At 69.7% G+C, this 57,671-nt stretch carries 49 protein-coding genes, 1 tRNA gene and 2 pseudogenes (2 of these 52 cut by a window edge); 30 read left to right on the top strand and 22 right to left on the bottom strand.

The window, feature by feature from the left end:
* Positions 1–564, top strand: the end of a protein-coding gene (locus NV348_RS09880) for an ABC-F family ATP-binding cassette domain-containing protein (protein WP_447146779.1). The gene continues 1,227 nt to the left of window position 1, outside the view; 564 of the gene's 1,791 nt are visible here — the last part of the coding sequence; its start codon lies beyond the left edge, outside the window; the stop codon is at positions 562–564.
* Here NV348_RS09880 and NV348_RS09875 read toward each other — a convergent pair.
* Positions 561–1,403, bottom strand: a complete 843-nt coding sequence (locus tag NV348_RS09875) for an Abi-alpha family protein (RefSeq protein WP_447146778.1) — start codon at positions 1,401–1,403, stop codon at positions 561–563. The genes NV348_RS09880 and NV348_RS09875 overlap by 4 nt on opposite strands.
* Positions 1,394–2,716, bottom strand: a complete 1,323-nt coding sequence (locus tag NV348_RS09870; protein ID WP_447146777.1) for a hypothetical protein — start codon at positions 2,714–2,716, stop codon at positions 1,394–1,396. Before NV348_RS09870 ends, NV348_RS09875 begins: the two co-directional genes overlap by 10 nt.
* A gap of 326 nt (positions 2,717–3,042) precedes the next feature.
* Here NV348_RS09870 and NV348_RS09865 point away from each other — a divergent pair, with 326 nt between their 5' ends.
* Both NV348_RS09865 and NV348_RS09860 read left to right on the top strand, forming a co-directional pair.
* Entirely contained in the window at positions 3,043–3,915 is an 873-nt protein-coding gene (locus NV348_RS09865; RefSeq protein ID WP_447146776.1) for an Abi-alpha family protein, read from the top strand.
* Positions 3,916–4,182: 267 nt separating this feature from the next.
* On the top strand, positions 4,183–4,731 hold the full coding sequence (locus tag NV348_RS09860; RefSeq protein WP_447150991.1) for a nuclear transport factor 2 family protein: 549 nt from the start codon (positions 4,183–4,185) through the stop codon (positions 4,729–4,731).
* A 23-nt stretch (positions 4,732–4,754) separates the two neighbouring features.
* Here the strand turns inward: NV348_RS09860 and NV348_RS09855 are convergent, their stop codons facing one another.
* Complete coding sequence (locus NV348_RS09855) at positions 4,755–6,395, bottom strand: peptide chain release factor 3 (protein ID WP_447146775.1); 1,641 nt, start codon at positions 6,393–6,395, stop codon at positions 4,755–4,757.
* Between the two features lie 434 nt (positions 6,396–6,829).
* Here NV348_RS09855 and NV348_RS09850 point away from each other — a divergent pair, with 434 nt between their 5' ends.
* Both NV348_RS09850 and pth read left to right on the top strand, forming a co-directional pair.
* Complete coding sequence (locus NV348_RS09850; protein ID WP_447146774.1) at positions 6,830–7,447, top strand: 50S ribosomal protein L25/general stress protein Ctc; 618 nt, start codon at positions 6,830–6,832, stop codon at positions 7,445–7,447.
* 24 nt (positions 7,448–7,471) lie between these two features.
* Complete coding sequence (gene pth, locus NV348_RS09845; protein WP_447146773.1) at positions 7,472–8,050, top strand: aminoacyl-tRNA hydrolase; 579 nt, start codon at positions 7,472–7,474, stop codon at positions 8,048–8,050.
* Positions 8,051–8,382: 332 nt separating this feature from the next.
* Here pth and NV348_RS09840 read toward each other — a convergent pair whose 3' ends face one another.
* Together NV348_RS09840 and NV348_RS09835 are read right to left on the bottom strand one after the other, a co-directional pair.
* The gene (locus NV348_RS09840) at positions 8,383–10,026 is read right to left on the bottom strand and encodes a fatty acyl-AMP ligase (protein WP_447146772.1); all 1,644 of its coding nucleotides are present in this window, start codon (positions 10,024–10,026) and stop codon (positions 8,383–8,385) included.
* Positions 10,027–10,135: 109 nt separating this feature from the next.
* On the bottom strand, positions 10,136–10,642 hold the full coding sequence (locus tag NV348_RS09835; RefSeq protein ID WP_447146771.1) for a lysophospholipid acyltransferase family protein: 507 nt from the start codon (positions 10,640–10,642) through the stop codon (positions 10,136–10,138).
* A 25-nt stretch (positions 10,643–10,667) separates the two neighbouring features.
* Here NV348_RS09835 and NV348_RS09830 point away from each other — a divergent pair, with 25 nt between their 5' ends.
* Positions 10,668–11,222 carry a TetR/AcrR family transcriptional regulator gene (locus NV348_RS09830; RefSeq protein ID WP_447146770.1) on the top strand — a complete coding sequence of 185 codons (555 nt, stop codon included), beginning with the start codon at positions 10,668–10,670 and terminating at the stop codon, positions 11,220–11,222.
* Here the strand turns inward: NV348_RS09830 and NV348_RS09825 are convergent.
* Positions 11,219–12,397, bottom strand: coding sequence for an aminotransferase class V-fold PLP-dependent enzyme (locus NV348_RS09825; RefSeq protein WP_447146769.1), 1,179 nt, complete (start codon positions 12,395–12,397; stop codon positions 11,219–11,221). The genes NV348_RS09830 and NV348_RS09825 overlap by 4 nt on opposite strands.
* Positions 12,398–12,530: 133 nt before the next feature.
* Between NV348_RS09825 and egtA the strand changes: the two genes are divergently transcribed.
* The 4 genes from egtA to egtD all read left to right on the top strand — a co-directional run bounded on the left by egtA (position 12,531) and on the right by egtD (position 17,269).
* On the top strand, positions 12,531–13,814 hold the full coding sequence (gene egtA / locus NV348_RS09820) for an ergothioneine biosynthesis glutamate--cysteine ligase EgtA (protein WP_447146768.1): 1,284 nt from the start codon (positions 12,531–12,533) through the stop codon (positions 13,812–13,814).
* Positions 13,815–13,915: 101 nt separating this feature from the next.
* Positions 13,916–15,208 (top strand): ergothioneine biosynthesis protein EgtB, encoded by a 1,293-nt coding sequence (egtB, locus tag NV348_RS09815; RefSeq protein WP_447150990.1) that lies wholly within the window; start codon positions 13,916–13,918, stop codon positions 15,206–15,208.
* 148 nt (positions 15,209–15,356) lie between these two features.
* The gene (locus NV348_RS09810) at positions 15,357–16,301 is read left to right on the top strand and encodes a class II glutamine amidotransferase (RefSeq protein ID WP_447146767.1); all 945 of its coding nucleotides are present in this window, start codon (positions 15,357–15,359) and stop codon (positions 16,299–16,301) included.
* Positions 16,298–17,269: an L-histidine N(alpha)-methyltransferase gene (gene egtD, locus NV348_RS09805; protein ID WP_447146766.1), complete on the top strand. Its 972-nt coding sequence runs from the start codon at positions 16,298–16,300 to the stop codon at positions 17,267–17,269. Before NV348_RS09810 ends, egtD begins: the two co-directional genes overlap by 4 nt.
* Positions 17,270–17,300: 31 nt before the next feature.
* Here the strand turns inward: egtD and NV348_RS09800 are convergent, their stop codons facing one another.
* The 6 genes from NV348_RS09800 to NV348_RS09775 all read right to left on the bottom strand — a co-directional run bounded on the left by NV348_RS09800 (position 17,301) and on the right by NV348_RS09775 (position 21,846).
* Complete coding sequence (locus tag NV348_RS09800; protein ID WP_447146765.1) at positions 17,301–17,645, bottom strand: hypothetical protein; 345 nt, start codon at positions 17,643–17,645, stop codon at positions 17,301–17,303.
* 53 nt (positions 17,646–17,698) lie between these two features.
* Complete coding sequence (locus NV348_RS09795) at positions 17,699–18,343, bottom strand: DUF2461 domain-containing protein (RefSeq protein ID WP_447146764.1); 645 nt, start codon at positions 18,341–18,343, stop codon at positions 17,699–17,701.
* A gap of 65 nt (positions 18,344–18,408) precedes the next feature.
* On the bottom strand, positions 18,409–19,011 hold the full coding sequence (locus NV348_RS09790; RefSeq protein WP_447146763.1) for a hypothetical protein: 603 nt from the start codon (positions 19,009–19,011) through the stop codon (positions 18,409–18,411).
* A gap of 206 nt (positions 19,012–19,217) precedes the next feature.
* Entirely contained in the window at positions 19,218–20,198 is a 981-nt protein-coding gene (locus NV348_RS09785; protein ID WP_218716034.1) for a ribose-phosphate diphosphokinase, read from the bottom strand.
* Complete coding sequence (gene glmU / locus NV348_RS09780; RefSeq protein ID WP_447146762.1) at positions 20,195–21,685, bottom strand: bifunctional UDP-N-acetylglucosamine diphosphorylase/glucosamine-1-phosphate N-acetyltransferase GlmU; 1,491 nt, start codon at positions 21,683–21,685, stop codon at positions 20,195–20,197. Before glmU ends, NV348_RS09785 begins: the two co-directional genes overlap by 4 nt.
* Before the next feature lie 90 nt (positions 21,686–21,775).
* A tRNA-Gln gene (locus tag NV348_RS09775) sits at positions 21,776–21,846 on the bottom strand.
* 310 nt (positions 21,847–22,156) lie between these two features.
* Between NV348_RS09775 and NV348_RS09770 the strand changes: the two genes are divergently transcribed.
* Positions 22,157–22,783, top strand: a complete 627-nt coding sequence (locus NV348_RS09770; RefSeq protein WP_447146761.1) for a TetR/AcrR family transcriptional regulator — start codon at positions 22,157–22,159, stop codon at positions 22,781–22,783.
* Between the two features lie 170 nt (positions 22,784–22,953).
* Positions 22,954–23,602 (top strand): annotated as a pseudogene (locus NV348_RS09765) (TetR family transcriptional regulator).
* Positions 23,603–23,611: 9 nt separating this feature from the next.
* On the opposite strand, the gene NV348_RS09760 reads toward NV348_RS09765, so the two are convergent.
* Positions 23,612–24,235 carry a TIGR03085 family metal-binding protein gene (locus tag NV348_RS09760; protein ID WP_447146760.1) on the bottom strand — a complete coding sequence of 208 codons (624 nt, stop codon included), beginning with the start codon at positions 24,233–24,235 and terminating at the stop codon, positions 23,612–23,614.
* Positions 24,236–24,386: 151 nt separating this feature from the next.
* Between NV348_RS09760 and mfd the strand changes: the two genes are divergently transcribed.
* The 5 genes from mfd to NV348_RS09735 all read left to right on the top strand — a co-directional run bounded on the left by mfd (position 24,387) and on the right by NV348_RS09735 (position 31,765).
* Positions 24,387–27,998 carry a transcription-repair coupling factor gene (gene mfd / locus NV348_RS09755; protein WP_447146759.1) on the top strand — a complete coding sequence of 1,204 codons (3,612 nt, stop codon included), beginning with the start codon at positions 24,387–24,389 and terminating at the stop codon, positions 27,996–27,998.
* The gene (locus NV348_RS09750) at positions 27,998–28,726 is read left to right on the top strand and encodes a nucleoside triphosphate pyrophosphohydrolase (RefSeq protein WP_447146758.1); all 729 of its coding nucleotides are present in this window, start codon (positions 27,998–28,000) and stop codon (positions 28,724–28,726) included. The genes mfd and NV348_RS09750 overlap by 1 nt, the downstream gene beginning before the upstream one ends.
* Positions 28,727–28,882: 156 nt before the next feature.
* Positions 28,883–29,356, top strand: a complete 474-nt coding sequence (locus NV348_RS09745; RefSeq protein ID WP_447146757.1) for a hypothetical protein — start codon at positions 28,883–28,885, stop codon at positions 29,354–29,356.
* Between the two features lie 27 nt (positions 29,357–29,383).
* Positions 29,384–29,959: a TerD family protein gene (locus tag NV348_RS09740; protein WP_447146756.1), complete on the top strand. Its 576-nt coding sequence runs from the start codon at positions 29,384–29,386 to the stop codon at positions 29,957–29,959.
* 69 nt (positions 29,960–30,028) lie between these two features.
* A complete protein-coding gene (locus tag NV348_RS09735; RefSeq protein ID WP_447146755.1) occupies positions 30,029–31,765 on the top strand; it encodes a serine/threonine-protein kinase in 1,737 nt (578 codons plus the stop codon).
* On the opposite strand, the pseudogene NV348_RS09730 reads toward NV348_RS09735, so the two are convergent.
* From NV348_RS09730 to NV348_RS09710, 5 genes and pseudogenes are all read right to left on the bottom strand, one after another.
* Positions 31,683–33,072, bottom strand: a pseudogene (locus NV348_RS09730) (MATE family efflux transporter). The gene NV348_RS09735 and the pseudogene NV348_RS09730 overlap by 83 nt on opposite strands.
* Positions 33,073–33,109: 37 nt before the next feature.
* Positions 33,110–34,144 (bottom strand): PLP-dependent cysteine synthase family protein, encoded by a 1,035-nt coding sequence (locus NV348_RS09725; protein WP_447146754.1) that lies wholly within the window; start codon positions 34,142–34,144, stop codon positions 33,110–33,112.
* Between the two features lie 36 nt (positions 34,145–34,180).
* Positions 34,181–35,602 (bottom strand): type III PLP-dependent enzyme domain-containing protein, encoded by a 1,422-nt coding sequence (locus NV348_RS09720; protein WP_447146753.1) that lies wholly within the window; start codon positions 35,600–35,602, stop codon positions 34,181–34,183.
* Positions 35,593–36,603, bottom strand: a complete 1,011-nt coding sequence (locus tag NV348_RS09715; protein ID WP_447146752.1) for an ornithine cyclodeaminase family protein — start codon at positions 36,601–36,603, stop codon at positions 35,593–35,595. Before NV348_RS09715 ends, NV348_RS09720 begins: the two co-directional genes overlap by 10 nt.
* A complete protein-coding gene (locus tag NV348_RS09710; protein ID WP_447146751.1) occupies positions 36,575–37,666 on the bottom strand; it encodes a TauD/TfdA family dioxygenase in 1,092 nt (363 codons plus the stop codon). Before NV348_RS09710 ends, NV348_RS09715 begins: the two co-directional genes overlap by 29 nt.
* A gap of 326 nt (positions 37,667–37,992) precedes the next feature.
* On the opposite strand from NV348_RS09710, the gene NV348_RS09705 reads away from it, so the two are divergent.
* The 8 genes from NV348_RS09705 (at position 37,993) to NV348_RS09670 (ending at position 48,023) form a co-directional block, all read left to right on the top strand.
* Complete coding sequence (locus NV348_RS09705) at positions 37,993–39,504, top strand: ABC transporter substrate-binding protein (protein WP_447146750.1); 1,512 nt, start codon at positions 37,993–37,995, stop codon at positions 39,502–39,504.
* Positions 39,501–40,439, top strand: coding sequence for an ABC transporter permease (locus tag NV348_RS09700; protein WP_447146749.1), 939 nt, complete (start codon positions 39,501–39,503; stop codon positions 40,437–40,439). The genes NV348_RS09705 and NV348_RS09700 overlap by 4 nt, the downstream gene beginning before the upstream one ends.
* Before the next feature lie 284 nt (positions 40,440–40,723).
* Complete coding sequence (locus NV348_RS09695) at positions 40,724–43,612, top strand: ABC transporter ATP-binding protein/permease (RefSeq protein WP_447146748.1); 2,889 nt, start codon at positions 40,724–40,726, stop codon at positions 43,610–43,612.
* A 105-nt stretch (positions 43,613–43,717) separates the two neighbouring features.
* Positions 43,718–44,443, top strand: coding sequence for a lytic transglycosylase domain-containing protein (locus NV348_RS09690; RefSeq protein WP_447146747.1), 726 nt, complete (start codon positions 43,718–43,720; stop codon positions 44,441–44,443).
* A 114-nt stretch (positions 44,444–44,557) separates the two neighbouring features.
* Positions 44,558–45,844, top strand: a complete 1,287-nt coding sequence (gene eno, locus NV348_RS09685) for a phosphopyruvate hydratase (protein WP_447146746.1) — start codon at positions 44,558–44,560, stop codon at positions 45,842–45,844.
* 49 nt (positions 45,845–45,893) lie between these two features.
* Complete coding sequence (locus NV348_RS09680; RefSeq protein WP_447146745.1) at positions 45,894–46,487, top strand: FtsB family cell division protein; 594 nt, start codon at positions 45,894–45,896, stop codon at positions 46,485–46,487.
* Complete coding sequence (locus tag NV348_RS09675) at positions 46,484–47,005, top strand: DUF501 domain-containing protein (protein WP_355273287.1); 522 nt, start codon at positions 46,484–46,486, stop codon at positions 47,003–47,005. Before NV348_RS09680 ends, NV348_RS09675 begins: the two co-directional genes overlap by 4 nt.
* 67 nt (positions 47,006–47,072) lie before the next feature.
* Positions 47,073–48,023: a Ppx/GppA phosphatase family protein gene (locus tag NV348_RS09670; RefSeq protein WP_447146744.1), complete on the top strand. Its 951-nt coding sequence runs from the start codon at positions 47,073–47,075 to the stop codon at positions 48,021–48,023.
* 124 nt (positions 48,024–48,147) lie between these two features.
* Here NV348_RS09670 and NV348_RS09665 read toward each other — a convergent pair whose 3' ends face one another.
* Complete coding sequence (locus tag NV348_RS09665) at positions 48,148–48,798, bottom strand: DUF8020 domain-containing protein (RefSeq protein ID WP_447146743.1); 651 nt, start codon at positions 48,796–48,798, stop codon at positions 48,148–48,150.
* Positions 48,799–48,956: 158 nt separating this feature from the next.
* The gene (locus NV348_RS09660; RefSeq protein ID WP_447146742.1) at positions 48,957–50,021 is read right to left on the bottom strand and encodes a TfoX/Sxy family DNA transformation protein; all 1,065 of its coding nucleotides are present in this window, start codon (positions 50,019–50,021) and stop codon (positions 48,957–48,959) included.
* A gap of 270 nt (positions 50,022–50,291) precedes the next feature.
* Between NV348_RS09660 and NV348_RS09655 the strand changes: the two genes are divergently transcribed.
* The 3 genes from NV348_RS09655 to NV348_RS09645 all read left to right on the top strand — a co-directional run bounded on the left by NV348_RS09655 (position 50,292) and on the right by NV348_RS09645 (position 53,948).
* On the top strand, positions 50,292–51,893 hold the full coding sequence (locus NV348_RS09655; protein ID WP_447146741.1) for an MFS transporter: 1,602 nt from the start codon (positions 50,292–50,294) through the stop codon (positions 51,891–51,893).
* Positions 51,894–52,131: 238 nt separating this feature from the next.
* Entirely contained in the window at positions 52,132–53,367 is a 1,236-nt protein-coding gene (locus NV348_RS09650; RefSeq protein WP_447146740.1) for a cytochrome P450, read from the top strand.
* Positions 53,364–53,948, top strand: coding sequence for a TetR/AcrR family transcriptional regulator (locus tag NV348_RS09645; RefSeq protein ID WP_447146739.1), 585 nt, complete (start codon positions 53,364–53,366; stop codon positions 53,946–53,948). Before NV348_RS09650 ends, NV348_RS09645 begins: the two co-directional genes overlap by 4 nt.
* A gap of 1 nt (position 53,949) precedes the next feature.
* On the opposite strand, the gene NV348_RS09640 is transcribed toward NV348_RS09645, so the two are convergent.
* Positions 53,950–54,534 carry a carboxymuconolactone decarboxylase family protein gene (locus NV348_RS09640; RefSeq protein ID WP_447146738.1) on the bottom strand — a complete coding sequence of 195 codons (585 nt, stop codon included), beginning with the start codon at positions 54,532–54,534 and terminating at the stop codon, positions 53,950–53,952.
* Positions 54,535–54,649: 115 nt separating this feature from the next.
* On the opposite strand from NV348_RS09640, the gene NV348_RS09635 reads away from it, so the two are divergent.
* Both NV348_RS09635 and NV348_RS09630 read left to right on the top strand, forming a co-directional pair.
* Positions 54,650–55,876 carry an acyl-CoA dehydrogenase family protein gene (locus NV348_RS09635; protein ID WP_447146737.1) on the top strand — a complete coding sequence of 409 codons (1,227 nt, stop codon included), beginning with the start codon at positions 54,650–54,652 and terminating at the stop codon, positions 55,874–55,876.
* Between the two features lie 43 nt (positions 55,877–55,919).
* The gene (locus NV348_RS09630) at positions 55,920–56,366 is read left to right on the top strand and encodes a cupin domain-containing protein (protein ID WP_447146736.1); all 447 of its coding nucleotides are present in this window, start codon (positions 55,920–55,922) and stop codon (positions 56,364–56,366) included.
* A 125-nt stretch (positions 56,367–56,491) separates the two neighbouring features.
* Here the strand turns inward: NV348_RS09630 and NV348_RS09625 are convergent, their stop codons facing one another.
* Positions 56,492–57,671: the 3' portion of a hypothetical protein gene (locus NV348_RS09625; protein ID WP_447146735.1), read on the bottom strand. It continues 59 nt past the right edge of the window; the window shows 1,180 of its 1,239 coding nt (coding positions 60–1,239); the start codon falls outside the window, past its right edge; its stop codon occupies positions 56,492–56,494.

Genomic DNA, 57,671 nt, shown 5'->3' with positions numbered 1-57,671 from the left:
ACGCCGGTCGGCGATCTTTCCGGTGGCGAGCGCCGCCGCCTGCAGCTGACCCGCATCCTGATGGCGGAGCCGAACGTCCTGCTCCTCGACGAGCCGACCAACGACCTCGACATCGACACCCTGCAGCAGCTGGAGGACCTGCTCGACAACTGGGCCGGCACGCTGGTCGTCATCAGCCACGACCGCTACCTGGTCGAGCGCATCTGCGACACCACCTGGGCTCTGTTCGGCGACGGCAAGCTCACCAACCTGCCCGGCGGCATCGACCAGTACCTCACCAAGCGCGCCACCTTAGCGACCTCGGCCAAGCCCGCTGCCGCGAAACCGGCTGCCGCGACCACGGACTCGGCCGACCGCCGCGCCGCCCGCAAGGAACTGTCCCGGCTCGAGCGCGGCATCGCCAAACTCGACGAACGCGAACAGAAACTGCACGTCGCCCTGGCCGACGCCGCCACCGATCCGGACAAACTGGTAAAGCTCGGTGCCGAATTGAAAGAGGTTGTCGCGGAAAAGGAAGCCGCTGAAGAACGCTGGATGGAACTCGCCGAGCTGGCCGAGACCTAGGTCGCGGTTTCGCGCCCGTCGCCGATCACGACGGGTAGGCAGGTCTGCACGAAGTCGGCGCCGAATTCGGTGAGGATGATGCTGCGGTAGCTCACCTTGGTGCCGAAGCCGCGCTTCAACGCGTCACGCACCTGCTCCTGCGCTTCGATCAGCTGGTAGCGGCTCGGGTTGCCGACCGGTTCGCGGGTGGACTCGATGAGCCCGAGCCTGCGCAGGTTGGGCAGGTATTGCGGCACGCGGTTCGGGAAGCGCAGACCGGCGTGCTCGCCGATCAGGGTCAGCCCGCTGATCAGGCGCTCGCCACCGAACGCGCGCTGCCGTCCGGTGCGCACATCGAGCGCGGGTTGCGGTCCGTCGACGTGCATGAACCGCAGGATCCGCGCTTCGTCGGGGGTGATCTCGGTCAGGATGCCGGGGTAGGCGGGGTGCGTATCGGGCTGGGCCGCATGCGTACTGGCCGACAGCCGCAGCAGTTCGGCGCCCTGTTCGCGCAGCGTCGGCATGCCGCCGTCGCCGGGGTGCTCGGTGCCGGCGGGCAGGCCGAGCGCGTGCCGGAGCCGGTCGCGCACTTCGCCTTCGGCTTCGGCGAGGACTTCCTTGGGCGGGGTGCCCGCCATGCTGCCGCGCAGCACGGTGACCGTGACACCGAGGGCGGTGTCGAGGGTCCACAGCGTCATCCCCGAGGCGGCGGTGAGCGCGACCCGCGCGACACCGGTCGCCGCCCGCACCGTGCGCACCGGCGAGACGGGCAGCACGCCACGTCGGTCACCGGTGGCTTCGATCGGCGGTACCGTCCGTCGCACCAGTTCGGTGGACGGGGTCCCGTCGTCTATATCCATGTCGTCGCTACTCCTGTTCCGAAGACCAGGATATGAGCGTATCCGGCGAGCAGCCCCAGCGCGCCGCCATGGACGAAAAGCAACCATTCGTCCTGTTTGATGGCCGAACGCAGCATGTCCACGAAGTCGTGCGGGGACAGCGCGGACATTTGCCGGGCGATGTATTCGTTGACCTGCCTGCCCTGTTGGACGTTGAACGCGGGGTCGGCGAAGGCCATCGGGGCGATCGTCATCGCCTCGGCGGTGAGCGTGGACTGCAGTGAGTCGTACTCGCGGCGGCCCAGCATGAACTTCACCGCGGGCCGGGCCGGGCCGAGCGCGCGATCGGCGGCCGGGCGCAGGGTGTCCTCGAGCATCTGCAGGGTGCGGTCCGAGCGCGGGCCGTTGAGCAGTTCGTCGCCGATATTGGCGACGGTGACGACCTCGGTGGAGACGAGTTCGGCGTAGCCGGCGGTGATCTCGGGCTGGCGCTTGATCAGCAGACCCTGCCGCCACGGGCACCACCACTTGGGCGTCGCCGGCGCGAAGATCATGTTGATGCCGACCCAGTTGACCACCCAGCCGATGATGATGCCGCCGATGGGCAGCACGATCAGCGGCGAGAGTCCGGTGGTGTGCAGCGCGAGCACGAGCAGCAGGCCGCAGGGCGCGCCGAAATAGAAGCCGAAGTTCTGCATGAACCGCAGTTCCTTGGCGCCGAGCACCTGGAACAACTGGTTCAGCAATTGCGGCCGCGCCTGGAAATAGCGGATGACCATCTGCTTCACATCGAGCAGTTGATCGATATTGGTGCCGAGTTCGGTGGTGAGTTCGCGCAGGATCTCCGGCAGCTGCGAGCGCACCCGCTGATGCACCATCTCGCGCACCTGGGTGGGCAGGTTGTACCAGAGCTGCGGGTGCTCGCGGCGCAGGATCACTTCGACGATATCGCTGATCTGGGCGTCGGCGACTTCGGCCAGATGTTCGGCCAGCTTCTCCGGATCGAGCTCGCGGTAGAAGTCGGACACGCTGCCGAGCTTGGACAGCCCCTTGTCGACGGCGATGCTGGCCATCTTGTCGGCGCGCGAGGGCACGATGCCCTGCCAGCCGATCCGCCCGTCATAACTGAGCAGCGGCAATATCTGGATCCGCTTGGGCAGGTACGGGAAGATCGCGCGCAAGCCGGGCAGCTTCACGCCGTGGAACTTGATCGGCTGGAACAGCATCAAAATGCCGGTCCAGTTCGTGATGTAGCCGATTATTCCTGTGAAAAGAGGAATGGTCAGAATTTCTAGCAGGAGTGTCGGATGTAACCCGAACACACTCTCCAACACGACACCCTCCTGCCGTAATCCGGTGATCACCGCCTCACCGGCTCCCAAAATTAGCACCCCCGTGCCGCGGTGACCCTACTGTGAGGTGCGGAACTGGGTCCATTCGTCGTGTGCCAGGCCACAGGGTAGTGTCTGAGACATCAGTCACAGAACCTGTCCCGAATGCCGTATTCGCCCTGGCGAGTCGGAACAATGAGCACCACCACATTGGGTGACAGGCCACAACCAGCGCGTTCAGGGGGCGTGCTGCGTACGCACTGTGCTTGGAGCGTGGTCGGGCAATAATCTGTGGGCGATCGTTCCCATGTGAGACTTCGGAGTAGGACGTGACAGACGACAGGACCGGACAGGACCTGGCCCGTGCCGGTACCCGCGCCGTCGAGCGCAGCTCGGATGTCGAGCAGCGACAGATCAGTAACGAAGCCCGGTTGATCCGCGGGGTGTTCCGCGCCGCCGGATTGGCGGCGGGCACCGCGGTGCGCGGCAGCCAGTGGGCCGTCGGCACCACCTACGAGGTGACCAAGGAACTGGCCCAGGCGGCCCTGGACGGCGAGTCCTCGGCCGATATCGCCGAGCGCACCGGCAATGCCCTGCGCTCGATCGCGCGCAGCGCGCTCGGCGTCACCGAGGGGTCGGTGCGCGAGATCGTCAGCTACGTGCCGACGCCCAACGGGTCGACCCAGCAGGCCGTCACCGTCGGCCCCTACCTGCGCTCGGCCAGCACCGAGGACCTGCGCCGCCGCGGCGACGCCCTGCTGGCCCGCTCGGCCGACGTCTACTTCACCGAGGACGTGCACCCGGCCTACGACCGCATCCTCGACGAGATCGCGCCCGACGAGGCCCGCATCCTGCGGTTCATGGCCCTCAACGGTCCGCAGCCCTCGGTCGACGTGCGCACCAACCGGCCGCTCGGCATCGGCTCGGAGCTGGTGCAGGGCGATCTGACCTCGGTTCCGGAACAAGCGGGCGTGCGCTACCCCGACCGGGCCAGGTCATATCTGATCAATCTCAACCGCCTCGGCCTGACGTTCACCTCCGAGGACCCGGTGGTGCTGAGCCGCTACATGGTGCTCGAAGTGCAGCCCGTGGTCGAGGAAGCGCTCAAGAAGGCGGGCCGCGCGCCGAAGATCGTCCGCAAGAGCCTGCGGCTGTCGGAATTCGGCGAGGACTTCTGCCGCACCTGCTTCACCATCGGGTAGCTGAGACAGCGCGGGCTGCGGGCGCCGGAGGTCACGCTCCGGTGTCGGCAGTGATAGCGATCAGATACAGATCCGGCACTGCGCTCGTTTCAGTGGGATCGTGGAGTGATGGAGCAGGGGCCCGGATCTCCGAACGTGCGCGTCGACGAACCTGTCGCGCCCGCGTCGGCGCGGCATGGTCCGCTGCTGCCCGGTGACCACGAACCGCTGGTCCCCGGGACGGCGACGGGGGAGGACCGGATGGCCGAGATGCCGCCCATGGACGCGATGGACGACGACCGGCCCGAGCCGGTCGAGCGCCCGCCCGACCATCCCGACGACCTCATCGCGATCAGCAGGCTCAAGTTCCGCTATCTGCGGGCGCTCGACACCAAGTCCTGGGACGAGTTCGCCGACACCCTGATCCCCGAGGCGACCGCCACCTACAGCGAATACCTGCAGTTCGAGTCGCGCGAGGCCTTCCTGGCCTTCCTGCGCAACACCCTCGGACCGCACGTCATCACCGAGCATCGCTGCGACCACCCGGAGGTCGATGTCGACGGCGACACCGCCACCGGCACCTGGTACCTGGCCGACACGGTGATCATTCCCGAGCACAACATGTGCCTGCGCGGCGCGGCCTTCTACACCGATCGCTACGTCCGCTGCGAGGACGGGCACTGGCGCATTTCGCACACCGGCTACGAGCGCACCTATGAGGTCGTATTCTCGCTCAGTGATCTGCCCAGCCTGCGCGTGACCGCGAGCCGCTGGGGCATGATCGCCCAGGAGAATCACATCTCCTCGGTGGAACGCAACCCCGGACCGGCCGCGTAGCGCCGACTCAGACAGTTGACCAGTTAGTCGGCGGTCGCGACGAGCGGTTCCAGCGTGAGCTTCGGGTGTTCCTTCTCGATGTACTGCAGCCGCCATTTGTCACTGAACAGGGCCAGAATGGCGCCGTCGGTGCGGGTGAACACCTCGACGCCGCGCTGGCGGTCCAATTCCGGCGCCGATTCGGCGTCGGTGCGCCGGGCCAGCGTGAAGGGCAGGAAATCCAGCTGGGTTTCCACATTGAACTCCGCCTGCATGCGGGCGGTGACCACTTCGAACTGCATCGGGCCGACGGCCGCCAGCACGGGTGAGGCGTCGCCGCGGGCGTCGTTGCGCAGCACCTGCACCACGCCCTCGGAGTCGAGCTGGTCGATGGCCTTGCGGAACTGCTTGTACTTGCCCGCGCTCTGCGCGCGCAGCGTCGCGAAATGCTCGGGGGCGAAGCTCGGGATCGGTGGGAACTCCACCTTCTTGTCCACGAACAGGGTGTGGCCCGGCGCCAGCGCGGTCGCGTTCACCAGGCCGACCACATCGCCCGGGTACGCGGTGTCGACGGTGGTGCGCTCGCGGCCGAACACGGTCAGCGCGTACTTGGTGGCGAACGGGCGACCGGTCTGCGCGTGCGTGACGACCATGCCGCGCTCGAACTCGCCGGAGACGATCCGCATGAACGCCAGCCGGTCCCGGTGCGCGGTGTCCATGCCCGCCTGCACCTTGAAGACCACCGCGCTGAACGGGTCGCCGGTCTCGCGATCCTTGCCCGCCACATCGGCGCGCGCGCCCGGCGCGGGCGCCAGCGCGACCAGGGTCTCCAGCAGCTGACGCACACCGAAGTTCAGCATCGCCGAGGCGTAGATGACCGGCGAGGTCTGCCCGGCCAGGAACAGTTCCTGGTCGTGGTCCTGACCGGTGGCCGAGAGCAGTTCACTCTCCTCGGCGGCGGTCGTCCACGCCTCGCCCTCGCGCGCCTCGGCCTCGGCCGGGGACAGCGATTCCTCCGGCGCGATGGTCGCGCCACCGGCGGTGCGGGTGAAGTGGATGTACTCGCTCGCCTCGCCCTCGGGGCCGCGGCGCAGCAGGCCGCGGAAGTCGCCCGCGATGCCGACCGGCAGGAACAGCGGGGTGGGGGTGAGGCCGATCCGCTCGCTGATCTCGTCGAGCAGTTCCAGCGGCGCCTGACCCGGGCGGTCCCACTTGTTGATGACGGTGATGACCGGGATGCCACGGTGACGGCAGACCTGGAACAGCTTCAGTGTCTGCGGCTCGAGGCCCTTGGCCGCGTCGATCAACATGACCGCGGCGTCGACCGCGGTGAGCACGCGGTAGGTGTCCTCGGAGAAGTCGGAGTGACCGGGGGTATCGACCAGGTTGATGACATTGTCGACGTCGGACCCGGCGGCGCGGTAGTTGAACTGCAGCGCGGTCGAGCTCACCGAGATGCCGCGGGCCTTCTCCATCTCCATCCAGTCCGACACGGTCGACTTGCGACCGGCCTTACCGTGGATCGCGCCGGCCTCGGAGATCATCTTGGCGTGCAGCGCCAGCGCCTCGGTCAGCGTCGACTTACCCGCGTCGGGGTGCGAGATCACGGCGAAGGTGCGGCGGCGCGCGACCTCGGCGGGTAGTCCGCGCGGGGTAGGGACGGCGCTTTCTCCGGACTCGGTCAACGCGGAACTCCTGTATTTTCGGCGGCTGGCGCCGCGGGGGTTTGCGGCCCTTCTGGCCTCAATTTCGGCGGCTGGCGCCGCGGGGGTTTGCGGCCCTGCTCGCCTCGCATCCGAGGCTCGAGACTACGCCTTCGGCGTTACGCTTCGAGCCTCGGATGCGAGGCGGCCGCAAACCCGTCGTGGTTGCGGTGGGGGGGTGTGGTGCGGCTTCGCGGCGGCGGGTGGGCCGTTTTTCTGTGGATATGCCGATGCGGTATGGTGGTCGGGTTGTCTCGGCGAGGGTGAGTTGCCCCTAGTGGTTGTACTCACCGTGATCGACGCGGCTCGGCCTTCCCGGTCGTCCTCGTTCGTTCTTCGTCCGACGAGTAGACGTTGACCCCGCAGATGGGTCGCCCACTGACCAGCCCGGAAGAGCCGTAGGAGCGCATTCAGTCATGTCCGACGTGAACCAGATCGAAGCCGCCGTCCGCACCGAATTCGGTAAGGGCGCCGCTCGCCGTACCCGTCGCGACGGCAACGTCCCCGCCGTGCTGTACGGCCACCAGGCCGAGCCGCAGCACCTGAGCCTCAACGCCAAGGCCTTCGCCGCCATCCTGCGTGAGCACGGCACCAACGCCATCCTGAACCTCGTCGTCGACGGCAAGCAGCAGCTCGCGATGACCAAGTCGGTCGTGGTCCACCCGATCCGCCGCTACATCGAGCACGCCGACCTGCTGATCGTCAAGCGTGGCGAGCGCGTCACCACCGACGTCAACGTCGTGGTCACCGGCGATGCCGCCGCGGGCACCCTGATCACCCAGGAAGCCAACACCCTGTCGATCGAGGCCGACGCGCTGAAGCTGCCCGAGTCCATCGAGGTCTCGGTCGAGGGCATCGAGGCGGGCACCCAGATCCTGGCCGGCACCATCGCGCTGCCCGCGGGCGTCACCCTGGCCGGTGACCCGGAGGCGCTGATCGTCAACGTGATCGCCGCGCCGTCGGCTTCCCAGCTCGAGGAAGAGGGCGAAGCCGCCGCCGAGGAGACCGCCGAGTCGGCTCCCGAGTCCGAGTAAGACTCCTGCACTACGGTTCGGCACATGACCGAATCTTCCGGGCCCGCGCTCGTGGTGGGGCTGGGTAACCCCGGCCCCGAATACGAGCGCACCCGCCACAATGTGGGCTTCCTGGTCGCCGACGTGCTCGCTGAGCGCGTCGGCGGCCGTTTTGCCGTGCACAAGAAGTCCGGTGCGGATCTGCTGCAGGCCCGCCTGGACGGGCGCCAGATCCTGATCGCCAAGCCGCGCACCTTCATGAACCTGTCCGGTCGGCCGGTGGCCGCGCTGGCCAAGTTCTTCTCGGTGCCCGTCGATCAGGTCATCGTCGTCCACGACGAACTCGATCTGCCGTTCGGCACGATCCGGCTCAAGCAGGGCGGCGGCGAGGGCGGCCACAACGGCCTGCGCTCGATCTCGCAGGCCCTGACCACCAAGGACTACCTGCGTACCAGGATCGGCATCGGCCGTCCGCCCGGCCGCCAGGATCCGGCCGACTACGTGCTCAAGCCGTTCGCGGCCCCGGAGCGCAAAGAGGTCCCGGTGATCGTCGAGCAGGCCGCCGACGCGGTGGAGCTGCTGCTGAAGGTCGGGCTGGAAACCGCCCAGAACTCGTTACATTGAGCGGTGTTGTTGGAGCGCTGGCGCGCTCGGGTTCGCGGCCCCTTGTGTCCCGCCGGTCAGGCGCCGTTGCTTGCTCCTTCGTCGCTTGCGCAACGGCGCCTGACCGGCGGGACGGCCGCGAACCGCCGCTGCGCGGCGGCCCCTCCTCGAGGTCGGGGCGTGCGTGGCTGGGCAGTGGCGGGTCGGTTCTCGCGAGCCGCTGCTGCGCGGCGGGCTCTTCTGGGGTCGGGCGTGCGTGGCCGATGGCGGCGGGTCGGTTCTCGCGAGCCGTCGCTGCGCGGCGGCCCCTCCTCGAGGGCGGGGCGTTGGGGCCGGGCAGCGACGGGTCGGTTCTATCGCAGGTGTACCGCCGTCGCCGCGCGGCGGAGCTTGCCCGACGACGTTTTGGGCAGTGCTCCGGGGCCGAGTACCGCGACCGTGCGGGGGCGGGCGCCGACCTCGCCGAACACCTCGTGCACGATCTCGCGCTCCATCCTCTTCACCTCGTCGGGGTCCTGGTAGTCGTTGGATTCCACCACCACGGCGAAGCTTTCGCGCTTCTCGCCGGCGTCCAGGCGCACCGCCACCGCATTGCCGGGACGCACGCCGGACACCCGCATCGCGGCCCGCTCGATATCGGTCGGGTAGATGTTGCGGCCGCCCATGATGATGACGTCCTTCATCCGCCCGCACACCACGACCAGCCCGGCCTCGGTGAGGTAGCCGATGTCGCCGGTGTCGAGCCAGCCCTCCTCGTCCTGCGCGGCCCGGAACCCGTCGACGGTCACGTAGCCCGAAGTCACCGCAGGCCCACGTAATTCGATGACGCCGACCGTGCGGACCGGCAGCGGCTGCCGTTCGGCGTCGACGACCCGGCCTTCCAGGTCGTCGACGAGGTGGCCCAGCGTCGGCAGCCTGCGCGGGGTGCCGTGGTGGCCGTCCTCGGCGACCGGCACCGCCTTGCCGACGGCTTCGAGCAGATCGGCGTCGATGACGTCGAGCACCATGCCGTGGCCGGGGTCGGGAATCGAGACGGCCAGGGTGGTCTCGGCCATGCCGTAGACCGGGGTCAGCGCCATCGGGTTGAGCCCGAAGTGCTTGCCCGCCTCCGCGAGCGCGATCATCGTGTCCGGGTCGACCGGTTCGGCGCCGTTCCACATGTAGCGCACGCTGGACAGGTCCATCGAGCCCGGCTCGGCCTGGCGCAGCCGCCGGGCCAGCAGCGAGTAGGCGAAGTTCGGTGCCGCGGTGACGGTTCCGCGGTACTTGTCGATCAGCTCGGCCCACAGCAGCGGCCTGGCCAGGAAGTCGAGCGGGGTCACGCAGACCACCTCGGCACCGAATTGCATGGGTACGCTGAGGAATCCGACCATGCCCATGTCGTGGAACAGCGGCAGCCAGCTGATCATCACGTCGTCGTCGAGCTGGAACTTGACGCGATTGAACATCGCGTGCGCGTTGACGTTGAAGTTGCCGTGGGTGATCCGGACGGCCTTGGGTGATCCGGTCGATCCAGAGGTCAGCTGCTGCAGCGCGATATCGGATTCGCCGGTCGGCACCGGGTCGGTATCGGGACCATCGTGCAGGTCCTCGATCTTGACCACGGCGATCCCGCGCTCCAGCAGCACGGGCTCGGCAGCGGCGAACGGCGCGCCGAGGACGACGGCCTTGGCCTCGATCATGTCGAGCACCGTCTCGGTGTCGCGCACCCAGACCGCGAGGTCGGTCCGCGGAGTCGGCTGGTGCAGCATGGTGATCGAGGCGCCACGCATCCAGATGCCCTGGCAGACAGGGGCGATGTCGACGGGCAGGCCGGCCAGGACGCCCACCGCGTCACCGTGCTCGATCCCGGCGGCCGCGAGGCCACCCGCCATCCGCCGCGCGACGCGGTGGATATCCCCCCAGGTCTGCCGCAACGGCGCCTCCGGCTCCCCGGTGACCAGCCCTCTGTGGCTGGTCAGCGCAGTGGCAAACATTTCGTCGGTGAACCTGCTCAACGTCGGACTCCCTTTACGCCAACGATCGGTTACGGCCGTGCTCCCAACAGAAAATCCCGCCCCGCCCACCCGGTGTTAACCCCGACTGACAACCGAGCGTCCTCGCCGATCAGCGTTCGGCGGCAAAGGAGGCAGCGTAGCGGTCCACATATGGTCTACCCGATTGCATCGCAATTTCCCGCATCAGCTGGTCAGTTGCCACTCTGACCTGGGCCCGGTGCACCGCTGCCGGGTACCTCCGCGCCGGCTGGATGCTGATGCGCACCTTGGTGAAACGCAACAGTTTCCGACCGCGGGGGTTCATGCGGTCGGTTCCCTCCAGCACCACGGGCACCACCGGCGCCCCTGTAGCCATGGCAACGCGTAGCGCCCCGGTGCGACCACGATAGACCCTGCCGTCCACCGATCGGGTGCCCTCCGGGTGAATTGCCCAGGCGCCGCCCCTGTCGAGGATCCGGGTGGCCGCCGCGAGGGCGTCGGCGGCCGCGTCACCACCGGTCCGGTCCACCGGCACCTGCCCGGCGGCGGTGAAGAACCAGCGCTTGGCGCGTCCGCGCAGCCCCGTGCCAGCGAAGTACTCCTGTTTGGCGAGGAAGGTGAGCGGGCGCGGGATCACCAACCGGGTGTGCAGAATTGCCCGTATGCCCGAATCGTTGCGCGAGCGCCTGATCGACACCGGTGTCGACCTGCTCGAACGTGACGGCAGCGGCGAGCTCGGGCTCCGGGCCATCGCCAGGGCCGCCGGCGTCTCGCACGGTGCGCCGCGCCGCTGGTTCCCCACTCACGGTGCCCTGCTGGCCGCGATCGCCGCGCGCGGCTTCGCCGACCTGATCGACCGCATCGCCGCGCTCGCCACGATCGACGACCCGCGTGAACGGCTGCGCCGGATGGCGATCGACTACGTCGACTTCGCGCTCACCCGGCCCGAGATGTTCACGCTGATGTTCCGCCACGATCTGCTGGCCGGCTCGGGCGAGGACCTGCGCGCGACGACGAAACCGCTGTACGCGCAGATCGTCGCCCTCGTCGCCGCCGCCCGGCCGGGCACCGATGCCACCAGCACGGCCCTGCTGCTGTGGACCAATGTGCACGGCATGGCCACCGTCGCCGCCAACCGGACCCTCGAAGTCGTTGCCCCCGGCGCGGATCCGCGGGCGCTCGCCGACCGCATCGTCGGCGAGCATCTCGCGGGTTAGCGGGTGATCTCGGCCAGCGCGGCGACGAAGCGGTCGAGATCGTCGGTGTCGACGAAGTAGTGCGGGGAGGCCCGCACGATCGCGGGCAGGCCGCGGGCGGTCATGTCCAGCAGGGCGGAGCCCGCGTGGCTGACGGTCACGGTGACGGCGTGCTCGGCGAGCCGGTCGCGCAGCTCGACCGGATCGTGACCGTCGACGGTGAACGAGACGATCCCGCTGTGCTCGGTGCCCAGGTCGCGGACGGCCACCCCGGGCACGCCGGGCAGGGCTTTGCGCAGGTAGCCGGCCCGGTCGGCCACGGCGGCGTAGACCTCGTCGGGGCCGAGGGCGAGTAGGTAGTCCACGGCGGCGCCGAGCCCGAGCCGGGCGGCGACGTTGTACTCCCAGAACTCGAAGCGGGACGCGTCGGGGGCGAGGCGGTACTCGTCCGGGCGCACCCACTGCGCGCTGTGCAGGTCCAGGCGACCCGGCTCCATCGTGCGCGCCAGTTCGTCGCGGACGTAAAGGAATCCGGTACCGCGCGGGCCGCGCAGCCACTTGCGTCCGGTGGCCGAGAGCGCGTCGACGCCGAGTGCGCCGACATCGATGGGCAGCTGGCCGATCGACTGGCAGGCATCGAGCAGTACCAGCGCGCCCGCCTCGTGGGCGATCCGGGTCGCCTCGCCGACCGGGTTCACCAGGCCGCCATTGGTCGGCGCGTGCTGCAGCGAGACCAGCTTCACCCGCTCGTCCAGCATGGCCGCGAGGGCGTCGGTGTCGAGGCGACCGGTGTCGTCGCTGGGAATGTGCTCGACCACCGCGCCGGTCTGCCCGGCGCGCTGGAGCGCGGCGATGGCGTTGCTGGCGTAATCGGCGCCGGAGATCAGGATGCGGTCACCGGGACGCAGGGCGACGGAATACGCGAAATCGGCCCATGACCGGCTCGCGCTGTCGCTGAGCGCGATGGTGTCGGCGGTGGCGCCGATCAGGGCGGCGATCGAGGTCTTCACCGCGGCCAAGTCGTCCAGGCGTTCGTTAGCTGCACAGTAGCCACCGATCTCCGCTTCTCGCCGCAGATGGGCGATCACGGTGTCGGTGACCACCTGCGGCGGCAGCGACGATCCGGCGCTGTCGAGGAATACCTGCCCGGACGCGAGTCCGGGAGTGTCGGCTCTGATCGCTGCGGGGTCCATCATGGCGACGACCCTACCGCCGCCGAGCTGTTCCCCATTTGGACACTTTTTCTGTCGGTACTCGTCGCTACTCTGGAATGAGTCGGTTGCACCAGCACGCGGTTTCCACCGCAGTACCCAGCACGCGGAGGTTGGCATGGCGGTCACTCTGGAACGTTCATCGTGGCCTGATTCCGCCACCGACCAGGGCGAACTGTCGTCCAGGGCGGCGGCGGAGGCCTATGTCGGCGGGGTCTGCTTCAAGCTCGGACCACCGGCGCTGATCGGCGCGGAACTGGAGTGGCTCACCGCCGGGCCCACCGGTGCGCGCCCCTCGCTCGAGCTGATGGCGGTGGCCCTCGGGCCCCACGCACCCACCTCGATCGCCCCGGCCTCGGCCGCGGCACCCCTGCCCGGCGGAAGCAGGGTCACCATCGAACCCGGTGGTCAGATAGAAATCTCCAGCGCTCCGTTCGCCGATCCGGCGGTGCTGACGCAGCAGCTCGCGGCTGATGCGGCCCGTTTGCGGGACCTGCTCGCCGCCCACGGAATCGGCATCGAATCCGCCGCCGCCGACGCTCGTCGTCCGGCCGAACGACTCCTCCGGCTACCCCGCTACGCGGCCATGGAACGCCGGTTCGACGGCGTCGGGCCGTTCGGGGCCCTGATGATGTGCAATACCGCGGCCACCCAGGTCAGCGTCGACGCGGGCGCCGATCCCGACGAGGTCAGGGCCCGCTGGACGGCGCTCTACGTCCTGGGACCGGCGCTGATCGCCGCCTTCGCCTGCTCGCCCCGGCTCTACGGCGCTCCGCAGGGCGCATGGGCCTCCCAGCGGATGCGCACCTGGCTGCGGCTCGACCCCTCGCGCACCCGCCCGCCGGTGGCGGACTGGTCCGACCCGATCACCGCCTACGCGCACTGGGCGCTGGACGTGCCGCTGCTGTGCGTGCGCTGCACCGAGCACGACGCCGACTGGTCACCGCCGCCCGGTGCCACCTTCGCCGACTGGCTGGCGGGCGCGCTCGACGACGAGGTCGGCCGCCGTCCCGGCACCGCCGACCTGGACTACCACCTGACCACCCTGTTCCCGCCGGTCCGGGCGGCGGGCCACCTCGAGGTGCGCTACCTCGACACCCAGCCCGGCGACACCTGGACCACCCCGATCCACCTGTTCGACGCGCTGTTGTCCACGCCCGCGGTCGTCGCCGAGGCGACCGCCCTGGCCGCGCCGATCGCGGGGGAGTGGCTGGGGGCGGCCCGCACCGGCCTGCTCGATCCGCAGGTGCGCCGCGTCGCGGTAGACCTGCTCGAACTCGCCGCACAGCACGCCCGATCCGCGCCCGCCGCACAGGAATTGGCGCTCGCCGCCCGCCGATGTCGGTCCGGCCACAGTCCCCTCGCCGTGGCGCGTGCGCGCAACGGGTCGGGCGGTTCGTGACAGGCTGCGCTCCCACCGGTCCGATGACGTTGTCGCCCACATCTTTCGGAGTTGATCCCGTGACCCTTTCCGCCCCCGCCGATCACCGCGACCGCGACCGCATGCGCGAGCGGATCGCCGAGGTATTGCAGCGGGCCCGCCGCCGCACCGCCGTCCTCACCGACAGAGTCGACGAGGCCGACCTCGTCGCCCAGCATTCGCCACTGATGAGCCCGCTGGTCTGGGACCTCGCCCACATCGGCAATCAGGAAGAGCTGTGGCTGGTCCGCGATGTCGGTGGCCGCGAGGCGGTCCGGGCCGATATCGACGAGCTCTACGACGCGTTCAAACACGCCCGGGTGAACCGTCCCGCGCTGCCGCTGCTGAATCCCGGCCAGGCGCGCGGCTATGTCGGCACGGTGCGCGAGAAGGTCTGGGACGTCCTGGATTCCAGCACGCTGTCCGGTGATCCGCTGGTGGACAACGGTTTCGCCTTCGGCATGATCGCCCAGCACGAACAGCAGCACGACGAGACCATGCTCGCCACCCATCAGCTGCGCCTCGGCGCGCCGGTGCTGTCGGCACCGCCCGCACCCACCGCGCCGACACCGGTCGACGGCGAGGTGCGCATTCCCGCAGGCGAATTCCTGATGGGTACCTCCGCCGATCCCTGGGCCCTGGACAACGAGCGCCCCGCGCATCCGGTGCACGTGCCCGGTTTCGCCATCGATATCGCGCCGGTGACCAACGAGCAGTACCTCGCGTTCATCGACGACGGCGGCTACGAGCGGCCCGAGCTGTGGTCGGAGCGGGGCTGGGCGCACCGGCAGGAGGCCGGGCTGGTCGCGCCACAGTTCTGGGAGCGCGACGGCGCGCGGTGGACCCGCGTGGCCTTCGGCGCGCGAACCCCATTGCGGCCGCGTCAGCCGGTCGTGCACGTGTGCTGGTTCGAGGCGGAGGCCTACGCGCGCTGGGCGGGCAAGCGCCTGCCGACCGAGGCCGAATGGGAGAAGGCGGCCCGATTCGATCCGGCCACCGGCGACTCCCGCCGCTACCCCTGGGGCGCGGACACCCCGGACGAGCACCTGGCCAACCTCGGCCAGCGGCACCTGGAACCCGCCGAGGTCGGCGCTTACCCGGCCGGCGTCTCGGCGACCGGCGTACACCAGCTGATCGGTGACGTCTGGGAATGGTGTTCCTCGGGCTTCGAGGCCTATCCGGGCTTCCGCGCCTTCCCGTACCGGGAGTACTCGGAGGTCTTCTTCGGCGGCGACTACCGGATCCTGCGCGGCGGCTCGTTCGGCACCGACGAGGTCGCCTGTCGCGGCACCTTCCGCAACTGGGACCACCCGATCCGCAGGCAGATCTTCGCCGGGTTCCGGCTCGCGCGTGACCTGCGAGTGGACGAAATCTGATGCGCGGTGGTGACTTCACCGAGCGGGGGCCGCACCCGGCCCACCGAGCGGGAACGGGCGGGTGTCCGCAGCGGCGTGCGGGCGGCGCACCGCTGCGGGGTTCGCCGGTGCCCGGCGATGCCCGGCCCGTGCGGTGGGTGGGCCGCTGATGTGCCGTCATCTGGGGTATGTCGGCCCGCCGGTGACGGTCGGTGAGCTGGTCGTGCGCGGCCCCCGTTCGCTGTACACGCAGTCCTGGGCGCCGGCGGAGATGCGCGGCGGCGGCACGATCAACGCCGACGGTTTCGGCGTCGCCTGGTGGCGTCGGGCCGATATCGGTGTCGAGGGGGAACGCGACGCCGTCAGCCGATATCGCAACGCCGCGCCGATCTGGACCGACCCGGCGGTGGTCGAGGTACTCGGCCAGCTGGAAGCGCGCGCCGTGCTCGCCGCCGTGCGGTCGGCCACGGTGGGCATGCCGGTCGAGCGGGCGGCCTGCGCGCCGTTCGTCGACGAGCACTGGGCCTTCAGCCACAACGGTGTCGTGCCCGCGTGGCGGACGACACTGGCGCAGGTCTGCGCAGACCTGGACGAGATGCTCACCACCGCACCGGCATTCGCGCGAGCGGTGACATCGCGGCCACGGGCGTCGGCTGCCCTGCCGCAGGCGACCGCCGACTCGCCCGCCGGTTCGGTGCCGGACGCCGCCGGTCCGCTGTTCGGTTCGGCCGAGGTGCTGTTGCGGGCCGAGGCGCTCACCGACTCCGCGGCGCTGTGGGTGCTGCTGCGCGGCCTGCTCGGGGCGATCACCCCCGGCGGCCCGCTCACCTCGCCCGCCGACGCGCTGCGCGTGCTGGTCGCCGCGGTGCTGCGCCGCCAGCCCACGGCGCGACTGAACCTGTTGCTCGGCAACGGGATCGAGCTCTGGGCGACCACCTGCTGGCATGCCCTGTCGGTCCTGGTGGCCGACGACTACACCGTGCTCTCCTCCGAACCGTACGACGCCGATCCGCGATGGCAGCCGATCGCCGATCACCAGCTGGTGATCGCCACCCCCGGCCACTGCACCGTCACCGCTCTCGAGCTTCCCGTCACCGAAAGGGTCCGTTCATGACCACGCCGCTGCTGGACATCCACCTCACCGACGACGATCTCACCGCGGCCCTGCGCACCGACGCCCGCGCCGGCCTCACCGCCACCCCGAAGTCGCTGCCGCCCAAATGGTTCTACGACGCCCGCGGCAGCGAGCTGTTCGAACAGATCACCGAACTGCCCGAGTACTACCCGACCCGCACCGAGCGGGCCCTGCTGGCGCGCGTCGTCGGCGAGATCGCCGCGGCGGCCCGCCCCGAGGTCCTGGTGGAGCTGGGGTCCGGCTCGGCTGCCAAGACCCGGCTGCTGCTGAACGCGCTCACCGCCGAAGGTTCACTGAAAACGTATGTTCCGCAGGATGTCTCGGCGTCGGCATTGCGTGGCGCGGCCGCCGAGATCGCGGCCGAGTACCCGCAGCTGAGCGTGCACGGTGTCGTCAGCGACTTCACCGACACCCTGCACAACCTGCCGCGCGGCGGCCGCCGGATGATCGCCTTCCTCGGCGGCACCATCGGCAACCTGGTGCCGGCCGAGCGGGCCGAGTTCCTGGCCGGCATCAACGAGGTCCTCGAACCCGGTGAGCTGCTGCTACTCGGCGCCGGCCTGGTGATCGACCCGGCCGTCCTGGTCCCCGCCTACGACGACGCCGCGGGCGTCACCGCCGAGTTCAACCGCAATGTGCTGCACGTGCTCAACCACCGCCTCGGCGCCGACTTCGCCCCGGACAAGTTCGAGCACGTGGCGCTGTGGGATGCCGAGAACGAGTGGATCGAGATGCGCCTGCGCGCCACCGAGGCGATGACGGCCACCGTCGCCGACCTGGACCTGACCGTCGATTTCGCCGCGGGCGAGCAGATGCGCACCGAGATCTCGGCCAAGTTCCGCCCCGAGGGCCTGCGCACCGAACTCGACGACGCCGGCTTCACCACCCTGCGCACCTGGACCGACCAGGACAACCGCTTCGCCCTGGTGCTGGCCGAACGACGCTGAGCGGCTACAGGTCGAGCTCGTCGGCGAGATACTAGCCGTCGGTGACGTTCTCGTCGCCTTCGCGGTTGCGTTCGGCGCCTTCTTCGCCGTCGATGGCGTCGTCGTAGAGGTCGCCGTCGACGGCGTCGTCACCGACCACCCGGACCGCCGACACCTCGGCGGGGCGTTCGTCTTCCGCGACGGCCTCGCGGGCGGCACTGTTCTCCGACCACTCCTCGTCGACTTCCTCGGTGATGCCGAGGAAGCCGTCGGCGTCGGCCTCGTGATTGCGGATGACGTAGTCCTGCGGTGGGTCCTCGACGTAGCGCTCGTACTCGACGATGTCGTCGGCCTGATCGTCGTCACCCATGTCCATGTCCAGCGGTTCACGGCTCATGAGTCCAGTATCGGCCTCCGGTCGGCGTCCGTCACCGCTGCCACGCCCGCCGGTCAGTGGGTGACGCCCTCGAAGACGCCGGTGAACCACTCGACCAGCGGCCGCAGCTCGGTCCACGCGCGCCGGATCTCGGTGGCCGCCGCCGGGGTGCTCAGCCAGTCGGGAGCGCCGAACTCGCGGTGCGCGGTGAGCGACTTGTGCCGCAGCAGCTCGATGCGGGGGTGGTCGGCGGAGTAGCCCTTGGGCTTGGTCTTGAGGCGGTCGCCGCCGATGGTGAAGCCCGCCGCGGTGGTCGCGGCCAGGATCGCCTCGAGCTCGGCGCCACGCACCTCGTCGTCGATGGTGGCCCGCAGGGTGGCCAGGGCCGCGGGCGACATCATGTAGCAGCCGCCCGCCACGAACAGCCCCGCCGCGCCGATCTGCACGTACCAGCCGACGCCTGGCGCGGTGGCCGCGACGGCGCCCTGGTGGTTCTTGTACGGCACTTTGTCGGCGGAGAACCGGACGTCGCGATACGGCCGGAAGATCTTGGCCGGCCCGAATTCGGCCTCGAGTTCGGCGGTCAGCGCGGTCATCGGCGCGCGCACCGCCTCGTCGTAGGTCTGCTTGTGCGCGGTCCAGAAGGTCTTGGAGTTGTCGGCTTCCAGGTCCTCGTAGAAGTCGAGGGCCGCCAGCGGAAAACCAGTGAAAGCGTCCATGGTGGGAGTGCGTCTCAGTTCTGTGCGGGGGATCGGCTACCGCTACCAGTATCGTCCGGCGCGGGTCAGGATCCGCCGATCGCCGCGACGAACAGCACGAACACGAGCACGACGAGGGCGGCCACGGCGCCGTTGGCGATCGCGGCCCACTTACCCATCTGCTCGCCCTTGGCGTGGCCGACGACGCCGAGCACGATCCCGGTCGGCGCGGTGACCAGCACGGGCAGCCCGCACAGCAGCAGCCCGCCCAGGACCGACGCGGCGACGCAGCAGAAGCTGATGATCGACCAGATGGGCGTGCTGTCGACATAGCCGTAGCGCGGAGTCAACGGCTGCGGCGGGCCGTAAGCAGGCCGGGCATACCCCGGATAGCCCACGGCGGGCGGATACGCCGGGCGCGGGAACATCGGGCCGACGACCGGTGGCGGCGGCGGCGGATACGGCGGCAGCTCCACCGGCGGCGCGGGCCGCTCGACCCCGGCCCACGGCGCCTCGGCGTGCGGCGGTGCCGGGGCGGGCGGAACGGCTGCCTGCTCCGGGTGCGGCGGCAACTCAGCGGGCGGCGGGCCGTCGTTCCACATCCGCTCGGTGGGCGCCGGCGCGTCCTGCACCCGCGGCACCACCCGGTCCTTACCCAGCTCGACCGGCCTTTCCGGTTCGGTACTCATGTTCCCCCCCTGCCACATCCCGCATTACAGGACCCACCATGCCCGAAGAGCAGTCGGTGCGCCACGTCCGAAGACAAGGCGCACCGACTGCTCTCGCAAGAACATGGGTAACTCACCGGGTACGGGCTAACCCCCTACCCCGGAAGTCTGGCCGCGTCCCCAACTCACCCCGCACCTAGGTCTGGCCAAGAATCGCGGAGAGGCGGTCAAGCGTTGCCGTTGAACAGGCCGGTGACCGAGCCGTTCTCGAAGACCTCGCGAATGGTGCGGGCCAGCAGCGGCGCGATGGACAGCACGGTCAGCGTCGGGAACTTCTTGTCCTCGCTGATCGGCAGGGTGTTGGTGATGACCACTTCCCTGGCACCGCAGTTGGCCAGGCGCTCGGCGGCGGGATCGCTCAGCACGCCGTGGGTGGCGGCGATGATGACATCGCCGGCGCCGGCTTCCTTGAGCACCTTGACCGCGCCGGCGATGGTGCCACCGGTGTCGATCATGTCGTCGATCAGCACGCAGGTGCGGCCCTCGACGTCACCGACGACGCGGTTGGACTTCACCTGGTTGGGGACCAGCGGGTCGCGGGTCTTGTGGATGAACGCCAGCGGGGTGCCGCCGAGCGAGTCGGCCCACTTCTCGGCGACCTTCACGCGGCCCGCGTCGGGCGAGACCACGGCCAGGTTGTCCGACGGGTAGTTGGTGCGGATGTACTCCGAGAGCTGCACCAGCGCGTGCATGTGATCGACGGGGCCGTCGAAGAAGCCCTGGATCTGGTCGGTGTGCAGGTCGACGGTGATGATGCGGTCGGCGCCCGCGGTCTTGAGCAGGTCGGCGACGAGGCGGGCCGAGATCGGCTCGCGGCCGCGGTGCTTCTTGTCCTGGCGCGCGTACGGGTAGAACGGCAGCACCGCGGTGATCCGCTTGGCCGAGCCGCGCTTGAGCGCGTCGATCATGATGAGCTGTTCCATCAGCCACTGGTTCAGCGGGGCCGGGAAGCTCTGCAGCACGAAGGCGTCGGAACCGCGCACCGACTCCTCGAACCGCACGAAGATCTCGCCGTTGGCGAAATCGCGCGCGGTCTGCGGCGTGATGTCGACGTCCAGTTCCTTGGCGACCTGCTCGGCCAGCTCGGGATGTGACCGGCCGGCGAAGAGCATCAAGTTCTTCTGGTTGTCGATCGAGAACGCGGTCACTGCTGGTTGCCATCCTTTTGCTCGATTGTCTGATCAGACGTCTCGTTTGCCGCGATGGCTTCCGCCGCCGCGCGCGCCGCAGCGGTTCCTGGACGGTAACGCTGCACCCAGTTCTCAATGATGCGCTGTGGTCCACCCGACACCGCCAGTGCCCCCGGTGGAACGCTTCTACGCAGTACAGTACCCGCACCCGTATAGGCGCCGTCACCCACCGTAACCGGAGCGATGAACATGGTGTCGCTACCGGTCCGCACATGGGAACCGACCACGGTGTGGTGCTTGTTGACACCGTCATAGTTCACAAAAACGCTGGAAGCGCCGATGTTGCTGTACTCGCCGATGGTCGCGTCACCGACGTAGGTCAGGTGCGGCACCTTCGAGTGCGCGCCGATCGAGGCGTTCTTGGTTTCGACGAAGGCGCCGAGCTTGCCCTGTTCGCCGACGACGGTGCCCGGCCGCAGGTAGCTGTACGGTCCGATGGTCGCGCTGTCGCCGATCTCGGCGCGCTCACCATGGGTGCGGACGACACTCGCGCCGGTGCCGACGACGACGTCGGTCAGCGTGGTGTCCGGCCCGATCTCGGCGTCCTCGCCGATGTGGGTCTCGCCGAAGAGCTGGGTGCCCGGCCGCAGCACGGCGTCGCGCCCGATCCGCACGCCGGCGTCGACCCAGGTCGTCGCCGGATCGATGATCGTCACGCCGGCTCGCATGTGCCGTTCGAGGATGTACCGGTTGAGGGTGGCGCCCGCCTGCGAGAGCTGCACCCGGTCGTTGACCCCGGTGACCTTGTTCGCGTCGACCAGCCGCGCGCCGTGCACCGGGTGCCCGGCCTCGCGGGCCAGCCGCAGGACGTCGGTGAGGTAGAGCTCGTGCTGGGCGTTGGCGGTGGACAGCCGCCTGATCATGGTGCGCAGCACCGAGGCGTCGAAGGCGTAGACGCCGGAGTTGACCTCTTTGATCCTGGTCTGTTCCGGGGTGGCGTCGGCGTGCTCGACGATCTCGGCGACCTGGCCGTCGGCGTCGCGCACGATCCGGCCGTAGCCGTTGGCGTCGTCGGGGACGAAGGTCAGCACGGTGACCGCCGGGCGTTCGGCGTAGCTGCGGTGCTCGTCGAGCAGCGCGGCGAGGGTGTGCCCGTCGAGCAGTGGTACGTCGGCCGAGGTGACGAGCAGGTCGCCGTCGAAGTCCGTCGGCACCGAGTCCAGCGCGCACTGCACCGCGTGGCCGGTTCCGAGCTGCTCCTCCTGTACCGCGCAGACGATCTCGCGGCCGAGTTCCTTGCCCACCTCGGCGACGGCGGCGCCGACCTTGTCCCGGTCGTGGCCGACCACGGTGATCAGGTGAGTCGGGTCGATCTCGGCGGCGGCGTGCAGCGCGTGCGAGAGCATCGACCGACCGGCCAATGGGTGCAGCACTTTCGGGGTCTTCGACCGCATTCGCGTCCCGGCACCAGCGGCGAGAACGACGACGGCGGTCTGCGGTGGCATGGATCTCCCTCGGCTGCCTGTCAGCGAGTGTGCTGTGGCGGGTTCGGTCGGTGATGGTGCGGGCCGACGATACGTCACTGTGTCCGTGTGCTCCGCCGCCAGGACTCGAACCTGAACTATCTGAACCAAAATCAGAGGTGCTGCCATTACACTACGGCGGATCGCCACACCAGTGGGCCATGAGAGCCCACCACTGTGCTACGGCACGGCCATGATCCTCGCACAGTTGCCGCCTCTCCGGAAATTTTGGCCAGACTGCGGCGCGGGGTGATTCGTGGACGCGGCAAGCCTCGGCGAGGGGGCGAGTCGGCTCGTACCCGGTGAGTTACCCATGTGCGTGCGAAACCGGTTGGTCGACCGGCGGGGTGGGGTCTGCGATCGGCCGGGGTGGTCTGAGACAGTTGTGGGACTGTCGGGCGGTAGAGAGGCGGGGATCTGGTGAGTGATGCGGGGCGGCCGAGCAGACCGAGGATGACCGGAACCCAACGGCGACAGCAGCTGATCGAGATCGGTCGCGCGTTGTTCGCCGAGCGGGGATATGACGCGACATCGATCGAGGAGATCGCGCAGCGCGCCCAGGTGTCCAAGCCTGTGGTCTACGAGCACTTCGGCGGCAAGGAAGGGCTCTACGCGGTCGTGGTCGATCGCGAGATGTCGATGCTGCTGGACATGATCACCTCTTCGCTGACCCAGAACCGCTCCCGGGTCCGCCTCGAACAGGTCGCGCTGGCGCTGCTGGCCTACATCGAGGAACGCACCGACGGGTTCCGGATCCTGGTGCGCGACCAGCCCGCCGTGAACGCCGACGGCCGCTACTCGAGCCTGCTCAACGAGGCCGTCAACCAGGTCGCGCATCTGCTCGCCGGCGATTTCGCGCGCCGCGATCTGGACCCGAGTCTGGCGCCCCTCTACGCGCAGGCGCTCGTCGGTATGGTCTCGACCGCGGCGACCTGGTGGCTCGACGAGCGCACGCCGCCGAAGGAAGTGGTCGCGGCGCATCTGGTCAACCTGTGCTGGAACGGTTTGAGCCACTTGGAAGCCGAACCGGGGCTCAGCTCCGAATGGAATACGGGACAGGCAGGCGGATCGACGGGGTAACCGGACGATAGCGCCCGCGGCTACAGCGAATCGAGGATTCGGCTGCCGCGTAGCCGCCTGGTGGTACGGTTCACCCATCCTTTTGGGTGCTGCCGGGCGGTAAGTCGATCAAACTTCGGGATGTCGGTCTACTTCAGGATGGCTGGATTATTGGATGACAGGCGGATCTGATGGCTAGGCAAGCGCGCGCGGAGATCACCCGCGACTCCGTCCTTGCTGGCGCTGCCGATGTCTTTCTCCGTTTGGGGCTACGCCAACGCGAGCCTCAGCGAAATCATCGCGCAGTCCAATGTGACCAAGGGTGCCTTGTACTTTCACTTCGGCTCCAAGGAGGAGCTGGCCAGGGCGGTGGTCGATCAGGGCAACGAGCGCCTGGTCGGTTCGTGCCAGGGATTCTTCGATTCCCGGGTGCCCGCGCTGGAGGCGTGCATCGGCATCACCTACGTGGTGGCCGACCTGTCGATGAACGATCCGATGGTCGGGGCGATGCTCAAGCTCACCCATCAGATCGGTGATTATCGCGGCGCCCAGGGCGACAACATCGCCAAGGTCTGGAGCGAGACGTACCGGGTGCTGGCCGAGCGGGCCATCGCCCAGGGCGACCTGCACGCCGAGCTCGATCCCGAGGTGGTCGGGCTGCTGCTGCACGAGCTGGCGGCGGGCGTGCACATCGTCGCGGTCGGCACCGAGTCGATGGATCAGATGGCGTCCAGGATGGAACGTGCCTGGTACTTCCTGCTGCCCTCGATCGTGCCGGCGGAGAAGCTGCCGTACTTCCGCGAGTTCGCCGCCCGCCGCCTGCGTCGCTACGTGCTCTAGCCGCGCGGCCTAGACGCTGCGATCGGTGCCGAGCACCGCCCGCACGTCGGCCTCGGCGCCCGTGGTCTCGATCCTGACCTCGTCGCGCCCGAACGCGTGCAGCAGCAGCTCCGACGGCTTGCCGGTGAGCACGACCTCCGGGCCGTCCGCGCGATGCGCGGTCACCCGGTCGCCGTCCGGCGTCGCGAGCACCACGGCGACCGGCGACTTGCGGTAGGCCGTGCGCGCCACCATGCGCAGCGCCGACCACAGCCGCGCCTCGTCGGCGGCCGCCAATTCCCGTGGCGTCCAACCGGGTTCGGCCCGGCGGACGTCCTCGTGGTGGATGAACATCTCGGTCAGGTTGACGTAGGCGTCGACCGGGCGCAACGGCGACCACCACGGCGGCCCGGTGCGCACCAGTTCGGCCAGTTCGGCGAACGGCCGCTGCGCGATCTTGTCCTGGGTCGCGTCCAGGTACCCGGCAAGCGGCCGGATCAGGATGCCGAGGGAGGCGTCGGGCCTGCGCTCCCGGACCACCAGGTGGGCGGCGAGATCGTGCACCGTCCACGTTCCGCACAGGGTCGGCGCCGACGGCCCCGCCTCGATCATTGTCGCCACCAGGGCGTGGCGTTCCCGCTGAGCAAGACTCACGATCTCGACGGTACGCGCGCGCGGAGGAAAACGCCTCGTCGGGCGTGGCGACGGACCGCACCGGGGCCGGTCGGGAGGTGTGCGCCGAAGGTGTCGGGGCCGGTGACTAGACTTCACGCGGAACATCCCGTCTGCGTATTCAGGAGCGTTCATGTCCTCCCTTCGTCCTCCGCTCGCCGGTCTGGCCGAGGCGGCTGGGGGTGACGCCGCGCTGCGGACGGTTGCCGACCTGGTCGGCAAGTCCGGGGTGGAACTGGTCGCGCCGTCGGCCGTGCGACCGTTCGTCGCCGCGACGATCGCGGCCCAGCAGCCGCTGGTGGTGGTCACCGCCACCGGGCGCGAGGCCGACGACCTCACCGTCGAGCTGGCCGAGATGCTCGGTCCCTCGGTGGCCGTGTTCCCGTCCTGGGAGACGCTGCCGCACGAACGGCTCTCGCCCGGCCCCGACACCGTGGGCCGCAGGCTCGAGGTGCTGCGCAGGCTGGCCCACCCCGAAGACCCGGTGTACCCGGAGCCGCTGCGGGTGGTGGTGACCACCGTGCGCTCGCTGATGCAGCCGATGACGGCGGGCCTGGGCGATATCGAACCGATCGTGCTGCGCGCGGGCGCCGACCAGGACTTCGACGAATTGCTCACCCGCCTGGTCGAATTCGCCTACACCCGGGTCGACATGGTCGGCAAGCGCGGCGAGTTCGCGGTTCGCGGCGGCATCCTCGACCTGTTCCCGCCGACCGCCGATCATCCGGTGCGCGTGGAGTTCTGGGGCGACGAGGTCACCGAGCTGCGCCCGTTCTCGGTGGCCGACCAGCGCTCGCTGGGCGAGCACACCGTCGACACCGTGGTCGCGCCGCCGTGCCGGGAACTGCTGCTCACCGCGCCGGTGCGCGAACGCGCCGCCGCCGTCGCGGTCGACAACGCCGCCGACGCCGCCCTGGTCGAGATGCTGGACAAGATCGCCGAGGGCGTCCCGGTCGACGGCATGGAAGCGCTGCTGCCGGTCCTCGCGCCCGGTAAGCTGAGCCTGCTCACCGAGGCGCTGCCCGCGGGCACCCACCTGCTGCTGTGCGATCCGGAGAAGATCCGCACCCGCGCCGCCGATCTCGTGCGCACCGGCGAGGAGTTCCTCGAAGCCTCCTGGACCGCCGCCTCGTTCGGCAGCGACGCGCCGCTGGGCGCGCACGGCCTGGACCTGGCCGCTTCCGGTTACCGCAGCCTGCCGGAATTGCACAGCAGCGCCGACGAACTCGGGCTGCCGTGGTGGTCGCTGAGCCCGCTCAGCTCCGGTGATCCGGTCGAGGTGAACCTGCCCGTGCTGGCCGGCCCCACCGCGCGCGGGTCCGAGGAACTGGTCGCCACCATCTTCGCCTCGCTGCGCGCGCACGTGGCCACCGGCGGCCGCGCGGTCGTCGTGGTCACCGGACACGGTACGGCGCAACGCATTCTGGAACGCCTCGCCGACGCCGAGGTGCCCGCGGCCGCGCTGGCGGCGGGCGCGGTGCCGGACTCGGGTGTAGTCGGGGTCCTGTGCGGTTCGCTGCACGACGGCCTGATCTTCGACGACGCGGGCCTGGTCGTCGTCGCCGAGTCCGACCTCACCGGCAACCGGGTCACCGCGCCCACCGAGGGCAAGCGGCTACCCGCCAAGCGCCGCAACCAGGTCGACCCGCTGGCGCTGTCGGCGGGCGACATGGTGGTGCACGACCAGCACGGCATCGGCCGCTTCGTCGAGATGATCGAGCGCACCATCGGCGGCGCCCGGCGCGAGTACCTGGTCATCGAGTACGCGCCGAGCAAGCGCGGCCAGCCCGGTGACCGGCTGTTCGTGCCGATGGAGTCGCTCGATCAGCTCTCCCGCTACGTCGGCGGCGAACTGCCCAGCCTGTCCAAGCTCGGCGGTTCGGACTGGGCGAACACCAAACGCAAGGCGCGCAAGGCCGTTCGCGAGATCGCGGGCGAGCTGGTGCAGCTCTACGCGGCCCGCCAGGCCGCGCCCGGCCACGCCTTCGCCCCGGATACGCCGTGGCAGCAGGAGATGGAGGACGCGTTCGCGTTCACCGAGACCGTCGACCAGATGACCGCCATCACCGACGTCAAGGCCGACATGGAGAAGGCGGTTCCGATGGACCGCGTGGTGTGCGGCGACGTCGGCTACGGCAAGACCGAGATCGCCGTGCGCGCCGCGTTCAAGGCGGTCCAGGACGGCAAGCAGGTCGTCGTGCTGGTGCCGACGACGCTGCTGGCCCAGCAGCACCTGCAAACGTTCACCGAGCGGGTCGCCGGATTCCCGGTGAGGGTGAAGGGCCTGTCGCGGTTCACCGACGCGGCCGAGTCCAAGGAGATCCTGGCCGGGATGGCCGACGGCGAGGTCGACATCGTGGTCGGCACGCACCGGCTGCTGCAGACCGGCGTGCGCTGGAAGGATCTGGGCCTGGTCATCGTCGACGAGGAGCAGCGCTTCGGTGTCGAGCACAAGGAACACATCAAGGCGCTGCGCACCCACGTCGACGTGCTCACCATGTCGGCCACCCCGATCCCGCGCACCCTGGAGATGAGCCTGGCGGGCATCCGCGAGATGTCGACCATTCTCACCCCGCCCGAGGAACGGCACCCGGTGCTCACCTATGTCGGCGCCTACAACGACAAGCAGGTCACCGCCGCCATCCGCCGCGAGCTGATGCGCGACGGTCAGGTCTTCTACGTGCACAACCGGGTCTCCTCGATCGACAAGGCGGCCAAGAAGATTCGCGAGCTGGTGCCCGAGGCCCGGGTGGTCGTCGCGCACGGTCAGATGAACGAAGACCAGCTCGAGCGCACCGTGCAGGGGTTCTGGCAGCGCGAATACGACGTGCTGGTCTGTACCACGATCATCGAGACCGGCCTCGACATCTCCAACGCCAACACCCTGATCGTGGAACGCGCCGATTCGCTCGGTCTCTCGCAGCTGCACCAGCTGCGTGGCCGCGTCGGCCGCTCCCGCGAACGCGGCTACGCCTACTTCCTGTATCCGCCGGAGAAGCCGCTCACCGAGACCGCCTACGACCGGCTCGCCACCATCGCGCAGAACTCCGATCTGGGCGCCGGTATGGCCGTGGCCATGAAGGACCTCGAAATCCGCGGCGCGGGCAATGTGCTCGGCGCCGAGCAGTCCGGCCATGTCGCCGGCGTCGGCTTCGATCTCTACGTGCGGCTGGTCGGCGAGGCCGTCGAGGCCTATCGCGCGGCCGCCGACGGCAAGCCGATCGTCACCGAGGAGACCAAGGAGGTGCGCATCGATCTGCCGGTCGACGCGCACATCCCGCCCGACTACGTCGCCAGCGATCGGCTGCGGCTCGAGGCCTACCGCAAGCTCGCCGCCGCCCAGGACGACGCGGCGCTGGCCGCGGTGGTGGAGGAACTCGTCGACCGGTACGGCCCGCTGCCGGTGGAGGTCGGCAGGCTCGTCTCGGTCGCCAAGCTGCGGCTGCTGGCCCGCGCCTACGACGTGTCCGAGATCGTGGTCACCGGAACGACACTCAAGATCGCGCCGCTGAATCTGCCGGATTCCAAACAGCTCCGGCTCAAGCGGCTCTACCCGAGCGCCACCTATCGCGCGGCCAGCGGCCTGGTGCAGTTGCCGCTGCCCCGGGTCACCGACAGCGTCGGCGCCGACCGGGTGCGCGATGTGGCCGTGCTGCAGTTCGTCGCCGATCTGCTGCTCGCGCTCGACGGCAAACCGCAAGGAATGGTGGATCTCTCGGTGCGGACCGAAGCGACCCCGGTCTGATGGGCGGCGAGACCACCCGCGCGCAGGAGGCGGCCGACACCGCGGTGGTCGCGGCCGGACTGGCCGGCGCGGTCGAGGTGATGGACCGGCTCTGGCATTTCGGCGGCTGGGAGACCACCCAGACCCACGACTCGCTGCGCCCGTACCTGCTCGAGGAGACCTACGAACTGCTCGACGCGATCCAGGCGGGCGACTACGAGACGATCAAGGAGGAACTCGGCGACCTGCTGTTGCAGGTGCTGTTCCACTCCCGGATCGCCGAAGCGGCGGGCGAATTCACCGTCGACGAGGTGGCGGCCACGCTGGTGGGCAAGCTCGTGCACCGCAGCCCGCATCTGATCGATGCCGATCTGCCCGCGGGCACCTCGGTCGCCGACAAGATCGCCGCGCAGGAAAAGGCCTGGGAGGAACGCAAATCCGCGGAGAAGTCGCGGCGTTCCTGCCTCGACGGGATCGCCATGGCCCAGCCCGCGCTCGCCTTGGCCGAGAAGGTGCGCTCGCGCAGTGCCAGAGCAGGTCTGCCCGAGGATCTGGTGCCGTCGGCACTGCGCGTGGTCGAACTCGGCGGGCCCGATTCCGCCGAGGAGCGCCTGCGCAAGGCCACCATCGATTTCGCCACCGCGATCCGTGCCGCCGAGGACGCCGCCGAAGCCGCGCGGGGCGAGCGCGCCACGCTGACGGCGGCGCAGTGGCGCGCGTACTGGCCCGAAGAGTTATCGGTCAGTTGATCGGACAGTTCGCCCAGGTGGCGGCTGAGACGTTGCTGAGATCTGCCGGACAATCCCGCGCGAGCCAGCGAGTAAGTGGCACACCGATTTAGACTCGGAGGTGGCTCGCCGTCCGCGGCGGGCGCAGTGGCGTCCGACGATGTCGAGGTGAGGTAGATGGCAACAGAAGTCGATCCGGCAGGGCAGGACTACATGACCGATCACCCCGAGCTCGACGTGTTGCCGGTGTGGCCGCAGGAGACGATCGCCGTGCTGGTCACGACCGATCCGGCGCCGCACGCGATTCCGGTCTCGTGGCCGGTGCGGGCGGGCGACCGGCGGATCATGATCAGCCTGAAGTCCGATCGTGGCTCGCTGGCCCGGCTGCGGGCGCAGCCGGAGGTGGCCCTGCTGATCCTGGGTGGCGGCAATGTCGCGCTGTGCGCGCGTGGGCGGGCGAAGGTGATCGCCGAGCAGATGCCCTCGGCCGAGGACTACACCGCGGTGCAGCTCGACGTCGAGGTGATCGACGACCACCGCCAGTCGGCCTTCGCGGTGGATCGGGGCATCCAGCGCACCGTGCTCGACGAGACCGAACTGCGCGCGCTGGAGGGCCGGGTCGAGACGTTGCGGACCTGGGCCGAGGACTGACACACATCATCAGATAGAAGGGTTCCCATGAGCGTCACACTCGCCAAGGGCGGCAATGTCTCGCTGTCGAAGCAGACCGACAATCTCACCAAGGTCGCGGTGGGTCTGGGCTGGGACGTGCGCACCACGACCGGCGCCGACCACGACCTCGACGCCAGCGCGCTGGCGACCGGCGCCAACCTGAAGGTGCTCTCCGACCAGCACTTCATCTTCTACAACAACCTGCGCTCGCCGGAAGGCACCATCGAGCACACCGGCGACAACCTGACCGGTGCGGGCGACGGCGACGACGAGGTGATCAACGTCGACCTGGCCGCCACGCCCCCGACGATCACCAACATCTTCTTCCCGGTCTCGATCCACGACGCCCAGGCCCGCGGCCAGTCCTTCGGCCAGATCCGCAACGCCTACATCCGCGTCACCGACGCCATCACCGGCGTCGAACTGGCCCGCTACGACCTCTCCGAAGACGCGTCCACCGAGACCGCCATGGTCTTCGGCGAGCTCTACCGCCACAACGCCGAGTGGAAGTTCCGCGCCATCGGCCAGGGGTACGCCTCCGGCCTGGCCGGCATCGCCAGGGACTACGGCGTCAATATCTGACGGGTACTCTTCGACCGGGCCCACCGCACCTCGGTGGGCCCGGTTTTTGCCGCGTGGGAGGGGCGAATCTTGGAACGGGGCAATGTTTTCGCCGGGTACACGATCCTGCGGGAGCTGGGTCGCGGCGGGATGGGCACGGTGTATCTCGCACAGCATCCCCGCCTGCCGCGCACCGTCGCCCTGAAATTGCTCGCGCGCGATCTCGTCGTGGACCAGGAGTCGCTGCGCAGGTTCGAACGCGAAGCCGAGTTGATCGCGGCGCTGGACCATCCCGGCATCGTCACCGTGTTCGATCGTGGTTCGGTGGACGGTCAGCCGTGGATCAGCATGCGCTACGTCGAAGGGACGGATGCGAGCAAGCTGCGGGCCCACGATCTCCCCCTGCGACGGGCGGCCCACATCATTGCCGAGATCGCCGACGCACTCGACTACGCGCACAGCATGGGTGTGCTCCACCGTGACATCAAACCGGCCAATATCCTGCTGACCACCTGGGACGGCACCGTCGAAAACGCACTCCTGTCCGATTTCGGCATCGCTCGCGCTGGTAGCGGTTCGACGCACCTGACCGCGACCGGGACTATCAACGCGACCCTCGCCTACGCTTCGCCGGAGCAGCTCGTCGGTTCGCCGTTGGACGGGAGGACCGATCAGTATTCGCTGGCGTGCACCCTGTTCCGGTTGCTGACCGGCCGGACCCCGTTCGAGGCGAGCGATCCGGTCACCACGATCACCGGTCACCTCCACCTCGCGCCACCCGCACCGAGCACCTGCCGACCCGATCTGCCGCAGGCACTCGACGCCGTCATCAGCCGTGCGCTGGCCAAGCGACCCGAGGAGCGCTTCCCGTCCTGCGCGGACTTCGCGGCCGCCGTCGCCGCCACGGCGGTCGTGTCGTCGACGCGGTCGGCGGCACACATTCCGATCGAGGCCCGGCCTCAGGCCGCGGTATCGACCGATCGGGTGGACTCACCGCGATCGTCTGCGCGCGGGCCCGGGCGGACGGTGCGGCTTCGCCGGTGGCAGATTGCGCTCGCCATCGCGGTGGTCGTCGTCCTCGGCATCGGATCCGGGTTCGGCCTGGTCGACCTGCTGGATGCCGGTTCACGTGCCGATGCGGCGTCGCCGACTACGACGACGAGGCCGGCGACGACGACACAGCCGGTTACTCCGTCGGACACCGCCGAGGCGCAGCGGGCGTCGGACCTCCTGCGGGCCACCTTCCCGCGGATGATTCCCGCGGACACGAACTCGACGGCCGGTTACCTCGGAACCTCGTGTACGTCGCACTCGAAGGTGATCGTGCCGAAGGCGGTGACCATTCCCGGGATCGACTTCGGGAACTGGGTGTCGGTGTGGCGATGCCTGAGCGGTACCGGAATGAAATGCTGCGCGTACTTCTTACTCGCGTACCGCACCCCCGCCGACGTGCAGGGCGTTGTCGACAAATTGCCCGCGAACACCGAGTACGCCGATTCGGTTGCCGGGCTGTCCGTGACCAACTACCGGTTCTTCCGACCGGAAAGCACCGTGCGTGATTCCGAGACCGGGAATCTCGTCACGACCTTTCCCGGCGATCCCGTCCGGGGAGCCATGCTGATGTACGCGCTACCCGGGTTCATGAACAGCCCCGCCAACCGGAACGAGAGAGCGGAAACCATGGACAGTTGGTTGCGCGGCGCCCCCCCTGACCTGAGAGCGCCGCACCTCCGCCGGGCATCGGTCAGTGCGATTGGGTCGCGGGCACCCGCACCGTCTGCGCCGCACTCGCCTGATCCAGCAGTGCGAAGTACTTGCGGAGCATGAGGATCGCGGTGGTGGCCAGGCCCGCCGTGAGGCCCCACCAGACCGGCCGCGCCGAGGCCGAGCGGGAAGGCGAACAGCAGGGCCGCGGGGAGGCCGACGCCCCAGTAGCCGACCAGCGACAGCCGGAAGCCCGCCGAGGTCTCCTTGAGCCCGCGGAGCAGGCCGGTGCCGATGTTCTGGGCGGCGTCGAAGAACTGCAGGACGATGCCGATGAGCAGCAGGGTGTGGGCGATCGCGATGGTGTCGGTGTCGCCGGAGTCCAGGAATGGGGCCAGCACCAGATCCGGGGCGATCACGTAGACCGCGCCGGTGACCGCGGCGACGACGGCCGCGTGGCGCAGCGCCAGCCAGGCCAGTGCCCTGGCGTGGCCGTATTCGTCGCGTGCCACGGCATGGCTGACCAGGATCGACGCGCCGTGGGAGAGGCCGATCGCGACCTGGAACACGATGTAGATGATCTGGTAGACGACGTTGTGGGCGGCCAGGGCGGCGGGACCGAAGCTGCCCATCACCAGCGCCAGCACCGAGAACATGCCCGCCTCGGACCCGTAGGTCAGCGCGATCGGGGTGCCCAGGCGCAGTTCCTCGCGCACGATGGACCAGCGGACCGGCCACGGCCGCGACGGCAGCGTCGGGCCGAGGCGCTCGTCGCGGGCGACCATCGCCCAGAACACACCGAAGGTGATCAGGAAGACCAGCGAGGTCGCGATGCCGACCCCGGTCAGGCCGGACGCGGGGACGCCCGCCCAGCCGTGGATGAAGGTCAGCGCGAGCACCAGGTTCAGTACCACCGAGCCGAGCGTCACCAGCAGCAGCGCCTGCGGACGCTGCATGCCGACGGTGTACTGGCGCAACACCTGGAACCACAGGCAGGGCAGCAGCCCTGGGGCGAGCGCGATCATCATCGGCCGGGCGAGCGCGAGCACGCCTTCGTCCTGACCGAGCCAGGGCAGTATCCACCCGAGCCCGATCAGCAGAGCCCCGCCGAGCAGACCGGCGATGGTGGCGATGACGAACGCGGCGCGCACCACTCCGCGGATCTCGTCGTCGGCGGAGACGCCGCGTTTGCCCGCGGCGCCGATCGCACCCGCGATCTGGTTACCGGTGCCGGTGATCAACCCGACGCACATGGTGCGGATCTGGTTGAACAGCACCAGCGCCAGTCCGCCCGCGGCGACCTCGCGCACCCCGAGGGTGCCCATCAGCGCCAGATTGGTGGTCGAGACCGCGATCTGCGCCAGCTGGGTGAGCGCGATCGGCGTCGCCAGCCTGGCCAGCGCGCTGCTGTCGGTGGGCCGCGCGCTCACCCACCCACTCCGCGGTTCGTCCCGCGCGCGTTCGCGCTCACCTGACCTCCATCAGTTCGTCGTGTCGCCGCAGCGGCGAGTAGCGGCGCAGCAGGGCGGTGACCTCGCATTCGGCGGCGGGGTCGAGCAGCTCGCGCGCGGCCATCCACTCGTCGTCGAATACGGTATCGAGATATTTCTCGCCACCGTCACACACGATGGTCACCACGGTCGACCCGGCCGGGAACTCCGCGAGCCGCGCCAGGGCATTGTGCACCGAACCGCCCGCGGAACCACCGATCAGCAGACCGTGTGTCCTGGCGACGGCGCGCGCGGTGGCGAAGGCGTCGGTATCGCTGACCTTCACCCCTTCGTCGAGCTGGGCGTAGTCCACGGCGGTGCCGATGGTCGCGCCGGGCGGGGTGCCGGTGCCGGACTGCCAGTACGGCCCGCCCTCGCCGCCGAAGGCGATGGAGCCGACCGGTTCCACCCCGATCACCCGGGCGGGCTTGCCGAGTTCGCGCAATCGGGTGGCGGTACCGAACAGCGAGCCGCCGGTGCCGACCGCGGAGAGCAGGATGTCGACCCGCTCGACCTCGGCCAGCAACTCCTCGGCCACCGCGTAGTAGCCGACGGCATTGGCATCGTTGTTGTGTTGTTCGGTGAAGTAGGCGTCGTCGCGGGCGGCCGCCATCGCCTCGGCGAGATCCTCCCGTGCCGAGGTGGCCAGCTCGTCGTCACCGTCGTCGGCGACGAACACCAGGTCGGTGCCCATGGCCCGCATCGCGCGCAGTTTGTCCTTACAGGCGTGGTTGTCGACCACGGCGGTGAATCGATAGCCACGTTCGGCCGCGACCACCGCCAAGCCGAGTCCGGTGTTCCCGGACGTCGACTCGATGATATGTCCGCCATCGCGCAGCAAACCTCGCCGCTCCGCGTCGAGCACCATCGAGCGGGCCATTCTGATCTTGGCGGCGCCGGTCGGGTTGAACTGTTCGAGCTTGAGCAGCAGCCGGGTTCCGGAATCGGTGACGGCGAGTTCGAACAGTGGTGTGCGGCCGATCAGATCCGTCACGCGCGTGACGAGAGCCATGGGGTGTTCCTCCATCGGATTGGGAGCTCGGGTGGATCAGCGGGCGTCCATACTCCAGCGCAACCGGTCGCCGCGAGCGCGCAGCACGACCTTCGGCGGGAGCGGGAGTTCGTGGAACGGGGACTCGTTGGAGTCCATCTGGTACCCGGCCGTGTTCGGGTAGACGAGCAGATCGCCGACACGGGCGCGGCGGGGCAGCGGGATGCGCCGCCTGCTCAGCAGGTCGGACTCCAGGCAGGTGGTGGCGCCGACGCAGGTGGGGGTGCGGTCGCCGGGGTGCGCGGGCCACAGCACCGGATCGGGCAGATACTCGCTGGCGAACCACTGCTCGGACAGGCTCAGGCTGGTGCCGTCGACGGTGAGGATGTCGTACGGATCACTCTGCGTGGTACGGGTTTTCACACCCCGCACGCGGAAGACCGAACTGCCCGCCCGGTCCAGCAGGGCGCGGCCGGGTTCGACCGCGAGCCGGATTCCGTTGTCGCGCAACAGCCCGGCCAGATCGTGATGGGCGAGGATGGCGGTGAGCATCTCCGCACCGGGGACCGGGAAGTGGTACGGGTAGTAGCCACCGGTGGGCGGGTCGGCGTGGAACCAGTTCTCGCTCAGGGTGTCCCGGAACTCCGCCCAGCTCTCCGCGGCCAGATAGTCGACGCCGAAGCCGCCGCCGATCGAGATCGTGTCGGCCGGGTGCCCGTCCGCCCGTGCCCGCAGGCAGTGCCCGACCAGGGCGATGGCCTGCTCCGCCCTGGCCGTCGCGTCGTAGCCGGACAGATGGAAGCTGAAGCCGGACAGCGTGATCGGCTCGGCCACCGTCTGCACGGCCTGTTCCAGTTCGATCGGGTCGAGCCCGAAGCGGCTGGTCGAGCCCTCGGGCAGCACCCGCAGCAGGATGCGGGCGGGCTGCTCGAGGGCGCGCAGCCGGTCGAGTTCGTCGAGCGCGTCGACGGCGATCAGCGCCCGGTGCCGCGCCGCCAGCCACAGCAGCTCGCCGGACTTCGCCGGACCGGTCACCACCAGATCCTCGCCGCGCACCCCTTGCGCCAAGGCCGCGACCAGCTCGCCGGTGCTGGCCACATCGATGCCCGCGCCGTTCTCGGCGCAGGCGCGGGCCACGCACGCCGCCTTGTTCGCCTTCTTCCCGAAGTACACGAACCCGTCGACCCGGGCCTGGGTGAACGCGGCGTGAAAAGCGTTGATATTCAGCGCGACCCGGTCGGGGAACAGCACGTGGAACGGTCCGCCGATCGCGTCGGCGATGTCACCGAGCAGCTCCGGATCGTCGATCAGTCGCTGTTCCAGCGCGTCGACCGGCGCTGGCATCGGTGGCGCGCAGTGCGGCGGCCGGTCGTCGGCCGCGCCGCGATCGGCGATGGCCGTCCGTGCTCGCGGATCGTCGGCCCGACGCAGGACGGCGGCGTCGGCGGACGAACCACCAGACGCGTCCGTCAGTCCCACAACGGCACCTCGACACCCCGTCCCTCGGCGATGGCACGGGCCGCCAGCGCGTGCGCGACCGCGATATCGGTGAGCACCAGCCCGCTGTTGTAGACGAAGATCTTCTCGTCCTCGCTGCGCCGCGCGGGCGCGCTGCGGGTCAGGATCTGCGGCAGTTCGGCGTCGACGCCACGCAGGGTGCCGTCCGGCCCGACCATGTCGGTGCCGGTCAGCGCCATCTGCGCGGCGCTGGTCGCGACCACCCGATCCGCCTCGACCAGCGTCGAGGGCGCGAGCCCATAGCCGACCAGCACCGCCACCGAACCCGGTGCGAGATGGGCGGATTCGAGCGACACCTCGGTGCCGGGCCCCGCGGTCGCCAGCACCACATCGGCGTTGGCCGCCGCCGCGTATGGATCGTCGACCACTTCGAGCAGCGCGTGCGGCGCCGCGTCGGCGAGGTGCGCGTGGACGGCCGACAGTCCCTCCGGATGGGTGCCGAACACCATCAGCTTGCGCAGCTGCGGATTCACCGCCAGTAGATGCGGCAGCGCGTTGCGGCCCTGGGTGCCGGTGCCGATGAGCAGCGCGCTCTCCGCGCCGCGCCGCACGGTCTCGCGCACCAGCAGCGCCGAGACCGCGGGCGTGCGTAACGCGCCGACCCTGGCGCAGTCCATCATCGCGATGGGCGCGCCGGTGGTGTCGTCGTAGAGCGTGATGGTCGTGTAGTACCGCTTGGTGCTGCGGTCGTGGCCGGGGTCGAACTTGTAGGAGGTCTTCATGGCCACCACCCGGCGCCTGCCGTCGCGGCCCAGCATCGCGTAGGAGACCGAGGAGCCGCCGGGATCGGCGACGCTCAGCTTGCGCGGGTTGTCGGATTCGCCCGCCGCGAAGGCGAGGTACGCCTCCTCCACGGCCCTGACCACCTCGGCGGGGGTGATCGGTACGTCGGCCAGGTCGCTGCGCGAGAGCACCCGCAGCGGGATGCTCCGGTCACGGTTGTTCAACGGATCCTCGTTCATCTGTGCTGCCCCGCTCTGCCGTCCGATCGGTGCTCGCCCGGAACGGCGCGACCACCCTTTGCCCATACCCATTCTCGGACGACTCCTGCGCGCGCCTGCGACGTTCGGGCAACCGGATATTGACGCGCTTGAGCCAGCGATCGGTGCCGTCGTAGCGGGCGCGGAACGGCACCCGGCCGTGCACGGCGACATCGTTGTCCACGAGCAGGATCTCCCCGGGAGCCAGCGCGGGCGCGTGGCAGACCCGGGCGAGCTCGGCGGTGAGCCGGGCATAGGCCGCCCGGAACGCCGGGTCGGCGTCGTCGAGCGGGGTATAGGCCGGATCGTAACGCAGTGTGGGACTGCCGGATTCGTCGAACCACACGGTCGGCAGCGCGGGTGCGGGCTGATCGAAGCCGGTGCCGTAGGACACGTCGGGCAGGATCGGCACCGTCGGCACGGCCAGCGTCCGCAGGTCATCGTCGGCCAGCCGCACCTGACGCACCGACGACACCGTGGTGGCCACCCGGTCGGGGTTGCGCAGGCAGGTCAGCATCAGCAGATCGGCGCGCGCGGCGTGGAAGGCGTCCTCGGTGTGCGGGCTGAGCAGGGTGGAGCTGCTCGCGCCCGACTGCTCGTCCTCGTGGCCGACGGCGGGCAGGATGTTGTTGACCAGCCTGCCGTTCTGCTGGCCGGCCCACCCGAACGGTTCGCCCGCGCACCGCGCCAGCAGCAGCATCGCGATGTCGAGGTCGAGCGAGCCGGCGTGCCGGGGATCGGCGGCGGAGGCCGCCGCGGCCTGCCAATGCGGCGGTGTCGGGCCGAATTCGGCGTCGTCGACGGGCAGCGCGCGCACAACGGTGGCGCCCGCGGCGGTGGCGGGCGGTCGCACCGCGTGGCGCACGGCGTCGGGGAGTTCGCCGGCCCGCTCGTCGACCTGGGCGAGCAGTACCGGGTCGTGCAGGGTGTCGGTGTGGGGTGCGTCACCTAATCGGTGACGGATGTCGGTGGCGAGCGCACGGACGGCCGAGGCGGCGTCGGGGGGTAGCTCGCGATGTTCGATGTCGTGCAGGTGAAGCGTCATACGTTCGGACAGAACGCTTTTCACCGGCCTTCCCTTCTTCGCATCGGTCGAACGCGGGTGATTTCGGACTCGATGTGCGAAGGTAGTGCCTCTACCCTAATTAGGCAAGACTTACCTAACGTGTTGGCCGAAAAATAGCCGTTTCATATAACGCTGAGTTCTACCGGAACGGCCGAAGCGGTGGTCCTCCGGGGTCCCCGGAGGTGCTGCGGTTCGGTGACGGTCGCCGGGAAGCTCCCCAGCCGGCGACTGTTTTAGGCTAGCCTCGCCTAGTTTGCGGCGCCAGGAGAAGTGGTGCGGCGCACGCGGTTCGAGGGAGGAACACCATGGGTTTCACGCGCAGGCAGCTCCTGCAATCCGGGCTCGGCGTCACCGCACTACTGGTGGTGGCCGCGTGCACGAGCGACGACGAGGCCGACGGGCCCGCGCAGAAGGGCGGCACGCTGCGCGTCGGCGCGCTCGGCACGACCGCCCGCATCGAACGTGATCCGCACGCCAATCTCAGCAACGACAGCGACTTCCTGATCGCCTCGCTCGTCTACGACGCGCTGACCGTCCCCGGCGCCGACCCGACCGTCGCGCCCCGCCTGGCCTCGCGCTGGGAACCCTCCGCCGACAATCGCCGCTGGACGTTCACCATCGCCGAGGGCGCGAAGTTCCACAACGGCGCGCCCGTCACCGCCGACGACGTGGTGTGGTCGATGCGGCGGCTGCGCTCGGTCGGCGGCGCGTCGAAGATGCCGGTGGCCGAGAACGACATCGTCGCCGACGGGCCCAACCGGGTCGTGTTCACCGTCGCCGCGCCCAATACCCAACTGCCGCTGCTGCTTCGGCTGATGACCTTCACGGTGCCGCAGGGCACCACCGACTTCGCCGCCGCGATCGGCACCGGCCCGTTCCGGCTCGAGTCCTATCAGGGCGGCAATGCCAGGCTGGTCCGCAACGAACAGTGGCACGGCACCCCGCCGCTGCTCGACGCGATCGAGGTGACCATGTTCGACAGCGTCACCGCGCTCGGCAACGCCGCGCTCGCCGGGCAGATCGACCTCGCCTCCAACGTCGGCGCGATCGCGGGCCGCACCGCCGCGAGCCGGGGCGACCTGCAGGTGGTCCGGCGCGCGAACGACACCATGCTCGGCGTGGCCATGCGCGCCGCCGACGGCCCGTTCGCCGACGCCAGGGTGCGCACCGCGCTGCGTCTCGGCGTCGACCGGACCGCGCTGGTCGACCAGGTGCACTCCGGCTACGGCACGGTGGCCGCCGACATCCTCGGCACCGCCGACCCGCTCTACGACACCGCGCTCGCGCGCCGCGATCGGGATGTCGAGCGGGCCAGGACCCTGTTGCGCGAGGCGAAGTTCGACACCGGCCGCAGCTATCCCTTCGTCACCAAGGCCGAGGTGCCGGGCGAGGTGGAGTCGGCGAAGGTGATCGCCGCCCAGCTCGCCGACATCGGCGTCCGGCTCGACGTGCAGGTGGTCGAACCCGCCGCCTTCTACGACACCACCTGGCTCAACGCCCCGCTGTACACGGTGTCGTGGGGCACCAACGATTCGGTGCTGTTCTTCGCCGACAAGCTGATGACCTCCGGTACCAACCGCAACGAAACCGCCTTCCGCGACCCGGAATTCGACGCCGCGACCGCGCAGGCGCTGGCAACCTCCGGTGACGAGTACACGAAGGCCTGTCGCGACATCCAGCGCATCGAGTTCGAGCGCGGCGGCTATCTGGTGTGGGGGATGGCCGACGGTGTCGACATCGCCTCCGCGCCGGTGCGTGGCCTGCCGACTCTCGGCGGCTTCGCCCGCGTGCAGCTGGAACGCGCCTGGCTGGCGTGACCGCCGTGCGGACCTTCGCCCTGCCGCTGCTCCGGCGGATCGCGCTGCTGGTCGCGCTGCTGGCCATCGTGTTCGTCGCGGTGGACCTGCTGCCCGGCAGCGCGGCCCGGTCGGTGCTGGGCCGTGACGCCGGTCAGGGCGAGCTCGCCGCGAAGGAACACGAACTCGGTCTGGATCGCGCGGTGCCGGTGCAGTTCTGGCACTGGCTCTCCGGCGTGCTGACCGGTGACTTCGGGCAGACCGCGCGGGGCAACTCGGTCGGGGATCTGCTGGCGGACAGGTTCCCGCAGACGCTGCTGCTCGGCGGTATCGCGCTGGCGCTCACCGTCACGGCGTCGCTGGCGCTGGGCGGCTGGTGGGCGATGCGCCCGACCGCGTTCGGCGCGCGGCTGCTGCAACCGGCCAGCACCGTGGCGGTCGCGGTCCCTGAATTCGTCTGCGGCACACTGCTGATCCTGGTGTTCTCGCTGGCCACCGGCTGGCTGCCCGCGGTCACCATCACCGATCGCTCGGGGTTCCCCGCGGGACCGGAGATGCTGATCCTGCCGGTGCTGGCGTTGGCGATACCGCAGATCGGCTGGAACGCCCGCGTCGTGCGCTCGGCCTTGCAGGATGTCGCCACCGCGCCCCACGTGGAGAACGCGGTGCTGGAAGGACTTCCACCCCGCATCGTGCTGCTGCGGCACATGCTGCCCTTCGCGGCCCCCGCCATCGTCGCCGGGTACGCCACCTCCGTCGGCATGCTCTTCGGTGGCGCGCTGGTGGTGGAGACGCTGTTCAACTACCCCGGAGTCGGCGCGGTTCTCGCCGGTTCGGTCGCCGACCGCGATACCGCCACGGTCGCCGCTGTCGTCGCCCTCACAGCCATCGTCATCATGGTGCTGCTCGCCGTCGCCGATTTCGTCCGCACGTGGGCGTCGGGTGGGACGCGGTGAACGGTGCCGCACCGACCGCGCCTGACGGCGATCCCCGGATCACGACCAGGCGCGGTGAACCCTCGCGATCACGAGAACCCGCGCCGTGGCGGCCTTGGGTCGGCACGGGGCGGGGTGAGCCCCCGCGAAGGCGAGAACCCGCGTCGCGGCGGCCGACAGATCCAGGAGGTGTGGTGAATCCTCGCGAAGTAGATCGGCCCGTGCTCGTGGATGATGCTCGGCACCTGCCACGACGGCGTTGGTGCCGATGGCGGCGGTGGTCGGCGGCGGCCGGAGTGGGGCTGGTGGTGCTCGTCGCGGTGGCGGGGCCACTGCTCGCGCCCTACCCGGCGGAGCGAGCGGTGGGGATGCCGTTCGCCACGCCGGGTGGGGGAGCGGTGCTGGGGACCGATCGGCTCGGGCGGGATGTGCTCAGCCATCTGCTCACCGGTGGCACCCAGCTCTTGGTGGTCGCGGCCGTGATCGCGGTGGCGGTGACCGTGCTGTCCGCGGTCCTCGGCGCGATCGCCGCGGTCCGGCCCCGCGCGGGCACCCTGATCGAGCTCGGTGGCGATCTGGTGATCCTGTTGCCCGCGGTGCTCGGCATCCTGCTCGTCCTCACCGCGTGGCCGGATGGCGGCGTCGCCGCGCTGATCGTGGTCTCGCTGCTCTTCGGCGTCCCCTACTGCGCGCGGATCTTCGCCGCCGCGGCGGCGACCATCGCGGCAGGCGGCTATATCGAGGCCGCGATCGCCAGCGGAGAGTCGCTGCCACACCTGGTCTTCCGCGAGATCCTGCCCAATCTGCGCTCGGTCTTCACCACCCAGCTCGGCCTCCGCTTCGTCGTCGCCATCTACCTCGTCAGCACCGTCTCCTTCCTCGGTCTCCCCGCCCTCGACGACGACAACTGGGCGAACATGGTGCGCGACAACGCCTCCGGGCTGCTGCTGAACCCCTGGGCCGTGCTCGCGCCCAGCGCGGCCATCGCCGTCGTCGCGGTCGGCGTGAACCTGGTGGTCACCGGTGCGGTCTCGCGGCGACCCGACCGCGCACCCGTTCGGGTCGTTGCGGAGGCCGAGCATGCGGACCAGGCGCCGGTCCGCGGTGCCGACCGCTCCGCAGCTGTCGGCGGTACCGCTGTCGCGCAGTCCACCGATCGCGGCGGCAGCAGCGCGCGGACCGGCTCGGAAGACGGTGTCATCGCAAGCTCCGTGGTTCCGGACACCCCTGCGGGATCCGGTGCCGCACGACGTCTCGCGGGCCCGCGGACCGATGCCACCGACTCCGCGGATCTGGCGACCTACGCCATGCGGCCCGCCGACTACGCGACCGGCGCCGCGGCGAGCCGCACCCCAGCCGAGCTCGAGGATCGGCCGACGGGGCAGCGACGTGGACGGCGCGAGGACTGCGGGATTTCGGTGGTCGATGCCGGGGATGCCGCGGTGGTCGAAGGGTTGACCGTGGTCGCCGCTACCGGTGCGGTATTGCTGGCGCCGTTGTCCTTCCGGTTGAAAGCCGGGACGGTGACCGCGCTGACCGGGCCGTCGGGCGCGGGCAAGTCGACCGCGATGCGTGCGCTGCTGGGTCACCTTCCCTCCGGTGCCAGGCAGGCGGGCTCGGTGCTGGTCGCCGGGCACGACGTGTTCACCCTGGATTCCGGTGCGCTGCGGGAGTTCCGGCGAACTCGCGTCGCCTATGTGGGCCAAGACCCCGGCTCCGAACTGAACCCGCTGCTGCGTGTGCGCGCCCTCCTCGCCGAGGCCGCGCCCACCGCCACCGACGCCGAGCGCCACGCCGCCCTCGAACTCGTCGGCCTCGACGCCGCGCACCTGCGTCGCCGCTGCGCCCGCCTGTCCGGTGGTCAGCAACGCCGAGTCGCGCTCGCCCGCGCCCTCCTCCGCAAGCCCCGGGTCCTCGTCCTCGACGAACCCCTGGCCGGCCTGCACGGTGCTCTCCGCACCGACATCGCCCGCCTCATCGCCGATCTCGCCGTCCGCGAATCCACCGCCGTCCTGCTCTCCGGCCACGACACCACCACCGTGCACGCCATCGCCGACACCGTGATCGAGGTCCACCCACCGGGCGGTGGGCCGGTCATCGGGAGTGGGACGGTGACCGACACACCATCCGGTCATCACGACATCCCGGCGGCCGATCACGTGGGCCGCTCGAGCGGTCGGGTGTCCTCACCTGCGACTGCCACCGCGGGCCAGGACTCGAAGCCGGACACTCCCGAACTCGATGCGGCAGACGACGACCGCGTCGAAGCATCGCAGGAGCCTGCGCTCTCGTGGGCAGGAAGGTCCGGTGGCGCTTCGGTGCTACGGGGCAAGGGAGCAGAGCCGATCGAGCGCGCGACGACGCCCAGGACGGGCGAGACCGGAGAGCCTGACCGGCCGGATGGCGATCTGGGGTCAGGGAGTGGCGATCGAACGACGGCAGTTCCGGCCGGGGAAACCGATCCGCCGACCCTGCGTGTCAAGGGGATCGGCGTGGTCGCCGACGGGCACCAGATCCTCGCCGACGTCGACTTCACCGTGCGTGCCGGGGAAGCGCTCGCCGTCGTCGGCCCGTCCGGTGCGGGCAAGACGACGCTCGCCCGGGTGATCGCGGGTCTGCATGCCGGCGAGGGGTCGCTCGAAGTGGCCGGAGCGGGAATCACGGTCGACCGCCGACGTCGAATCAAGGCGGTTCCCCGGGGGATTCAGCTGGTCACCCAGAACCCGCTCGCCGCACTGAATCCCCGCCGCACCGTCGAGCAGACCCTCGCGCGCCCACTGCGCCGCATCGCCCGCGTGTCGAGAACGGAACTCGGCGCCAGCGTCGAATCCCTGCTCACCGCCGTCGAACTCCCCACCGACCTGGCCGCCCGGCATCCGCACGAACTCTCCGGCGGCCAACGCCAACGCGTCGCCCTGGCCCGAGCCCTGGCCGCCGACCCGGCCGTGCTGATCTGCGACGAGATCACCACCGCCCTGGACAGCACCACCGCCGCCGCGATCATGACCCTGCTCGACCACCTGCGCGCCGAGCGCGGCACCGCCCTGGTGCTGATCAGCCACGACATGGCGCTGGTCACCACGCACTGCACCGAACTCGTTGTGCTCGATCACGGCCGGGTGGTCGAATCCGGCACCCCGGGCGCTGTTTTCGCTGATCCGGGCCACCAGGCGACCGCGGCACTGCTGGGCTGAACCTCTCGCGAGCAGGCGTTTTCGTGCGGGAGGGCGTGCGGATCGGTCTCACCTCACTCTGAGAAGTCGCTGTGAGAGGTGCCAGGGGCGTCACCGACCTGGATGATGGATGGGGTGTCTGTGCAGAAAGTCGGCGTGCTCGCCGCCGTGGCGGTGACCGCGCTGCTCGCGGGGTGTAGTTCGCTCGCGTCGATCCCCGGTGACATGCCGCCCGGTCCGGGCGCCGCGCTACCCGCGATCGACGTCGACGCGCCGGGGCGGGCGGCCGAACAGTTGCGTGGCTGGGCCGACGAGCAGTCGGGGGCGGTCGGGATCGAACCGGTCGCGCTGGAGGCCTACGGGTACGCGGCGGCGGTGCTGGCCCGGTCCAAGCCCGAATGCGGGATCGCCTGGACCACGCTGGCCGGGATCGCCAGTGTGGAGAGCGGGCACGGCACGCACCGCGGCGCGGGTGTCGACGCGGACGGGACGGTACGCCCGGCGATCATCGGGGTCGCCCTGGACGGCACCAGGGGCAATGCCGACATCCGCGACACCGACGGCGGCACCCTCGACGGCGACACCACCTACGACCGGGCGGTCGGGCCGCTGCAGTTCATCCCGGAGACGTGGCGGCGCTGGGGCGTCGACGCCAACGGTGACGGGGTCATCGACCCGCAGAACATCGACGACGCGGCCCTCACCGCCGCGCGGTATCTGTGCGTCCGCGGCGGCAACCTGACCTCGGCCGACGGCTGGCAGCGCGCCCTGTTCGCCTACAACCAGTCGAACAAATACATGCGGGTCGTGCGCGACCGCGCCGCCACCTACAGCATCGGCCGCCGGGTGTAGTTACCGAGCGGCCGGAGTGCCGGTTACTCCACGTCACGCCGAGACGATAGGCTCGGCACCGCACGGCCCATCCCGTGAGACCTACCGTGCCTTCAGTCGTAAGGAGTCGTTTTCGTGGCCATCATCGAACAGGTCGGAGCGCGCGAGATTCTGGATTCGCGCGGCAATCCCACTGTCGAGGTCGAGATCGCCCTCGACGACGGCACCCTGACCAGGGCGGATGTGCCCTCCGGTGCGTCTACCGGTGAGCACGAGGCCGTCGAGCTGCGTGACGGTGGCGACCGCTACAACGGCAAGGGTGTCACCAAGGCCGTCGAGGGCGTCCTCGACGAGATCGCGCCCGCCATCATCGGTCTCGACGCCGTCGAGCAGCGCACCGTCGACCAGGTCCTGCTGGATCTGGACGGCACCCCCGACAAGTCCCGCCTCGGCGCGAACGCCTTGCTCGGCGTCTCGCTGGCCGTGGCGCGTGGTGCGGCCGAGTCCTCGGGCCTGGAGCTGTTCCGCTACCTGGGCGGCCCGAACGCCCACGTGCTGCCGGTGCCCATGATGAACATCCTCAACGGTGGCGCGCACGCCGACACCGGCGTCGATGTGCAGGAGTTCATGGTCGCCCCGATCGGCGCCCCGACCTTCCGTGAGGCGCTGCGCTGGGGCACCGAGGTGTACCACTCGCTCAAGGCCGTGCTCAAGGAGAAGGGCCTGTCCACCGGCCTCGGTGACGAGGGTGGCTTCGCCCCCGACGTCGCGGGCACCGTGGAGGCGCTCGACCTGATCAGCGTCGCGATCGAGCGTGCCGGTTACAAGCTCGGCACCGATGTGGCGCTGGCGCTCGACGTGGCCGCCACCGAGTTCTACACCCCCGGTGAGGGCTACAAGTTCGAGGGCCAGGTGCGCACGGCCGCCGAGATGGGCGACTTCTACGCGGATCTGCTCACCAAGTACCCGCTGGTCTCCATCGAGGACCCGCTGTCGGAAGACGACTGGGACGGCTGGGTCGCGCTGACCGACGCCATCGGCGACAAGGTGCAGCTGGTCGGCGACGACCTGTTCGTCACCAACCCCGAGCGTCTCGAAGAGGGCATCGCCAAGGGCGCCGCCAACGCGCTGCTGGTGAAGGTCAACCAGATCGGCACCCTGACCGAGACCCTCGACGCCGTCGAGCTGGCGCACCGCAACGGGTACAAGACCATGATGTCGCACCGTTCGGGCGAGACCGAGGACACCACCATCGCCGACCTCGCGGTCGCCGTCGGCTCGGGCCAGATCAAGACCGGCGCCCCCGCCCGTTCCGAGCGGGTCGCCAAGTACAACCAGCTGCTGCGCATCGAGGACGCCCTCGGCGACTCGGCACGCTACGCGGGCGACGTGGCCTTCCCGCGGTTCACCGGCGTTTTCTGAGCAGTAGCAGTACCGCAGGACAGGCAGTGAGATGACGGGGCGGTAGCGAATGACCGAGCGACGTGCGCGTGGAACCAGTCCGGGTGGACGAGGCGACCGCCGCACGTCGCGGGCCGCGCGTTCCCGCCCCAGTCATCTCGACGCCCCCGGCCGCCCCGCCGCGGCCAAGCGCACCACCCGGCGCCGTCCCGAGTCAGCCACCGGCGCGACGACGGGCAAGCGCAAGCCCAGCGGCAAGCTCGATCGCAGCGAGCACACCATCCTCGGTCTGTCGACCGGCAAGGCGGTGATCCTCGCGGCCGTGCTGTGCGGCCTGGCGCTGACCCTGGCCGTGCCGACCCGCACCTACTTCAGTCAGCGGGCCGAGGCGGCCGCGCTGGCCCAGCAGCGCGCGGAACTCGACGCCGACCTGGCCGCCCTGCGTGATCGCCGGGCCCAGCAGCAGGATCCGGCCTACATCCGCAGCGAGGCCCGCGACCGGTTGCGCCTGGTGATGCCCGGCGAAACCCCCTACATCGTGCAGATTCCCGGCATCGAAGCACCGGCGCCGCCGCCGATGAGCACCCGAACAGCGGCGCCCGACCCCTGGTACACCGACCTGTGGCGCAGCATCTCCGAACCGGCCCCGGAAGGACCAAGGTGACCGCACCGAACGAGCGCGACCTCGAGATCATCGCCCAGCAGCTGGGCCGCGAGCCGCGCGGTGTCCTCGCCGTCGCCTACCGCACCCCCGACGGCCTGCCCGCCGTGGTGAAGACCGCGCCGCGCCTGCCCGACGGCACCCCGTTCCCCACCCTGTACTACCTGACCGACCCGCGGCTGACCGCCGAGGCGAGCAGGCAGGAGTCGGCCGGGGTGATGCGCGAGATGACCGAACGCCTCGCCGCCGACCCCGAGCTGGCCGCGGCCTACCGCGCCGCGCACGAGAGCTACCTGGCCGAACGCGACGAGATCGAGTCGCTCGGCACCGATTTCACCGGCGGCGGCATGCCCGACCGGGTGAAGTGCCTGCACGTGCTGATCGCGCATTCGCTGGCCAAGGGCCCCGGCCTGAACCCCTTCGGTGACGAGGCCGTCGCCCTGGCCGCCGACGCGGGCCTGCGCGGCACCGCCATCCCCGCCGACTGGCCCGCCGCCCGCACGCCCGAAGAATCGGCATAATCGCGGACAGCGCGTGGCACCGGTATCGCACCGGCGCCGGGCGATCGGGCCGACCAGGAGGAACTTCATGACCGAGCGCATCGCCGCGGTGGACTGCGGCACCAACTCGATTCGTCTGCTGATCTCCGAGGTCGGCGCCGACGGCGGCCTCACCGACGTGCACCGGGAGATGCGCATCGTGCGGCTCGGCCAGGGTGTCGACGCGACCGGCAGGCTCGCGCCCGAGGCGATCGAGCGCACCCGCGTCGCGCTGTCGGACTACGTCGATGTGATGCTCGCCCACGGTGTTTCGCGAGTCCGGATGGTCGCCACCTCGGCCACCCGCGACGCCGCCAACCGGGATGACTTCTTCGACATGACCCGCACCGAACTGGGCCGGGTCGTGCCGGGCGCGGTCGCCGAGGTGATCACCGGCGACGAGGAAGCCCGGCTGTCCTTCGCCGGCGCGGTCGGCGAACTGTCCGCCGACGCCGGGCCTTTCGTGGTGGTCGACCTGGGCGGCGGCTCCACCGAGCTGGTCGTCGGCGACAGTGACGGCGTGCAGGCGGCCTACTCCGCCGATATCGGCTGCGTGCGCGTCACCGAGCGCTGTCTGCCCGGCGACCCGCCGACGGCCGACCAGGTCGAGGCGGCCCGGGAATTCGCGCAGACCAAACTCGACGAGGCGTTCGCGAAGGTCCCGGTCGACCGGGTGCACACCTGGGTCGGCGTCGCGGGCACCATGACCACCCTCACCGCCGTCGCGCTGGACCTGCCCGAATACGACGCGACCAGGGTCCACCTGACCCGGCTGAGCCTGGCCGAGGTCCACCAGGTGTGCGACCGCCTGATCGGCATGAACCACGACGAGCGCGCCGCGCTGGGTCCGATGCACCCCGGCCGGGTCGACGTCATCGGCGGCGGCGCGGTCATCACCGAGGTACTCGCCGACGAGTTGGCCCGCCGCGCGGGGGTTTCCGAGCTGGTCGTGAGCGAGCACGACATCCTCGACGGCATCGCGATGTCCATCATCGCCTGAGCGACGCACACCGCGCCGCCGCAGGCAGTGCCCGGCCGATCACCGCGCGGCCGGTGCGTCCCACCCGAAACGACGTCGCCGCGCACCGGGTCGTTTCCGATGCGCGGCGACGTGGGGTTGCGGATCAGGGCAGCACTTGCGGGATGACCTCGGGCGCCACCGCGCCGACGGCAGCGCCGATGAGCGCGCCGACCAGGGCGTTGGGCAGGCCGATCAGCCCGACGCACGGCAGGTACAGGATCATGGTCGTGATCATCGGAACGCACACCACCGCGGCGGCGATCAGACCGACGCCCGCGCCGATCGCGGCGGCATTGTGCACCGGATCGGAATTCTGCGCGGTGGGGTTGGTGGCGATGGTCTTCAGTTCGGTAGCCGCGCCCTGCGACACCTGCGGCGTCGCCTTCAGGGTGCGCCCGTCGGCGGAGATCTCGGTGGCGACGGTGATGGTGTTGCCGCCGACGGTGCCGAAGCTGGTGGGCACCTGCGCGATCGGGCTGCCGGTCGCCGATTCGACCGTCAGCGTGCCGTCCTGGCCGAGGACGAAACGCCCCTCGTCGACGGTCGCGGACACGGTCCGCATATCCGGCGTGACGTCCGTGCGGTAACCGATGCCCTCGGCCTGGCCGTGCGAGGCCAGCCCCTGGACGAACCGGGCCTGCTGATCGGCATCGACATCGGCCGAGGCCACGCCGGCGCAAGTGACCGCCACGGCGACCGGCAGGGCGGCGGCGAGCAGCCGCCGGCCGAGGCCGGAACTCGAGTTCTGGAACATATCGGAGAAACTCCCTCTTCCGAATTCGCCCGAAGAAATCGGCCCCCCGGGTGAATCCGAAATATCGTGGTCGATGAACACAGATGATTCGGATTGCCCTGCCGCCTTGGATGGAATTCCCGGCGCGCGCTATTCATCTCGGGCGTGGCGCGCGGTGTTCAGCGTGGGCTCGGCCGGACCGGCGCGCGGTAGCGCCGCGGCGACACCCGCTCGGGGGCGGGCGCCGGACCGAGTGCTGCGACCAATTCCCGCCGCCGCTCGGGTCCGATGAACCGCCGGTCGCGAAAAGTGAGCGCGCCCTCCATCGCCCAGAGCATTTCCAGATTCAGGCCACGCACTTCCGCCGCGCGCAGTCGCCGATAGGTTTCCACCGCACCGAGTTCGGCGAGTTCGTCGAGCGAATGCACGTCGGCGTGCGCGAGCATCGCCGCGGCCGCGTGGCCGAGTTCGGCGCCGCGGCCGCGATATTCGCGAATACGCAAATGGGCGTCACCCCGGACGGTTTCGGCCTCGCTCCACACGGCGGCACGTAACTCGTCGGGCGACGACGGCATTTCGCCCGCGGCGAGAACCTGGGCGCGCGCCTGCCGAGCGACACCGACCATCGGGCGAAATGCCCGGAAGATCTGGATCTCACCATCGTGGCCGCGATGCCATTCGTCCAGATACACGTGATCGCTCCCGAACCCCGAGGAGTCGAGTCGCGCCGCGTCCAGCGCCCACACCCGGCAATCGTCGGGCGTGCGCGGGCTCAGGACCAGCATCCCGCGACGTCGCGTGATCGCGCCGCTGACACGTCGATACCGGTGCCGCTCCCACCGCTCCAGCGCGCGCGGCTCCAGCGCCCGATCCAGTCCGAAGGTCTGCCAGCGCACCGTCCCCGCCGAACCGGTGTCGCTTATCCGCTGTCTCAGCGCGGCAGCGGCCCGGTCGTCGAGGTGGGTGTGCCAGCCCGGCACCAGCACGATGGGATCGGCGGGGTCGGCGTCGAACGGCGTCGGCACCAGGAACGCCCGGTCGATGAGGATCACCGTCCCCGGCCGGGATTGATACGACAGCCCCCACAGCAACCGGGCCAGCAGCTTCGCCCCGTGGTCGTCCGACAGCACATGCCAGGTCTCGTGGAACCGATTCGTACTGAACCGCGCATGTGTCCCCGGCCGCGGCACGATCACCGTCCGCACACCACGAACTCCCCGCACCGCGTACCGATGCAGTTTCAACCCGTCCGCGATATCCCGGGCATTCCCCGGTCGTTGCCTCTTCATCCCCCCAAGGAGGCCACATCGCCCCGCGGCCGGGCAATCGCTTTTCCGGCCGGGAGCGGCCGGTACACCAGGCGGTGCGGGCTTGTCGTCGAAGTGGGCCCGTCGTAACGGTTGGGGGCTCGTTGCGAGTTTCGGGGGCTCGCGGGGCCTACTGTCTGGTTCAGCAGTGTGTTGGCCCGAACCGGGTTGCCACCGGTTCACGACGAGCGAGGTGGTGGGACTGCCATGGTCGACGGAACCGTTTCCGGGGGTGCCGATCAACTGTCGGGTAGCCGACGGCTGCTGGCGGTCCTGCTGGCGATGGCGATGTTCGTCCTCGTCGTGGACACCTCGCTGATGAACGTGTCGATCTCGGCGGTGGTGCGCGACCTCGACACCACCGTCAGCGGTGTGCAGTCCGCGATCGCGCTCGAGGCATTGGTGTCGGCGGCGTTCATCCTGATCGGCAGCAAGGTCGGGGATCTGATCGGCCGTAGACGCGCCTACGTGCTCGGTCTGTTCGGCTACGCGACCGGGGCGACCGCGATGATGTTCGCGCAGAGTCTGACCGCGGTGATCGTGCTGTGGGCCGTGGTCGGTGGTATCGGTGCGTCCCTGCTGCTGCCGGCCATGCAGTCCCTGGTGCACGGCAACTTCCAGGGGGCCGCGCAGAAGCGGGTCTACGCACTCGTCGGCGCGGCGGCCGCGATCGCCGCCGCCGTGGGACCACTGCTCGGCGGCTTTGTCACGACCTACCTGTCGTGGCGCGTCGGGTTCGCGCTCGAGGTGGTGATCATCGCCGTCGTCCTGTCCGGTATCGGGCTGGTTCGCGACGTGCCCTTCGCGGGCGCGCGCGGAGTGGATGTGGTCGGCGCCGTGCTATCGGTTTTTGGTATGGGTGGCATTGTGCTGGGGATTCTGGTGTGGCAGGAAGGTGGCGAGGCCGTCGCGGCCCTCCTGGTGGCCGGTGCGGCGGCGTTGATCGGGCTGGCGTACTGGCTTACCCGCCGGAAGCGGCGGGGCGAACCCACGCTGATGGATCCGGACCTGTTCCGGTCCAAGGCGTTCCGGCTCGGGGTCACCGGGCAGATGCTCCAGCAGGTCGCTTTGGGTGGCACGATGATCGCACTGCCGATCTACCTGCAGATGGTGCTCGAGTACAACGCGATGCAGGCGGGCCTGTCGCTGGCCCCGTTGTCACTGAGCATGTTCGCCGTCGCGCTGCTCGCGGGGAAGCGGGCAGGGGACCGGCGTTCAGCGCCGATCATCCGGTGGGGGTTCGTCCTTGTCACCGTCGGTATCGCGATGCTCGTCCCGCTGGTGCCCCGCGCGGAGTTCGGGTGGGCGCTGCTGGCGCCGCTCGTCGTCGCCGGCGCCGGCTTGGGTCTGCTCGTCTCGCAGCTGAACAACTACACGCTCGCGCCGATCTCGGAGGAACGGGTCAGCGAAGCCTCGGGCACCAACTCCGCCGCCGGGTCGTTCGGGCTCTCGTTCGGTCTGGCGTTCGCCGGCGCGATCATGCTGGCCACGCTATCGCTCACCTTCACCGCGATGGCGAAGTCGAGCGAGGTTCTCCCACCTGCGGAGCAGGAGTACGTCGCCCAGGTCCTCGAGGAGGACGCGCAGGTCATGAGTAACACCGAACTCGAGTCGCTGCTCGCTGATCAGCCCCCGGCGATACGTGAGGAGATCGTCCGGATCAACACCGACGCAAGGCCACTCGCGCTGCAGGTGGCGCTGCTCGTGCCGATCCTGGCTGGACTGCTCGGGCTGCTCAATTCGTTCCGAATGGTGCGCGAACCCGACGCACCGCCCGCAACGCCGGGTACCACGCCCGGGCTGCTCTGACCTCGCTGCCGACGTGGTCCTGCCCACGGGGTCGTTCGCTCACGATGCCCTCGCGGTCGGGCGAACGATGGTGCGGCCAGGCGGGTGGCGCGACGGGGCCGGCCTCGGCGCGCAGCGCGAGAGCGAGCGTCTCCTTCATGCCCGAAATCGTCCCAGGAACCCATGCCCGGATATTCCCCGCCGACACGACCAGAAACCAGCGTTAGACATCTGAGTGTTCTTGTCTTATCTTGGAGGCATGAGTTCAACGACGTCTCATACGGTCGGGTTCGAGCTGCGCTCCGGGGAAACCTGGCGCGACCCCTGGTCCATGTACTCCGCGCTGCGTGACCAGGATCCGGTCCACCGGGTGATCCCCGAGGGGCGGGAAGCCGACGACTTCTATGTGCTGTCCCGCCATGCCGACGTCTGGGCGGCGGCCAAGGATCCCGAAACCTTCTCCTCCGCAGCGGGATTGACCGTCGACTACGTAGATCTGGTGGCGGCCGGCTTCGGTGCCGTCAAGCCGTTCGTCTTCATGGACCCGCCCGAGCACACCGACTTCCGCCGCCGGGTCGCGCCGGGGTTCACTCCGCGCCAGGTGAATTCGGTGGAGCCTGCGGTGCGCCGATTCGTCGTCGAGCGGATCGAGCGGCTGCGCGCGGCGGGGTCGGGCGACATCGTCGAGCAGCTGCTCAAGCCGCTGCCCACCATGGTCGTCGCGCACTATCTCGGTGTGCCGGAACGCGATCACGGCAAGTTCGACGAGTGGACCGAGAACATCGTCGGCGGCGCGGTCGCCGGGGCCGGGCTGGCCGCGGGTGATCAGAACGCCTTCACCGCGGTCGGTGAGCTGGTCGGCTACTTCTCCGAGCTGATCGCCCGTCGTCGCGTCGAACCGGGCGACGACACCATCTCGCATCTGCTGGCCTCCGGCCTCGGCGCCGACGGCGACAACGAGGGCCTGATCGCGATTCTCGGCTTCGCGTTCACCATGATCACCGGCGGCAACGACACCACCACCGGCAACCTTGGCGGCGCGGTGCAGCTCCTCACCGCCTACCCCGACCAGCGTCGTTTGCTCCTCGAGGATCCGTCGCTCATTCCGGACTCCATCGAGGAATTCCTGCGCATGACCTCACCGGTGCAGGGCCTGGCCCGCACCACCACCCGCGACGTCGAACTGCACGGCACCACCATTCCCGCGGGCAGGCGCGTGCTGCTGCTCTACGGTTCGGCCAACCGCGACGAACGCGAATTCGGCGCCACCGCAGCCGAACTCGACATCCGCCGCAACCCCAAGCGCATCCTCACCTTCAGCCACGGGCACCACCACTGCCTCGGCGCGGCTGCCGCCCGGATGCAGGCGCGCGTCGCGCTCGAGGAGCTGCTGGCCCGCTGCCCCGACTTCACCGTCGACCTCGACGCCGTGCGCTGGTCGCAGGGCAACTACGTGCGCTGGCCGGTCGCGGTGCCGTTCCGGGCCGTGGCATGAGCGGCGACTGGCTGGCCACCGACCGCGCGGATCTGGCCGCCGAGCGCATTCTCGACGCGGCCGCCGAACTGTTCGCCGAACGCGGGGTGGCCGCGGTCGGCATGCGCGACATCGCCGCGGCGGCCGGGTGCTCCCGGGCCACGCTGTATCGCTACTTCGACAATCGCCAGGCCGTGCGGATCGCCTTCGTGCACCGCGAGACCCGGCGCATCGTCGCCGGGCTCACCGATCGGGTCCGCGATATCGCCGATCCGGGGGAGCGGATCATCGCCGCGATGCTCGGCGCGATCGCCGCGGTCCGGGCCGACCCGCTGCTCATCGCCTGGTTCCGGCCCGGCGATTCCGGCACGGCCGGTCGCCTCAGTCAGGACTCCGACGTCATCGAGTCCCTGGCCGCGACCATCTTCGCCGACATCGATCTGAGCGATCCCGAGCGCAGCAGGCTGGCCCGCTGGCTGACCCGGGTGATCGTCTCGTTCCTGGCCACCCCCGGCCTCGACGACGCCGACGAAGCCGCGATGCTCCGGGAGTACGTCGCCCCGATCATCACCCGCGCCGCCCCGACCCTGGCCGATTACTGATTCATCGGCCGGGTTCGGCCACCCGCGACTTTCCGTCGAAGTGGGCGACGCGCGGTTCCGGCATCGCGCACGCCATGCCGTCGGCCATCCCGGTCGGCTGCACCCCCAGGCCCTGGTTGAGCCGCGCCCGCTGGTTCTCCCACGCGATGGTCGCGGCCAGCTCGGTCAGCTGGGCCTTGGACAGATGGGTGAGCAGGGTGTCGCGCAGCTCCTCGAGGTCGACCGCGGGCGTCGCGGTCATCGCCTCGGCGAACGCGATCACCAGCTTCTCCAGCTCGGTATAGGCGTCGCTGGTCCGGTACCGGGGCAGCTCGGTGATCTGTGCCCTGGTCAACCCGGAGGTGTGCGCCAGCGCCGAGCCGATGTCGAGACAGAACTGGCAGGCCACCAGGCCCGCCGTCTTGAGCTCGGCGAGTTCCTTGAGCCGGGGATCGAGCTTGTTGCTGAACAGCAATGCCGTCTCATACGTCATGGTCGCCGCCGCGATCTGCGGTCGCCGCCCGAGCCATCCGACCAGATCGCCACGGTTTCGCCGCGCGTGCCCGATGACCTCGGCGTATCCCCTGATTCGCTGGACCACTCGCATCGATACCACCCCTTCGTGTCGACGATTCGCCCTACCTACGAACCTACGCCGGGCGCACACTAGAACGTGTTCTATATTCGAGACAAAGTTCCGGCGATCCCTCGGGAGTCCAGATATGTACCAGTGGTCCGACGAAGACCTGATGTTCCGCGACGCTGTGCGCGGTTTCATCGCCAAGGAGATCACCCCGCACGTCGACCAGCTGGAGAGCGGAGCGCTGCCGCCGTTCGACATCATCCGCAAGCTCTACGCCACCTTCGGGCTCGACGAGATGGCGCGCGAAGGGCTCGAGAAGGCGCTCGCGCGTGAGGAGGCCGGCACCACCGGCTCGGGCAAGTCCGGCGGCGGTTTCAGTGGCGCGGGCAGCATGGGCGTCATCCTCAACAGCGAGCTGGCCGGTGTCAGCCTGGGTCTGGTGGCGTCGATGGGCGTGAGCCTCGGGCTCACCGCGGGCACCATCCGCAGCCGCGGCACCCTCGCCCAGAAGAAGCGCTGGCTGCCCGAACTGGTCACCATGGCCAAGGTCGGCGCCTGGGCCATCACCGAGCCGGACTCGGGCTCCGACGCCTTCGGCGGGATGAAGTCCTACGTCCGCCGCGACGGCGCGGACTACATCCTCAACGGCCGCAAGACGTTCATCACCAACGGCCCGTACGCCGACGTCACCGTCGTCTACGCCAAGCTGGACGAAGAGGACGGCACCGACCGCCGCGACCGCAAGGTGCTCGCGTTCGTGCTCGACAAGGACATGCCCGGCTTCGTGCAGAGCCCGGCGTTCAAGAAGATGGGCATGAACTCCTCGCCCACCGGCGAACTGTTCTTCGAGAACGTCCGCATCACCCCCGACCGCCTCCTCGGCGAGACCGAGAACCCCGCCAAGGGCGACGGAAAAGACAGTGCCAAGGAGTCTTTCGCGGCCGAACGCATCGGCATCGCCTCGCTGGCGCTCGGCATCATCAACGAATGTCACCGCCTGTGCATCGATTACGCCAAGTCCCGCAAGCTGTGGGGCAAGGAGATCGCGCAGTTCCAGCTCATCCAGCTCAAGCTGGCCGAGATGGAGATCGCGCGCATCAATGTGCAGAACATGGTCTTCAACGCCATCGAGCGCACCGCCGCGGGCGACAAGGTGACCCTCGCCGAAGCCTCGGCGATGAAGCTCTACTCCTCCCGTGCCGCCACCGAGGTGGCGATGGAGGCCGTCCAGCTGTTCGGCGGCAACGGCTACATGGCCGAGTACAAGGTCGAGCAGCTCGCCCGCGACGCCAAGTCGCTGATGATCTACGCGGGCAGCAACGAAATCCAGGTCACCCATATCGCGAAGGGGCTGATCGCGGGGTAGAAACAGCGGTTCGACCTGGTAGTTCCGCTCGTATACTACGAAGATGCGAATCCACCGGAATGCCCTCGCCGGCGCCGTGGTCGCCGCTGCGATCGTTGCTCTCGCGCCCTCGACGTCGGCCACCCCGCCCTCGGGGGTGACTGTCGAACAACTGACCACGGTCGATGTGAGCGGATTCGGTCCGTTCGCCGCGTTGCCGAGTGTGTTCACCTTCCGGCGCATCACCATCGCGCCGGGCGGCACCCTCGGGTGGCACTATCACGACGGCAATGTGCTGGCCTTCGTGACCGCGGGTGAGGTGACGCGCTACGAGTCGGACTGCGTGCCGGCCACCTACTCGGCGGGTCAGGGACTGTCCGAGACCGTCGGCCCCGACCACGTCCATGTGGGCCGCAACCTCGGGACCGGGCCCGCCGAGCTGTACGTCGCCTACATCAATCGCGCGAACGAACCGCTCTTCGTCGACGCCCCGGCCCCGGACTGCCCGTAGCCGCCTGCCGATGCCGCCTCCGTAGGCGCGGCGACCCGGTTGACGCCACAGCGCGCCCGCCGACTTCGCCGCGACCGTCCGAATGGCTCGCCCGCCGTGGCCATCCGACTGGCTACACGGCGATTTCAGGCGAGGCAGGCGTCGGCGCCGCCGGCGGAGAACGTCTCGGCGCTGCAATAGGTGGCTTGCGGGTAATACGGACCCATCGTGATGGCCGGGTCGGCGCCGGAGTCCTGGGAGGCCTGGACCGAATTCGGGTAGAACGCCGCGCTCGGGGTCATGTTCCGCAGGAACAGCACCTTGTCCACGTCGGTGCTGCCCCAGGGAATCGGCGTGACGTTCGGCGGGAGATCCGTCGGCAGGTCCGCGGGCACGGCGACGACGTAGGTGTAGTAGCCGGAGGCGTCGAGCGCGGTCTCGAAGTCGGCGGCGCAGGCGACGACAGGGTAGGGGGTGCGGAAGTCGTTCTGGCACATCGACCAGTACCGCATCTGGGCCGGCTCGGTCGGTGACTGTCCGGCCCTGGTATCCGGGAAGGTCGGGGCTTTGCCGCGCACCACCAGCAGCCGCCCCGGCTGATAGCTGATGCGGGTCCCGACGTACTTGTTGTCCCCGTTCGGGAAGAGCCCGGCGGTGCTGGCCGGATTGCCGAATGTCGCCTCCGGGGCATTGCCGGGGAACGCGCCCGAGGCGGCCGCGGCGATCCCCTGATCGAAGGCCGCTTTCGCGACATCGGCGACGGGGCCGGTGTATGCGGCCGGGTCGAAGGGCTGCTCGCACGGCTGGGCCGGAACCTCGGTGCCCGCGAGGGAGAGCTTCACATCCGGCAGCGGAACACCGCCACTGACCGAGGTCGGATCGGTCGGAACGTAGACCCGGACGATGACGAACCCGATCGGAGTGTTCTGCCCGCTCGCGACCGCCTGAATCTCGTTGCGGCTGTGGTCGGCCGGTCCGTTGACCAACGTGGCGTGCCACCGCTGTTGCGACGCGGGCAGCGCGGCGGCGGAGGCGTCGACGTACGGGTTACCACTGCCCGGATCCGCGGCGATCTCGTTGTCGCGCAACGTGTCCACGGTGTCGAGATTCGTCCCGTAGGTGTTCAGCGAGAAGTACCGCGCGGCCGGATAGGTACCGGACAACTCGATCGAGTCACCCGGCCCCAGCGCGAACGGCATCACCCAATACGTCGAGTTCGCATCGGGGAAAGCCACATTCAACACGGTGTCGTTCGACATGAACCGCCACGCGCACAACGCCGGGTCCGGCGGCCCCGCGGCAGCTGACCCGGCGAACCCCACCGCC

This window comes from Nocardia fodinahabitans (assembly GCF_052983615.1).
This window is presented reverse-complemented; position numbering and strand designations above follow the sequence as displayed.

Bases quoted from the DNA above. Each gene is read 5' to 3' on its own strand.
- NV348_RS09875 (WP_447146778.1), bottom strand. From the start codon at position 1,403: ATGGATATAGACGACGGGACCCCGTCCACCGAACTGGTGCGACGGACG.
- NV348_RS09860 (WP_447150991.1), top strand. From the start codon at position 4,183: ATGGACGACGACCGGCCCGAGCCGGTCGAGCGCCCGCCCGACCATCCC.
- NV348_RS09850 (WP_447146774.1), top strand. From the start codon at position 6,830: ATGTCCGACGTGAACCAGATCGAAGCCGCCGTCCGCACCGAATTCGGT.
- pth (WP_447146773.1), top strand. From the start codon at position 7,472: ATGACCGAATCTTCCGGGCCCGCGCTCGTGGTGGGGCTGGGTAACCCC.
- NV348_RS09830 (WP_447146770.1), top strand. From the start codon at position 10,668: ATGCCCGAATCGTTGCGCGAGCGCCTGATCGACACCGGTGTCGACCTG.
- NV348_RS09825 (WP_447146769.1), bottom strand. From the start codon at position 12,397: ATGATGGACCCCGCAGCGATCAGAGCCGACACTCCCGGACTCGCGTCC.
- egtA (WP_447146768.1), top strand. From the start codon at position 12,531: ATGGCGGTCACTCTGGAACGTTCATCGTGGCCTGATTCCGCCACCGAC.
- egtB (WP_447150990.1), top strand. From the start codon at position 13,916: ATGCGCGAGCGGATCGCCGAGGTATTGCAGCGGGCCCGCCGCCGCACC.
- NV348_RS09810 (WP_447146767.1), top strand. From the start codon at position 15,357: ATGTGCCGTCATCTGGGGTATGTCGGCCCGCCGGTGACGGTCGGTGAG.
- egtD (WP_447146766.1), top strand. From the start codon at position 16,298: ATGACCACGCCGCTGCTGGACATCCACCTCACCGACGACGATCTCACC.
- NV348_RS09800 (WP_447146765.1), bottom strand. From the start codon at position 17,645: ATGAGCCGTGAACCGCTGGACATGGACATGGGTGACGACGATCAGGCC.
- NV348_RS09795 (WP_447146764.1), bottom strand. From the start codon at position 18,343: ATGGACGCTTTCACTGGTTTTCCGCTGGCGGCCCTCGACTTCTACGAG.
- NV348_RS09790 (WP_447146763.1), bottom strand. From the start codon at position 19,011: ATGAGTACCGAACCGGAAAGGCCGGTCGAGCTGGGTAAGGACCGGGTG.
- glmU (WP_447146762.1), bottom strand. From the start codon at position 21,685: ATGCCACCGCAGACCGCCGTCGTCGTTCTCGCCGCTGGTGCCGGGACG.
- NV348_RS09770 (WP_447146761.1), top strand. From the start codon at position 22,157: ATGACCGGAACCCAACGGCGACAGCAGCTGATCGAGATCGGTCGCGCG.
- mfd (WP_447146759.1), top strand. From the start codon at position 24,387: ATGTCCTCCCTTCGTCCTCCGCTCGCCGGTCTGGCCGAGGCGGCTGGG.
- NV348_RS09750 (WP_447146758.1), top strand. From the start codon at position 27,998: ATGGGCGGCGAGACCACCCGCGCGCAGGAGGCGGCCGACACCGCGGTG.
- NV348_RS09745 (WP_447146757.1), top strand. From the start codon at position 28,883: ATGGCAACAGAAGTCGATCCGGCAGGGCAGGACTACATGACCGATCAC.
- NV348_RS09740 (WP_447146756.1), top strand. From the start codon at position 29,384: ATGAGCGTCACACTCGCCAAGGGCGGCAATGTCTCGCTGTCGAAGCAG.
- NV348_RS09725 (WP_447146754.1), bottom strand. From the start codon at position 34,144: ATGGCTCTCGTCACGCGCGTGACGGATCTGATCGGCCGCACACCACTG.
- NV348_RS09715 (WP_447146752.1), bottom strand. From the start codon at position 36,603: ATGAACGAGGATCCGTTGAACAACCGTGACCGGAGCATCCCGCTGCGG.
- NV348_RS09710 (WP_447146751.1), bottom strand. From the start codon at position 37,666: ATGACGCTTCACCTGCACGACATCGAACATCGCGAGCTACCCCCCGAC.
- NV348_RS09705 (WP_447146750.1), top strand. From the start codon at position 37,993: ATGGGTTTCACGCGCAGGCAGCTCCTGCAATCCGGGCTCGGCGTCACC.
- NV348_RS09690 (WP_447146747.1), top strand. From the start codon at position 43,718: ATGGATGGGGTGTCTGTGCAGAAAGTCGGCGTGCTCGCCGCCGTGGCG.
- NV348_RS09680 (WP_447146745.1), top strand. From the start codon at position 45,894: ATGACCGAGCGACGTGCGCGTGGAACCAGTCCGGGTGGACGAGGCGAC.
- NV348_RS09670 (WP_447146744.1), top strand. From the start codon at position 47,073: ATGACCGAGCGCATCGCCGCGGTGGACTGCGGCACCAACTCGATTCGT.
- NV348_RS09665 (WP_447146743.1), bottom strand. From the start codon at position 48,798: ATGTTCCAGAACTCGAGTTCCGGCCTCGGCCGGCGGCTGCTCGCCGCC.
- NV348_RS09655 (WP_447146741.1), top strand. From the start codon at position 50,292: ATGGTCGACGGAACCGTTTCCGGGGGTGCCGATCAACTGTCGGGTAGC.
- NV348_RS09650 (WP_447146740.1), top strand. From the start codon at position 52,132: ATGAGTTCAACGACGTCTCATACGGTCGGGTTCGAGCTGCGCTCCGGG.
- NV348_RS09645 (WP_447146739.1), top strand. From the start codon at position 53,364: ATGAGCGGCGACTGGCTGGCCACCGACCGCGCGGATCTGGCCGCCGAG.
- NV348_RS09640 (WP_447146738.1), bottom strand. From the start codon at position 54,534: ATGCGAGTGGTCCAGCGAATCAGGGGATACGCCGAGGTCATCGGGCAC.
- NV348_RS09635 (WP_447146737.1), top strand. From the start codon at position 54,650: ATGTACCAGTGGTCCGACGAAGACCTGATGTTCCGCGACGCTGTGCGC.
- NV348_RS09630 (WP_447146736.1), top strand. From the start codon at position 55,920: ATGCGAATCCACCGGAATGCCCTCGCCGGCGCCGTGGTCGCCGCTGCG.